Origin of the sequence: Collimonas sp. NPDC087041, assembly GCF_044745265.1 — a bacterium.
Classification (GTDB): domain Bacteria; phylum Pseudomonadota; class Gammaproteobacteria; order Burkholderiales; family Burkholderiaceae_D; genus Collimonas.
In genome coordinates this window covers 109266-166466 of the sequence record NZ_JBIUZX010000011.1, presented here as the reverse complement: position 1 = coordinate 166466, position 57201 = coordinate 109266, and the positions used below count along the sequence as shown (strand labels likewise).

The following is a 57201-nucleotide window of genomic DNA, read 5'->3' as shown; positions in this document are numbered from 1 at the left end:
TCGACGAAGGCGCGCAGCGATTTCAGCGCATGGTCGGTTTCTTCGAACGAGCCGCCGCCAAATTCCTCGTCGTCGATCGACAGGATAAAGGCTGATGCCCGCGATTGTTGCTGGGCGAACTGCGACAGGTCGCCGTAACTGGTGACGCCCAAGACTTCCATGCCCTCGGTTTCCATGGCATCGGCAAGCGCGCGGATACCAAGACCGGAAGTGTTTTCGGAGCGGAAGTCTTCGTCAATGATGACGATCGGGAAGCGGAATTTCATTGAGGTCTCCAAGAGACGGTTGTTGATAACAAGGCTGCCACGTAGGGTGGGCACATTGTGCCCACGCGGGATTGTGATAGCCGCAGTACAGGTTCAAGCAGCACCGAAGCCGGCATATGCGTGGTGTAGATTCACGCGTGGGCACGGGTGCCCACCCTACGCGGTTTACTGCGGTATTGATGGTGCTGAAAAAGAAAGTCGAATTTTCGCAGATATGCACGAAATTGGGGATAAAGATGAGGGAATTCCTGCAGAAAACAACAGATGTCATTCCGTCATCGGATCGGATCAGCTGTTGGCCTCGCCTGGAGCGGGCGCGCGGCGCTGGTAGACCACAAAAGCGTAGTCGAAACCGTTGGCGTCGGAATGGTGGGTTTCGCGCGAAATTTCCTGCCATTGCTGCGGATCGCGGGCCGGGAAGAAGGCGTCGCAATCAAAGCTTTGCTGGATTTCGGTGACGATCAGGCGCTGTGTCAGCGGCTGCGCCGCGGCGTAGATCTCGGCGCCGCCGATGATGAATGCTTCGGCATCGCCAACCAGGGCGGCCGCGGCGGCCAGCGAGGAAACGCTCTCGACGCCGTCATGGCGCCAGTCGGGATTGCGGGTGATGACGATATTGCGCCGCGCCGGCAATGGCCGGCCGATCGATTCGAATGTCTTGCGGCCCATGATGATGGGATGGCCGGAGGTGGTGCGCTTGAAATGCGCCAGGTCTTCCGGCAAATGCCAGGGCAGCGTGTTGTTGATGCCAATGCCGTTGCGGGCGTCGGTGGCGACGATAATGGTGAGGCGAGATGTCATGGGCGCTGGCGGATTGGCCTGAATTGTTCAGTTTAAATTCAGCTAGGTTGAAAAAGGCTGATCTTACTATAAAGTTCCAGATGGAACTTTGTCGGCTCGTCATGGCTCTTAACCGCCATGGCCTGTTATCTTGGTGAGGAATTTTTTTTCCGGGGCGTTCAATGGCGGATAGTGCTGCCAACTTGGCAAGTTTATGCCGATCCCATGCCCCAAGCCACGTGCAGCCTTGTTTTGCAGCCTAATTTGTTGATGGCGGTAAGCAAGCAAATTGCCGCCAAATCATTGCTTGATGGACATAAAAAATTATAGAACACTGATAAACTACCGCCTACTCTCGGCCCTGCCAAAGCGGCAGGGTTGAGCAGGTCAATCTCAGCAGTGTCAGATGGGAATCCAATGCATTTAAATTTGTCTCAGCGGAGGCCGGCTCGCATCCCCGCGCGGGTGCGCTTAGCAGCCTTGCCTATTACGCTTGCCTTGTTACTGCCGTGCATCGGCAACAGCGCGTTCGCGTTCGATTTCAACACCGTCGCCAGGCGTGCCAAGGAATTGGCCGATACGTCGTACAGCAAATCGGATACCAATTTGCCGAAGGAAATCGGCAATCTCAGTTACGAGCAGTATCGGGATATTCGCTTCAAGCCGGAAAAATATCTGTGGCGCAGCCAGAAATTACCGTTCGAGCTGGCCTTTTTCCATGAAGGATATGCGTTCGATCAACCGGTCAAGATCAATGAGATCAACGGTCAGAGCGTGCGTGAAATCCGCTTCGATCCGAACGATTTTGATTTCGGCGACAACAAGGTCGATCTGCGCAAGTTGCGCTCCCTTGGTTTTGCCGGTTTCCGTGTGCACTATCCAGTAAATACCGCCAAATACAAGGACGAGGTATTGTCGTTTCTTGGCGCCAGTTATTTCCGCGGGCTCGGCAAGGATCAGACCTACGGCCTGTCGGCGCGCGGCCTGGCGATCGATACCGGTTTGAGTTCGGGTGAGGAATTTCCGCGCTTTACAGAATTCTGGGTTGAGCGGCCGACTGCGGGCGCCAAGGAACTGACCATCTATGCGCTGCTGAATTCACGGCGCGTCACCGGCGCTTACCGCTTCGTGTTGAAGCCCGGCGTGGACACTGCAATCGATGTCAAGGCGCAGTTGTATTTGCGTGAAAATGTCAGCAAACTGGGATTGGCGCCGCTGACCAGCATGTACCTGCACGGCGACAACCAGCGTTCGGCGAACGAGGATTTCCGCCCCGAAGTACACGATTCCGATGGCTTGTCGGTGGCGTCCGGCACCGGCGAATGGATCTGGCGTCCGTTGGTCAACCCGAAGCGCTTGCTGGTCACTTCCTATGCGCTCAGCAATCCTGCCGGGTTCGGCTTGATGCAGCGTGATCGCAATTTTGCCAGTTATCAGGATCTCGATGCGAGGTTTGAAAAACACCCGAGCGCCTGGATCCAGCCGAAAGGCAACTGGGGCAACGGCAGGGTAGAGCTGGTGCAGATTCCGACGCCTGACGAGACCAACGACAATATCGTTGCGTTCTGGGTGCCGGAGACACCACCCAAAGTAGGTCAGCCGTTCAACCTGGAATACACCTTGCTTTGGCAGAAAGACGCCGACAAGCGGCCGCCGTTGTCATGGGTGACGCAGACCCGGCGCGGCCAGGGTTACCAGAAGAAGAGCGATGACAACAGCATCGGCCTGATCGTCGATTTCGAAGGTCCGGTATTCAAGAAGCTGTCGGATAAGGTCCAGCCGGAAGGCGTGGTCAGTGTCGACGACAACGGCAAGCTGCTGGACACCAAGGTGGTGCGCAACGATGCCACCGGAGGCTGGCGCATGATACTGCGCGTGCGTCGCAATGAAGACAATAAACCGGTTGAGCTGCGCGGCTTCCTGCGCGGCGGCAGCACCACTTTATCGGAAACCTGGAGTTACATATTACCGCCCAACTAGAACGCGAATTGCAATCGCCGCCGGCCGTGCCGGATGTATGCGAACGCTATCTTGATCGCTTGCCTTTGTCGGCAGAGCGGCGTGCCGCCTTGTCGGCGCGCCTTGGAGAAAATGGCCAGTCGCCGATGACCGTCTTGCACCAGGCGCTGGCCGGCAGCATCGGTGCCGGCGCCACGCTGCCCGCAACCGCCAATCCGGCCTATGCTTCCATCGCCGCCAGGCTGCAACTGGCGTTCGGCCAGGCGCCGGCGGACCAGCCTGGCGAGGCGACGGCGCAGCAGTCTACGCCGGCCATCTGCACCGATGCCGGCGGTCGCACCCGCATCGAGATCGCGCCACCGCTGAAACGCACGCCGATTGTGGCCCATCCGTGGGGCACCCTGAATCCGCTGGTGCGCTGGATCGAAACCGCCAACCGCAAATTCGACCTGCGCCCACGCGCCAAACAGCGGCGCCATAAAAAGGCGGCTCGCTCGACCGCATTGCCGCAGCCGGAGCCGCAAGTTGTTCCCGCCGTCGACAGCCAGGATCAGCACCACAGCACGTCGCGCGGCAATCTGCGCCGCATCGTGTTGTTGATGCTGATGCTGGCGCAGACCGCATTGGCAACCTATTTCATGAGCGCGGTGCTGCCGTATCACGGCGCCAAACCGCTCGAAATGGTGACACTGGGTTTGTTTGCCCTGTTGTTTTGCTGGGTCTCGGCTGGCTTCTGGACTGCGATGGCCGGTTTCCTGGTGCTGATGCGCGGCACCGACCGCTATGTGATTTCACGCGAAGATGCTGCGCCGGGACCGATTCCGGCTGAAGCCAGGACGGCGATCGTGATGCCGATCTGTAACGAGGATGTGACCAGGGTGTTTGCCGGGCTGCGTGCGACGTACGAGTCGGTCCAGGCCAGCGGCGAATTGGATCGCTTCGATTTCTTCGTACTGAGCGACAGTGGCGACAGCGATATCTGCACTGCTGAGCTGGATGCCTGGTCGACCTTGTGCCGCACGGTTGGCGGCTTCGGCCGGATTTTCTATCGGCATCGGCGGCGCCGGGTCAAACGCAAGAGCGGCAATATCGATGATTTCTGCCGTCGTTGGGGATCGCAGTACAGCTACATGATCGTGCTCGATGCCGACAGCGTCATGAGCGGCACTTGCCTGACTACGCTGGTGCGTTTGATGCAGGCCAATCCGACCGCCGGCATCATTCAGACCGCGCCGCGCGCTGCCGGCCGCGATACCTTGTATGCGCGTATCCAGCAGTTTTCGACGCGCGTGTACGGTCCGTTGTTTACTGCCGGATTGCACTATTGGCAGCTGGGCGAGTCGCATTACTGGGGACACAACGCGATCATCCGCTTGCAACCGTTCATGCAACATTGCGCGCTGGCGCCGTTGCCGGGAGAGGGCGCGTTGGCTGGCGAAATCCTGTCGCACGATTTTGTCGAAGCGGCGCTGATGCGGCGCGCCGGCTGGGGCGTCTGGATTGCCTATGATCTGGCAGGCAGCTACGAAGAAATGCCGCCCAACCTGCTGGATGAGTTAAAGCGCGACCGCCGCTGGTGCCAGGGCAACCTGATGAATTTCCGCCTGTTCCTGGCGCGCGGCATGCATGCGGTGCATCGCGCCGTGTTCGTCACCGGCGTGATGGCTTATTTGTCGGCACCGCTGTGGTTCTTGTCGCTGCTGTTGTCGACGGTGCTGCTGGCGGTGCATACGCTGGTGGCGCCGGAATACTTCTCGGCGCCGGGGCAACTGTTTCCGCTCTGGCCGGAATGGCATCCGGAACGCGCGCTCGCACTCTTCACCGCGACCGCCACTTTGCTATTCCTGCCAAAGGTGTTGAGCGTGGTGCTGATCTGGGTCAAGGGCGCACGCGAATTTGGCGGTGCGCTGCGACTCGCTGCCAGCATGGTCATGGAGTTGCTGTTCTCGGTGATGCTGGCGCCGGTGCGCATGCTGTTTCACACCCGCTTCGTGATCGGCGCGTTTCTCGGCTGGACCATCAGCTGGAAGTCGCCGCCGCGTGAGGACACCGAGACCAGTTGGGGCGAAGCCTGCCGGCGTCATGGCGGCCATACCTTGTTGGGATTGGTCTGGGGCTGCGCCGTGTATTGGCTGGAGCCGGGCTTCCTCTGGTGGCTGTTGCCGATCGTTGGATCGCTGGTGCTGTCGATTCCGTTGTCGGTGTTTTCCAGCCGCGTCACGCTCGGCCGCAGCTTCCGTCACGCGCGTTTGTTCGTGATTCCCGAAGAGGTTGATTTGCCGCCTGAACTGGCGGCGACTACTGCTTATAACGACAACGGCAAGGCGCTGGCGAATTTTAATGACGCGGTGATCGATCCGGTATTCAATGCATTGCTGTGCGCCGCCGTGACTGCGCGCCCGGGTGTGCCTGCGGCGACTGTGGCAGCGCGGAATGCATTGGTTCAGAGTGCATTGAAGGGCGGTCCCGACAGCCTGACGCCGCGGCAAAAAAATGCACTGCTGGACGATCCGCTGATGCTGTCGCAACTGCATTTCGATATCTGGAATTCGGGACAATCCAATCGCCGCTGGCAAGCGTTGCTGGAAACACCCGGCATGAACCATTGAAACAATAAAGCAAGGAGTAGCATGTTACGACGTGATTTTCTGAAAGCGTCGGCGGCGCTTGCCGCCGCCGGATTTCCTGCAAGTTCGCTGTTGGCGGCAGCGGCTGCGCCGGAGCATTTGAAATTCCTCGGACAGCCGCAGGCTTTCGATTACGCCTGGCTCAAGGGACACGCCAGGCAACTGGCCGGCCAGCCATATAAGCTGCCGGAAAATCACATCCCGCCCGAGGTCAATGCACTCGACTGGGATCAGTATCAAGCCATTGGTTATCGTGGCGACCATGCGTTGTGGGCCAAGGATCAGTTGCGTTTCCAGGTCAAGTTCTTCCATCTTGGCCTATTTTTCAAGAGCCCGGTGCAGATCTATGAATTGAAGGATGGTCAGGCACAGGAACTGGCCTACGATCCGGCCATGTTCAATTACGGCAAGAGCGGCTTGAAGGCCGACCATATGCCGAAGGATCTTGGCTTTGCCGGATTCCGGGTGAATTTCCATACCGACCTGGAGCGCGACATTACCGCTTTCCTTGGCGCCAGTTATTTCCGCGCTGTCGGCGCGGAGTGGCAGTACGGTTTGTCGGCGCGTGGCCTGGCAATCGATTGCGGCATGGATCGGCCGGAAGAATTCCCGTTGTTCACCAGCTTCTGGCTGGAACGTCCAGCCAAGGATTCGGGCAAGCTGGTGGTGTATGCGCTGCTCGATTCGCCGAGCGTGTCCGGCGCTTACCGCTTCGAGATCCAGCCGTCGGCGACGATGGTGATGGATGTCGATGTCGCCCTGTATCCGCGCAAGACGATCGAACGATTGGGCATTGCGCCGTTGACCAGCATGTTCCAGTACGGCGAGAACGATCGCCGCATCGGCGCCAGCGATGACTGGCGTCCGGAAATCCACGATTCGGATGGCTTGTCCCTGCAGCGCGGCAACGGCGAGTGGGTTTGGCGGCCATTGGTCAATCCCGAGCATCTGCGTTTCAACGCCTATCAGGATGAAAATCCGCGCGGCTTCGGCCTGCTGCAGCGTGATCGTAATTTCGACCACTACCAGGATGACGGCGTGTTCTACGATCGTCGTCCTAGCCTGTGGGTTGAACCGAAAGCGGGGTGGGGCAAAGGTGCGGTGCAACTGGTGGAAATCCCGACGCTCGATGAAACCTTCGACAACATCGTGGCATTCTGGAATCCGGCCGAGAAGCCGCAGCCAGGGCAGGAGCGCTTGTTTGCCTATCGCCTGCATTGGGGCAGCAAGATGCCGTTCTCGTCGCCGCTGGCGCAGGTGGTTGCCACCCGCACCGGCATGGGCGGCGTGATCGGTCAGAAGCGCGCTTATTATTCGCGCCGCTTTGCCATCGACTTTGCCGGTGGCGACCTGGCCTTGTTGGGCAAGGATGCCAAGGTGCAGGCCATGATCAGCGCCTCGCGCGGCAAGGTCGAGATTACGTCGGCCCGTCCGCTCGATGCAATTCACGGTTATCGCGCCATGTTTGACCTGAAGCCTGTCGACGATAGCGTTGAACCGATTGACATCCGGGTGTACCTGGTGGCGGACGGCCAGCCGCTGAGCGAAACCTGGCTGTATCAATGGACGCCGCCAGCGCCGGCGCAGCGTACTTTCTAGCCGGCTGCGGCAGCGATGTGCCGGCCGCAATCGGCCCGGCATCGCTGACTGACAAACCGCCGCTACAACTAGTTGTTGGGCCGGGTAATCCTGGTCTCGGCTACTCCGGTTGTAGGCGTCGTCCAAAAAGCCGGCCGGGCCTCAGGTTTTTTACACATTTGCAATATACTGTGTAGCTTGGTTGCGCCTTGCGCACTGCTTATTTTTGGAGTATTCCCATGTTTGGTTGGTTTGAAAGGCTGGTGCATCCGTATCCGGACACCGCCGTGACGCCGCCGCCGCGCGGCTTTTTTGCCTTTGTCTGGAGTTGCACCAAGGGCTTGCGTCCTTACATTGTTGCGATGACCTTGCTGACCGCCGTTACCGGCGCGTTCGAGGCCTTGCTGTTTGCAATGATGGGACGGATTGTCGATTGGCTGGGACACGTCGAGCCATCGACCTTGTGGACCCATGAAAGCAGCAATTTGCTATTGTTGGTCGGCATATTGCTGGCCAGCCCGATCGTCGTGGCCCTGCAAAGCATGTTCAAGCAACAGGCGCTGGCGGGCAACTTCCCGATGATGCTGCGCTGGAAATTCCATCGCCTGATGCTGAACCAGAGCATGCATTTTTATCAGGACGAATTCGCCGGCCGCGTCGCCACCAAAGTCATGCAGACTTCTTTGGCGGTGCGCGATGTCTGCATGATCTTGTGCGACATCCTGGTGTTCGTGGTGATCTACTTCGTCACCATGGTCGCGGTGGTCGGCAGTTTCAGCGGCTGGATGCTGGTGCCGTTCCTCGGTTGGCTGCTGCTGTATTGCCTGGCGCTGTGGTTTTTCGTGCCGCGCCTGAGCCGGGTCGCCAAGACCCAGGCCGATGCGCGCTCGCTGATGACTGGCCGCATCACTGACGCCTATACCAATATCGCGACCGTCAAATTGTTCTCACACGCCGGCCGTGAAGCCGGTTATGCGCGTTCGGCGATGCAGGAATTCTTGCAGACCGTGCACGGCCAGATGCGTCTGGTGACAGGTTTCGAAATCGTTAATCACACGCTGAGCATGCTGCTGATCCTGAGCACCGCTGGCGCCGCGCTCTGGTTGTGGACCCAGGGCCAGGTCGGCATCGGCGCAGTGGCGGCGGCGACGGCAATGGCTTTGCGCCTGAACGGTATTTCGCATTGGGTAATGTGGGAAATGGCTTCGCTGTTCGAGCAGGTCGGTACGGTGCAGGACGGCATCAACACCTTGGCGCGTCCGCACGCCGTGTTGGATCAACCCGATGCCAAGCCATTGCAGGTGACGCGCGGTGAGCTGGTCTTTGACCGCGTCAGTTTCGCTTATGGCGGCGTGCGCCCGGTGATCGAGCAGTTGTCGCTGGATATCCGTCCCGGTGAAAAGATCGGCCTGGTCGGTCGTTCCGGCGCGGGCAAGTCGACCATCGTCAATTTGCTGCTACGCTTCTACGACGTGGAGCAGGGCCGCATCCTGATCGATGGTCAGGATATCTCGCAGGTTACGCAAAACAGCTTGCGGGCTCAGGTCGGCATGGTGACCCAGGATACCTCGCTGCTGCATCGTTCAGTGCGCGACAACCTGCTGTACGGCCGCCCGGACGCAACCGATGCCGACATGCTGGCCGCCGCCAAGCGTGCCGAAGCGCATGATTTCATCCTGACCCTGACTGATCCCAAGGGACGCACCGGCTACGACGCCCATGTCGGCGAACGCGGCGTCAAACTTTCGGGTGGCCAGCGTCAGCGGATTGCGATCGCGCGCGTTATGTTGAAAGACGCGCCGATTTTGTTGCTGGACGAGGCCACCAGCGCGCTTGATTCGGAAGTCGAAGCAGCGATCCAGGCCAGCTTGTATCGGCTGATGGAAGGCAAGACCGTGGTGGCGATCGCTCATCGCTTGTCGACCATCGCCGCCATGGATAGGCTGGTGGTGCTCGACAAGGGCCGCATCGTCGAAGAAGGTGATCACCACAGCCTGCTGCAGCGCGGCGGCCTGTATGCGCGCTTGTGGGCGCATCAGAGCGGTGGCTTCCTTGGCGAAGAAATTGACGATGACGACGTGCAAGAAGGGGATACGCAAGCCGTGCTGGCATAATGGACCTTATGGCGACTTGATTTATTTGCAACGACTGGTTCATACGTTGCGCTGCCGTTGCCATACTGCAGCGCACCTGTCTTCTCCTATGGGCAATTGAATTGCCTATAACGACTGATATTTGACTATTCCTGATTTCGTACCAATGACTGTTGAATCGACCGACACTTCCGCTTCCCCGACATCCTTTGGCCACACTGGCCGACGCTGGTTGATTGCTATCCTGGCGCTATTGATAGCGCTGGGGGGCGGGTTCCTGCTATGGAAAACTTTTTGGCAGCGGCCGGCGCCGGCGCCGGTCGTCGTGCCGGTGCGCCCGCAGACTGTTGCCGTCGGGCGCGGCGATATCGAACAGGCAGTATTTGCCAACGGTAAATTGCAATTGCATAAATACAGCGATGTCGTGGCGCAGGTGTCCGGACAGATCAAGGATGTGCTGGTGATGGTTGGCGATGAAGTCAAGTCAGGCAAGATGGTGGTTGAAATTACACCAACCCTGCCGGTGGCGCGGGTGGAAAGCAATCGAGCCCAGTTGGCAAGACTGCAGGCGGAATTGGCAGACCAGCGCGCACAACTGGATTTTGCGGAACTGCAGTTCAAGCGCCAGACGCAGTTGAAAGCAGAGAATGCCACACGCGAAGAATCGTTTGAATCAAGCCGGATGGGCATGTATTCTGCCGCCGCCCGGGTCGAGGCGATCAATGCCCAGATTCGCCAAACTGAATCGACCCTGAAAGACGACGAAGAAACCCGCAACCATACCCAAGTGGTGGCGCCGATCAGCGGCACCGTGGTGTCGGTGGCGGCACGCACAGGCCAGACGGTGGCCGCCGGCCAACCGACCGCGCCACTGATGCGCATCGCCGACCTGAGCCGCCTGACGGTGCAGGCGCGGGTTGCTGAAATCGACGTGCCGTTGCTGCACAAGGGCATGACAGCGTATTTCACCACGCCGGGTTATCCCGGCAAGCGCTGGTCGGGCAAGTTGCGGCAAGTCATTCCGGTTCCCGCCGACGGCTCGGGCGAGCAGGGCAAGCAAACCTTCTATAACGTCTTGTTTGAAGTCGACAATCCGCAACAGGAACTGATGAGCGGCATGAGTACCCAGGTCAGTTTTGTCCTGGCGCAGGCGCATGATGCAATCGTCTTGCCGGCTGTCGCGCTGGGCAAGCCGGAGCCTGACGGCAGCTACAAGGTGAAGGTGCTTGGCGCAAATCAACAGCCTGTGGCACGCAATATAAAGATTGGTATTCGCAACCAGAAAATGGTGCAGGTCCTGGCCGGGTTGGCGCCGGGCGATCAAGTGGTGGTGTCGGGGGCGGCAGCGGCAACGTTGAGTAATGCCGCGACTCCGGTTGCCAGCGCGCCAATCGCAGCGGCCCCGGCAGCAGCGTCGGCATCGACTGCGGCATCGGCATCGACTGCAGCAGCGCCGACAGCGGTCAAGGTGCACTGATGAAGACGCGCATGAGCCGCAGCACCATTCGTTTTTTTTCGCCGCTGGCACTGTGCTCCAGCGCATTGCTGTTGTTGCTGTTGTCAGGTTGCGCCAGCCAGCAGATCGAGACCAAGGAAGCAACGCCCAGCGTGGAGATTCCGCCCGGTTGGGATTTGTCTGCCAATAACGGCGAGCAGGATTGGCCGGACAGCAGCTGGTGGAAACGATTCGGTAGTGATGAACTGAGCCAGCTGGTGGCCCAGGGACAAGCCAGCAACCTGGAAATCGCCGCCGCCATTTCGCGTGTGCATCAGGCTGAAGCGCAGGCACGTATCGCCGGCGCACCGTTGTTGCCGAACGCGGATTTTTCCACCAGCGTCAATCGCGCGCTGCCATTGGCCTCCAACGGCAGCGCCGTGACATCGACCAGCGGTTTGGTCGAGATCGGTTACGAGGTCGATTTCTGGGGCAAGAACAAGGCTGGCCTGGTGGCGGCGGAAGCATCGCTGCAGGCCAATCGTTATGACCGCGAAACGGTCGCGCTGACTGTCACCAGCGGCATTGTCTCGACCTATTTGCAGGTGCTGTCATTACGCGACCGCCTCGAAATCGCCCAACAGAACGTCGCCAATGCGGAGCGCGTGCTCAACCTGGTGGCGGCGCAAAGCCGTGCCGGTGCGGCATCCCCGCTCGATCTGGCACGCCAGCGTTCCGCTGTCGCCGGCCAGAAAGCGGTGATTCCTGACCTGATGCAGCAAGAACGCGAGGCGCAGACAGCGCTGGCGATTCTACTCGGCCGTCCGCCGCAGACCTTTACCGTCAACGAGCCAGGCTTGGGCAAGATTCTGTTACCGCAGGTGACGCCGGGCTTGCCGTCCGAACTGCTGTCGCGGCGGCCGGATATCCGTCACGCCGAGGCGCAATTGGCTGCGGCTAATGCCAATGTTGCCGTGGCGCGCGCCGCGCTGTTCCCGAGCATTCGCCTGACCGGTTCCGCCGGTGGCCAGAGCAATGCGCTGTTGTCCCTGTTTAACGGCCCCAATATGCTGGCGAACCTGGGAGCCGGGTTGGTAGCGCCGATTTTCGACGCCGGCCGACTCAATAGCGAACGCGACCTGGCAATCGCCCAGAAGCAGGAGCTGGTGCAGGTCTATCGTTCCACTGTGATCAATGCCTTGTCCGAGGTCGATACGGCGCTGGGACAAATTCGCAGCCTGGATGAGCAGAGCAAATTGAAGAACACCGAAATGGAGCAGGCTCGCTTTGCCTTCGAATTATCGGAAATCCGGTATCGCGTTGGCGCCGAGGATTTGATGACGGTGCTCGATACCCAGCGCACCTTGTCGGAAGTCCAGAACGAATTGGGTCAGCTCAAGCTGAAGCGCCTGAAGGCGACAGTCTCGCTGTACAAAGCCTTGGGCGGTGGCTGGCAGGATGTACCGGTTGGCACCCCCGCCACGGAGAAATCGTAGGGGGCACGGAGGTGCCCACCCCACGCTGTTACACCGCTACAGGCGCCTTGATATGGGCTTGCGGGTGATAGTCGTTGATCTCAAAATCCTCGAAACGATAATCGAAGATCGAATCCGGCCGGCGCGTGATATTCAGCTTCGGCAACGGACCTGGAGTGCGTGACAGTTGCAGTTCAACCTGTTCCGCATGGTTGGAATAAAGATGGCAATCGCCGCCGGTCCAGATGAAGTCACCGACATCCAGGTTGCATTGCTGCGCCATCATGTGCGTTAGCAGAGCATACGATGCGATGTTGAACGGCACGCCGAGGAAGATATCCGCGCTGCGCTGATACAACTGGCAGGACAGCTTGCCGTCGGCCACATAGAACTGGAAGAAGGCGTGGCAGGGCGGCAGTTTCATCTGCGGAATATCGGCCACATTCCAGGCGGAGACGATCAGGCGGCGTGAATCCGGATTGTTCTTGATCTGCTCGACGACTTGCTTGATCTGGTCGATATGCTCACCGTTCGGCGCCGGCCAGGAGCGCCACTGATAACCGTAGATCGGCCCCAGGTTGCCCTCGCTATCGGCCCATTCATCCCAGATCTTGACATCGTTGTCTTTTAGATACTTGATGTTGGTCGAGCCGTTGAGGAACCAGATCAATTCGTGGATGATCGAGCGCAGGTGCAGTTTCTTCGTGGTCAACAGCGGGAAGCCATCTTGCAGGTTGAAACGCATCTGATAGCCGAACACCGAGCGGGTGCCGGTGCCGGTGCGGTCGGTTTTGACGCTGCCATGTTGCTGCACATGGCGCATGAGATCGAGGTATTGTTGCATTTTTGTCGTAATTGCTAGGCGGATGGCAAGATTGTAACGCATCTGCCCGCCACTCTTATTCCGCCTGCGCCTTCAATATGCGATCAATGCGTTCCTTGCTGGGCGGATGGGTCGACAGGTAAGGCGAGAAGCCGGCCGGCTCGCTATCGAGTTTTTCGAAGGTATAAGCCAGTTTTTTCAAGCTGATGCCATTTGCCTTGAACATGGCGATGGCATAGTCGTCTGCTTCCAGTTCGATATCGCGCGAGTATTTCAGATCCAGCACCAGCGGCGGAATAGTGGCGATCAATGTCGAGGCATCGCCGAACAGCACGGCAGCAGCAGTACCAACCGCCGATGCCTGGATCAGGCGTCGCATCAAGTGACGTCGATGCAAATGTCCCAGCTCATGCGCCAGCACACCCATCAAGGCATCATCGTCATCCAGCAGTCGCACCAGTTCGTCGGTCACGACAATCTCGCCGGAGGGCAGGGCAAACGCGTTGGGGCCGATTTTGCTTTTGCGGAAAATGATCTGGTAGTCAGGAGCATCTTGTGCCGGCGGCTGCAGAGCGCGGAAGCGGCTGATGATTGCATCTTGCTCTGACTTGGGCAGCGTGGAGGGGCTTAAAATGCGCTGGTCGAGAAATTCCAGTGTGCCGGCGCCAATCCGTCTTTCCACCGACTCCGGCAACGCGTTGGCAATCAGGCCCGAGGCGGCCGGCAGCAGATACAAATAGCCCAGCACCAGGATCACGATCAACGCTGCGGTTGCTTGCAGGGTAGTGCGCCAGCTTTGCTGCATGCGTACTACCAGCGAATCCTGGTATCCGGTACTGGCCAGTAACTCGGCAAATGCACCGGCGTCGGCAATTTCAAGATAGGCGCCGTCGGCAAACGTTACCTTGCGCGCGGCCCTCTCTGCGCGTTCGGAAACGCGCAGTTCGCTAAGCGGCGCCTGCCTTTGCGCTTCTCCAGAGATATAGGCGATGCCCGCATCGACTGTCAGTTCTACTGCGTGCCTGCGTGAAGTCTTGCCGTCGAAATAAAAGGCGGACACCGTCCTTGATTGCATAGTATGTACTTTTGCCAGATGCGTTGTTACAGCGATAGATCGAAATCCAGCAGATCCGACATCCCTTCGCTGGTTGCCGAGCCATGGGCCTCTTCATCGGCGACAAAGTTGTCGAGCGAATCCGCAGCGTGCAGGGTCACCGATTCGACCCGATACTTGAGCGCGCGAATCTGGGCGAACGGTGTGAACAGCCCCAGCGTGAACACAATGCCGAGCAGGTTGGTGATCATGATGAACGCCATTTTCGACCACTTGAGATTGCTGTGGAACTGATGCGGTCCCAGCTTGGTATGGCTCCAGATCAGGTTCTGGATCATGGTCAGGAACAGCGGCACGATCAGGAATGTCCACGCATACATGCAGAAGAACATCAGGCTGAGGTTGATCAAGGTAGCGGCTCCCGCATGCTTCAGGCCAGCCAACATCGCCATCAGTGTGCCGCCGAACATCACCAGGATGGCAGCGTAGCCAAGCCAGGCGACAGCGGCGGCGATCAGGTAGGCTTTGTAAAAGGAACCGGCGCCGGCATCGAACGAGAAATGCGTCGTGCCGAATTTGCTTTCCTCATGCAGGTACTTCTTGCTGCGTTGATGTGCGAACGGCAAGAGCAGGCCGAAGGTGATGCCGGCCAGGATCGGCAGCAGCAGGTATTTGACGTAGGACTGTCCTGCACTACCGCGAAAACCAAAGCGGATGCCGCGGTAGCTGGAGTTGTATAACTTGAATTGATAACTTTTCCAGATCAGCCATGGCATGCCCCCCATCATCAGGAGCAGCGCCAGCAGGCCAATTACCGGCGAAAGTTTGAATGCGATATTGTAGGCGCCGATCAGCACCACCGCGATGATGCGTCCTTTCAGGATCGCAATCGGATTGCCGTGATATTCGAAGCTGCTACCGTGAATATTCGTGTTGTCGTAGAAGTACTTGGTGCGACGGACCTTGGCCCAGGCCGAGTAGATGCCGAGCGTAACGATGGAAAGCAAGAGATTGACTATCCATATGCGGAAATATTCTCCGCCCCGTCCCGTAAAAGAAAATGGCGCGATTGTCGGTTGCGATGGCGCTGGGCTTGGCGCAAAGTCTAACGACTGCGCGTCTGCAGGTGGTATGCTCATTCCAGTTTTCTCCCTGTGTGTTATTTGACATTGTTGTTGGATCACAAGATGAATCATTGACAATCGAAAGTCAATAGCACGTCCTGCTAGTCAGCCGCTGTTTTGAGCGCGGTTACAAATTAATGATTTTTGCCCTGAACTTTTCCGGAGGGGAATCCTCGAAAGCTGGAGACCTTCATCTCTCAGGTGCACTTGTTATTCATATCGTTGTCGTTGCGAACACTACTTGAGTTCTGGTGTGTAAAGCGTGGCGCCGACGGTGTTTTCATTACTGAATCAACCCACAGGGTTGTCATTGGCTAGACAGCATTTTCCAGGAGATCACATGCTTAAATCAGATACATTTTTTGGCGGCAAGCGCGAAACACCAACCCCTAATTCTCCTTTCAGCACCGGTAGCAACCTGACTTCCGGCAGCACTTCCTCCATTCCAAAGGCGAGCAATCCTGTGAGCACTCCTGTCAGTCACGTTTCCTCCTCCAGCACCAATGAAGTCGGCAGCAAACTGATCGTTGGCCCAAACATCAAGCTCAAAGGCGTTGAGATTACCGATTGCGACACGCTGGTGGTTGAAGGACGTGTTGAAGCGACAATGAATTCGCGCGTGATCCACATCGCAGAAAAGGGCGCCTTCAAGGGTTCGGCAGAAATCGACCTGGCGGAAATCTATGGTGAGTTCGACGGCGACCTGACCGTCCGCGAAAAACTGGTGATTTACTCGACCGGCAAGGTTTCCGGCAAGATTCGCTACGGTAAAGTGGTCATCGAAGAAGGCGGCCAACTGACAGGTGAAGTGCAAGTTGGCACGGCTTCCAGCGCCAAGCCGGCTGCGACCAGCGCGGCCGCTGCTGTTACCGCCTCTGTCTAATCAATCAGTAACTAATAAATAACTAAGAAATAACTAAAAAATAACTAAAAAATAACAAGCCGCTACGAGGCGGTATCACGGCCTATCCGTCAGCGGATCGCGGCCGTGCTACCACTTGTTGCGGTGAACCGGGGTGGGAGCTATTTCCATCCCGGTTTTTTGTCTATCTTGTATGTTGTGCATGCAAGCATGCGACAATAGCGCCTTTAGCCTGCGGCTGCAGCGCCAGATTATCGCTTACACAACATATCACATGAGCTATCCAGAATACATCCTCACCTTGTCTTGTCTCGACCAGCGTGGCATCGTTCACCGCGTTTCGGGCTTTCTGGCCGATCACGGTTGCAACATCATCGATTCCGCGCAGTTTGGCGATGCCCAGTCGCAGTTGTTCTTCATGCGCGTGCATTTTTCGTCCGACGATGCGTCGATCAGCGACCAGGACTTACGCGAGCAGTTTTCAGCGCTGGCCGATACGATGCAAATGCATTGGCAATTGCATGACGCTGGCAAGAAGCCGCGCATGATGCTGATGGTGTCGAAGATCGGCCACTGCCTCAACGACTTGCTGTTCCGCTACAAGAGCGGCCTGCTGCCGGTAGAGATTCCGGCGATTGTCTCTAACCATACCGATTTCTACCAGCTGGCGGCGAGCTACAACATTCCATTTCATCACCTGCCATTGGCGGCTGGCGCGTCGGCGCAGGCCAAGCAGGCGCAGGAAGCGCGGGTCATGGAAATCGTCGAAGCCAACAACATCGATCTGGTGGTGCTGGCGCGCTACATGCAAATTTTGTCGCCCTCGATGTGCACCGCGCTGACCGGTCGCGCCATCAATATCCATCACTCATTCCTGCCAAGCTTCAAGGGCGCCAAGCCTTACTATCAGGCCCATGACCGCGGCGTCAAACTGATCGGCGCCACCGCGCACTTCGTCACCGGCGACCTGGATGAAGGTCCGATCATTGAACAGGATGTGGCGCGGGTTGATCATGCGATGGATCCTGAAACCTTGACGGCGATAGGGCGCGATGTCGAATGCGTGGTGCTGGCGCGGGCGGTGAAGTGTTTCATCGAACATCGGATTCTGCTCAATGGCCACAAGACCGTGGTGTTCAAGTAAGGCGATCTGAAGCGTTCAAATGCTTCATTCGGAAATAAAAAATGGCCCCATTTCGTTGGGGTCATTTTTTTAACTTGCGTCCAGCACCGTTGTGGCGCGTCAGGTTCTAGCGCAGGGCGTCGACCATCTTCTCCAGCTTGACCGCATCGGCACTGAACTGGCGTATTCCTTCGGCCAATTTTTCGGTAGCCATCGCGTCGTCGTTGAGCATGGTGCGGAATGTGGTTTCATCGAGATTGATCTTTTTGATGTCGCTCTGTTGCGCATCTTCCAGACTCAGTTTGCGGGTGACGGGCGCGTCGCTTTCAGCCAGTTTCTGCAGCAAATCAGGACTGATGGTGAGCAGGTCGCAGCCAGCCAGTTCGATGATTTGCGAGGTGTTGCGGAAGCTGGCTCCCATCACTTCGGTGGCGTAGCCGAATTTGCGGAAGTAGCTGTAGATCTGCTTGACCGATTGCACGCCCGGATCGTCGGCGCCAGTGTAGTCCTGGCCGGTGGATTTCTTGTACCAGTCGTAGATACGGCCGACGAACGGCGAAATCAGTTGCACCTTGGCTTCGGCGCAGGCAATTGCCTGCGGCAGCGAAAACAGCAAGGTCAGGTTGCAATGCACGCCGGCCTTTTGCAACACTTCCGCGGCGCGGATACCTTCCCAGGTCGAGGCAATCTTGATCAGCACGCGCTCGCGGTCGATGCCGGCAGCTTCATACAGTTTGATCAGTGCATGCCCCTTGTCGATAGTGCCTTGGGTGTCGAACGACAGGCGGGCATCGGTTTCGGTCGAGACGCGGCCCGGAATGATCTTCAGGATTTCCTGGCCGAAGGTGATCAGCAGACGATCGATGATGTCGCCGGTGGCGAGGTTGGCGTGTTCCTTGACTGTCTGGCTCAGCAACGGCGCGTACTCGGGCTTTTGCACCGCCTTCAGGATCAGCGACGGGTTGGTGGTGGCGTCGCGTGGCGCGAACGCCTTGATGGATTGGAAGTCGCCGGTGTCGGCAACGATGGTGGTGAATTGCTTGAGTTGTTCGAGTTGGTTCATGGCAGCGTAGAAAAGCAGGAACTGTTAATCGGAAATGCCTTCCTGCCATTCTACGCAATTTATCGATGCGTGCCATGGTTGGCACGCATCGACCCGGCAATGTTGTCAGCTGCCCAGTTGCTGTTTAGCCAATCCGTTCTTCGGTCTCAGCATCGAACAATACCGCCTTCGACAGATCAAACGCCAGTTGCAAGCGATCCTTCGGCTTGGCCGCTGCGCGCGGGTGGGTACGGCAGGTTACGCGTGCATTGTTGAAGGTAGTGAACACCAAGGTGTCGGGGCCGGTCGGCTCGGTCAGTTCGACGGTACAGCCGACTTCGGTCGGATGATAGTCGCCCTGCGCATCATTGGCGTCCGAGATACGCGCACTCTGGGCATCAGTGACGTGTTCCGGCCGGATGCCGAGGATCACTTCCTTGCCTAGCCAGCTGCCGATCGATGGGTTTTGCGCTTGCGTCGGCGCCAGAGGCAACAGCGTTTTCTCGCCGGCATGCTCCAGTTCGAAGGCCGGGCCATGACCATTGGCTACCAGCTTGCCGCGCATGAAATTCATCGACGGCGAGCCGATGAAGCCGGCCACGAACAGGTTGCTTGGATTGTCGTAGATTTCCTGCGGGCTGCCGAACTGCTGCACGACGCCATCCTTCATCACGGCAATGCGGTCGCCCAGCGTCATCGCTTCGATCTGGTCATGTGTCACATAGACGATGGTGCTGCCGAGACGCTGGTGCATCAGCTTGATTTCCGCGCGCATTTCGACGCGCAGCTTGGCATCCAGGTTGGACAGCGGTTCATCGAACAGGAACAGCGCAGGATCACGTGCGATAGCGCGACCCATGGCGACACGCTGACGTTGGCCGCCCGACAGCAGGGCCGGCTTGCGGTCCAGCAGGTGGGTGATCTGCAGCGTGGTGGCGACGCGGTCGACGATCTTTTGCTGCTCGGCTTTCGGGACCTTGCGGATGCCGAGGCCGAATGAAATGTTTTCACGGACTGTCATGGTCGGGTACAGCGCGTAGGACTGGAACACCATGGCGATGTCGCGCTCTTTCGGCGCGACGTCGTTGACGCAACGGTCGCCAATCATGATCTGACCCTCGGAAACTGTTTCCAGCCCTGCGATCATGTTCAGCAGGGTCGATTTGCCGCAACCCGAACCGCCCACCAGGATCAGGAACTGGCCGTCTTCGATTTCGAGATCGATACCCTTCAAGACTTCGTTGCCGTTCGGGTAGACCTTGCGCACACTGCGAATTGATAAGCTTGCCATCTTTAACTGATTCCTTAAATTTTATTCATCACGTGGCCGCGCCCAAGGCAGCGGCCAGTCGCTTCAATTTAGCCTTTGACCGCACCAGCAGTCAGCCCGCGCACAAAATATTTCCCGGCCAGCAGATACACCACCAAGGTCGGCAGGGCAGCGATAATCGCAGCCGCCATGTTGACGTTGTATTCGGTGACGCCAGTCGAAGTATTCACCAGGTTGTTCAGTGCCACCGTCACCGGCTTGGCATCGGAGCCGCCAAACACCACGCCGAACAGGAAGTCGTTCCAGATCTGCGTGAACTGCCAGATGAAGCAGACCATGAAAATCGGCAGCGACAGCGGGAAGATGATCTTGCGATAGGTCATGAAGAAACCGGCGCCGTCGATGCGGGCTGCCTTGACCAGTTCTTCCGGCACCGTCACATAGTAGTTACGGAAGAACAATGTGGTGAAGGCGATACCGTAGACCACGTGCACAAACACCAGGCCGGGCGTGGTATTGGCCATGCCGACCAAGCCCAGCAAACGGGCCATCGGCAGGATCACTACCTGGAACGGAATGAAGCAACCGACCATCAGCGCGGTGAACAGGATTTCGGAACCACGGAAACGCCAGTGTGCGAGCACATAGCCGTTGAGCGAACCGATCAGGGTCGAAATCAGCACTGCCGGTACCGCCATCTTGATCGAGTTCCAGAAGAACGGCTGCAGGCCGTTGCAATCGACGCCGGTACAGGCATTGCTCCAGGCCTTGCTCCAGGCGGCGCCGGTGGGCGACATCGGCAGCGACAGCAGGTTGCCGGTGCGGATTTCATCCAGTGTTTTCACCGAGGTGCTGAGCATCACGTACAGCGGCGCCAGGTAGTACAGCGCACACAGGACCAGTAGTGCGTAGATCACCACGCGGCCGGCGGTCAGTTTGCTGCCTTCGTGATAAATGGTGTTGCTAGTGCTGTCAGCGGCCATTGCGTGCTCCTTTGGTTTCCAGGTACATCATGGGCACCAGCACTGCCAGTACGGTTGCCAGCATCATCATTGCCGACGCCGCACCCAATCCAAGCTGACCACGTGAGAAAGAAAATTGATACATGAAAATTGCCGGCAAGTCCGAAGAGGTGCCCGGGCCGCCTGCAGTCAAGGCCATCACCAAGTCGAAGCTCTTGATGGCGATGTGCGCCAGGACCAGCAATACGCTGAAGAATACCGGGCGCAGCGCCGGAATGACGATGCGGCGATAGATGGTCGGCAAGCTGGCGCCGTCGACCATGGCCGCCTTGATGATGCTGTCGTCGATGCCGCGCAGACCGGCCAGGAACAAGGCCATCACGAAGCCCGATGATTGCCAGACACCGGCGATCACTACGGTATAGATAGAGAAATCGGAGTTGACCAGCCAATCGAAATGGAAATTGGCGAAGCCCCAGTCGTGCATCATCTTTTCCAGGCCAAGACCAGGATTCAAGATCCATTTCCAGGCGGCGCCGGTAACGATGAACGACAAGGCCATTGGATAGAGATAGATCGCGCGCAACGCGCCTTCCGCCCGGATTTTCTGATCCAGCAGAATTGCCATGACGAGGCCGATGGCCAGGCAGAACAGGATGAACAAGCCGCCGAAGATGCCCAGGTTGGCGGCAGCAACCCACCAGCGATCCAGGCCGAACAGCTCGACATATTGATTGAAGCCGGAAATTTCATAATTCGGCAGCATCCGCGAATTGGTCAGCGACAGCCAGGCGGTGACGCCAATAAAGCCGTATACGAAGACCAGTGACAGGATGATAGTAGGTGACAATACCAGGCGTGGCAGCCACGCATCGGCGATTGCCGCAATCCGCCCTTGCTGCTTGGGCGTGTGGCTTGGACTCCCGACAGCGGCTGCTGTATAGGGGAGGGTGTGATCGGACATGCAAGTCTCCTGAAGCAGGATCAATGCCGTGCCTGGCAATGCAGTGTTAGCCATTGCCGAACACAGCGGGGGCCGGAATCGATCTTACTCGCTCCGGCCCCAGTTCTCATTTTCTCTGATTAATCAACAAAGTAAGCAATAAAATACGCAATGAAATACTTGATTATTGTGTCTTTGCTGCTTTTGCCAGTGCCTGTACTGCAGCTTGCGAAGTCATGTTGGAGTTCATGAATTTCGAGACTACGTCAAGAATTGCGCCTTGCACTGCCGAATTGACAGCCATGCCGTGCGCCATGCTTGGTTCCAGCGTGCCGGCCTTGCTCGAGGCTGCCATGTCATCCATCGACTTGATCGCGCAGCTGTCGAATTTTGTGCGCGGGATATCAGGACGGACCGGGATCGAACCCTTGTTCAGGTTGAAGATTTCCTGGAATTCCGGGCTCATGATGGCGGTTGCCAAGGTCAGCTGCGCTTTTTGGGTTTCAGGATTCTTGACCTTGAACATGGCGATCGAGTCGATGTTATAGGTATACGACTTGTCGGTGCCAGGCGCCGCTACGCACAGGAAATCCTTGCCTGGCACTTTGCCGGCAGCAGTGAACTCGCCCTTGGCCCAGTCGCCCATGAACTGCATGCCGGCCTTGCCGTTGATGACCATGGCGGTCGCCAGGTTCCAGTCGCGGCCTGCGGCGTTCTTGTCGATGTAGCCCTTGATCTTGCCCAGTGTATCGAAGGTCTTGATCATGGTTGGGCCGGTCAGCGTAGCTGGATCGAGCTTGACCAAGGCCTTATTGTAGAAGTCGGCGCCGCCGACGCCCAGCGCCACGGTTTCAAATACGGTCGCATCTTGCCAAGGTTGGCCGCCGTGAGCGATAGCAACGAAGCCGGCTTTCTGGATCTTGTCCGCTGCGTCGAAGAATTCAGGCCAGTTGGTCGGCACTTTTGCGCCGGCTTTTTTCAGGACTTCCGGGTTGATCCAGAGCCAGTTGACGCGGTGCACGTTGACCGGTGCAGCGACGTAGTGACCTTGGTACTTCATGGTGTTGGAAACGACTTTAGGCAGCAACGAATCCCACTTGCCCGGAATGGCTGCGGCATCGATATTCGCCAGCACGCCTTCTTGGCCCCATTCCTGAATCGATGGACCCTTGATCTGTGCCGCTGTCGGAGGGCTACCGGCGATGACGCGGGCTTTCAATGCGGTCGTAGCGTTTTCACCGGCACCGCCGGCGACGGCGAAGTCTTTCCAGGTAACGCCCTTGGCTTCCATGATCTTCTTCAGTTCGGCGACCGATTTTGCTTCGCCGCCGGAAGTCCAGTAGTGAAGCACTTCAACTTCAGCGGCGTGGACGGCCGCGGCGCTGGACAGCAATGCAGTGGTTGCGAATACCGATTTTATTATTTGACTCAGTTTCATTCTTGTCTCCTGTGTTGAGAAATTGCTTGTGATGAAAACGCTTCTTGATGGTGGCCGGCAACATGATGCATTTGCCGACCTGCCGGACTTCTACCTTCCTACTTCAGCTTTCAAACCCGCTGCGATGCCGTTGCAACTGTTATTGCATCGCAGCCGAGGGAAATTGCGAAGCGACGCACGTCCTGCATCGCTCCTGTGTATCATGTGAAAACTAGTAAAACTACATGTTATCTTGGATTTCAATGTAAATATGAAGGTTTTGTTCCCTTCGCCGCTTGTAATTGTAGTAATGCTACATTAATATTGCAATATAAGTTTTTTATTTATTACAAAAATTTTGATGCCTCCACATATTCCTTTCACCTTTACGTTGTTCGGCGCTACCGGCGACTTGTCGATGCGGAAGATTCTTCCTGCGTTGTTTGTTGCGCATCGTGAAGGGAAGTTGCATCAGGACGGCCGCATTATTTGCGTCGCCAAACAGGATTTCAGTCGCGACGACTACCTGGCCTGGGTCAGCAAAAGCGCCATTCCTTATGTCAAGGGCGGGATTGCAGGGCAGGCAGACGAAGCGCTCTGGCAAAGTTTCCTCGCGCGCATCAGTTATTTGTCGATCGATTTGCTAGATGTGGCCGGTTACCAGGCCTTGGCCGCTACGCTGGCGACCAGCAAGGCGGTCTCGGTGTTCTATCTGGCGACTTCGCCGTCGTTGTTTGAGCCGATTTGCGCCAACCTGGCCGCCAGCAACATCGATTTGTCGCAAGCGCGCGTGGTGCTGGAGAAACCACTCGGCCATGATTTACTGTCGTCGCATGCAATCAACGATGCGGTGGCGCGGGTATTTGCCGAAGACCAGATTTACCGCATCGACCATTACCTCGGCAAGGAAGCGGTACAGAACCTGCTGGCCCTGCGCTTTGCCAATTCCTTGTTCGAACCGCTCTGGCGGCGCGAGTCGGTGGCGCATGTGCAACTCACGATTGCCGAGCAGATCGGCGTCGAGGGGCGCGGCGAATTCTACGATGGCACCGGCGCCATGCGCGATATGGTGCAGAACCATCTGCTGCAATTGCTATGCATGGTGGCCATGGAGCCGCCGACTTCGCTGGATGCGAATGCCGTGCGCGACGAGAAATTGCGCGTGCTGCGCGCGCTGAAGCCGTTTTCGGCCGAAGACATGGAACTCAGGGCGGTGCGCGGCCAGTATGTGTCGGGCGCCGTCGACGGCAAGTCGGTTGTCGCTTACCGGCAAGAAGCCGGCGTTTCCGAGCAGTCGCAGACCGAGACCTTTGTCGCGCTGCATGCCGAGATCAACAACTGGCGCTGGGCCGGCGTGCCATTTTTCCTACGCACCGGCAAGCGCCTGGCGCAGCGCACTGCGGAAATCGTGATCACTTTTCGGCCGATTCCTCACGCCATCCTGCCGATGCCGTTCGGCCAGTCGGGAAGCAGCAGTAATCGCCTGGTAATTCGCCTGCAGCCGGATGAGTCGATTCAATTACACTGCCTGGCCAAGCAGCCTGGCGACGGCATGGTAGTGCAACCGGTAGCGCTTGACCTGGCGTTCGACCAAGCCTTCAAGCAGCGTCGGGCGGAAGCCTATGAGCGCCTGCTGCTGGATGCGATACGCGGCAATTTATCGTTATTTGTGCGGCGTGACGAACAAGAGGCTGCCTGGCGCTGGGTCGAGCCGCTGTTGCTCCACTGGCAGGCAACGTCGACGCCGCCGAAACCCTATATGGCAGGAAGCTGGGGACCGACCGCATCGTTTGCGATGATGGAGCGGGCCGGAGCGCAATGGCCGGAAGATCGTTGAGCAAGTTCAGAAATTTTAAGAAGCAAGGCAAGGCCAGGTCAGTCGCTGGAGCCTATCCTACTAACAGTATTCAAGTGAAAGTTTTACACCATGTCTTCATCCACGATCATGAACGCTAGTGAGAGTTCAGCAACTAGCTATCTGGATGGTCCGCGCCTGCTGGCAGACGTAGGCGGCACCAATGCCCGTTTCGCGCTGGAGCGCGCACCGGGTCAGATCGATACGATCCAGACTTTGCGCTGCGCTGATTATGCCGAATTTGCGCTGGCAGTTGAAGCCTACCTGACCGCCAGCGGCCGTCCGCCAGTGCGCCACGCCGCGATTGCGATCGCCAATCCGGTACAGGGCGACGATATCAAGATGACCAATCACGATTGGGAATTTTCGATTGAGACAACCCGGCGCCGGCTGAATCTCGATACCTTATTAGTGGTCAACGACTTTACCGCTCTCTCAATGTCATTGCCGCATCTGGAGCAATCGCATTGCGTCCAGATCGGTGGCGGCAGGGCGCTCAGCGGCAGCGTGGTCGGCCTGGTCGGTGCCGGCACGGGCCTCGGCGTCGGCGGTTTGATTCCTACCGAAGGGCGCTGGATTGCGCTGGGTAGCGAAGGCGGCCACGTCACCTTTGCTCCGGGCGATGCGCGCGAAGCGGCAGTGCTGGCGTTTTGCTGGCGCACCTATTCGCACGTATCGGCGGAACGCCTGGTGTCCGGTCCCGGCATCGAAATGATTTACCAGGCATTGGCTGATCTCAAGGGAATCGCCAAGCCGGAGCCGTTGCACACCGCGCAAATCGTCGAGCGCGCCATGCAAGGCGACGATCCTTTGTGCATGGAAGTAGTCGAATGTTTTTGCGCGATGCTGGGCACGGTTGCTGCCGACGTCGCGGTTACGCTGGGAACGCTGGGCGGCTTGTACATCGGCGGCGGCGTAGTGCCGCGCCTGGGCGAGTATTTCGCCCGTTCGCCGTTCCGTGCCCGCTTTGAGAGCAAGGGTCGTTTCGGCAGCTACATGGCGAAAATCCCGACCTTTGTGATTACTGCGCCGTATCCGGCGTTTGTCGGCGTCGCGGCGATTCTCGCCGAGCATCTGGGCGGCGGCAACGCGGTGCCTATCCTGGAAAGAATTCGCAAGGCGCGCGATCAGTTTTCGCCGGCCGAGCAGAAGGTTGCCGGCCTGATCCTCGCGCACCCACGTGCCGTGATGAGCGAGCCGATTTCGGAAATTGCGCGGCGTGCCGACGTCAGCCAGCCGACCGTGATTCGTTTCTGCCGCACCATGGGATGCCAGGGCTTGGCCGATTTCAAATTGAAGCTGGCTTCCGGCGTCACCGGCACTGTGCCGGTGACCCACAGCCAGGTGCATGTCGGCGATTCGTCGCTGGATGTTGGCGTCAAGGTAGTCGACAACACCATATCGGCGATGATGGAAGTGCGCGATAACCTCAATGCCGATACTTTATCGCGCGTGATCGAGGTATTGAGCCAGGCCAGCCGCATCGAGTTCTACGGTTTCGGCAGTTGTGGCCTGGTGGCGGAAGATGCGCAGCAAAAATTCTTCCGGCTCGGGATTCCTTCGTCGGCCTATACCGACCCGCAGCTGCAGGAAGTATCAGCTGCCATGCTGAAGAGCAGTGATGTCGTGGTGGTCATCTCGAACTCCGGTCGTTTGCGCCATCTGGCGCCTGCGGTCGAGGTGGCGGTGCATTCCGGCGCCACCATCATTGCACTGGCGCCGAGTAATTCACAACTGGCCAAGCGCGCCCACTACACACTGGCGGTCGAGCACGACGAAAGCAGCATGATGCATATCCCGATGGTGTCGCGGATTTTGCTGCTGTTGTTGATTGATGTATTGGCGGTAGGGGTTTCACTCAACCGCTCCAGCCCGTTCGCGGAATTGCAGCGCCAGGCCAAACGCGGCATCCTGACCCACATCGCTTCGTTGCACGCTGAGTCGGCCAGCGACAAGATGACGGCTGAAGACGGCAGCAAGGCGGAGCGCTCGGCGCATGGTGATCAGGAGGTCACTTTGTCGCCGAATGTGATTTCGCATATCAAGTAGGCGGGAATGTTGTTCGCAAGAGCTTGCAGGGTGGGCACTGATGCCCACGCGGAAGGCTGGTCAATCGTTGAGTGAATTCAGGGTGGGCAGAAGATCTGCCCACCCTACGGCCATAATCAGTCGGCCGTTAAAATGGAAAGGGCGCCTCGGCGCCCTTTTTCATTTCAATCCCTGCCAGTTTTGGCGATGCGTTCAGAGCATCCGGCGCAAGGTGTTGTCGCGTTTGATGAAGTGGTGCCAGAGCGCCGCCAGCGCATGCAGGCCGATTACCCAGTAGAAGACGTTACCCAGCGTTTCGTGGACTTCCTTGACGATCTTCCTCAGGTCATGATCGGGGCCTACCACAGTGAACGAACCTAGTCCGGCCAAGGTGACCGGGTGTCCGCCGAGGTTGATTGTCAGGATGCCGAGTATCGGTTGCACGATGATGAAGATGTAGAGCAGCAGATGCGCGGCCTTGGAGAGAAACTGCAAGAAGGGCAGGTCAGGTTCCGGCGGTGGCGGGGTTTGATAGCTGCGCCACGCGACGCGCACGATGGACAGCATCAGTACGCCAAAGCCGGCCCAGAAGTGGGTGGCAGACCAGAACGCGCGCGAATCGCTGCCCTTGGGGCCGCGTATCTCGATCGCCAGATAGGCCAGGGCAACCAGCAGGAAAATGGTCCAGTGAAGCCAGACTGCTGGCCGGGAAAAGCGTTCTTGGGAAGAAGGTCGGACCATTTTTTCAGCCGGTATGGGTTTGAATCCTGCGATTCTGTCACAGGGGTAGGGCAAAGACAACGTTGTTCGCCAGCGTTCGCCTGGGGTTCGTCTGGGATATGCCTGGTTGTAGGAGGTGATTGCAAACGGTGCGCCCATAAAAAATGCCCACTCGCACGCGAATGGGCAAAATCTGGGAGTTACCCAGGGACGTCTTTCACTAATGCCACTCACGCAGCAAGCACAACATAGTACTTAACAAGACCGACCGACGCGCCGAGCTCAAGCGGCGCGCCCGTCAATGCTTGCTATCTTAGAACGAGTGGCTGATACCAGTGTAGAACGCAGTTTGGTTCTGTCCAGTCAGACCGTTGCCGTTAGGGCCACCGGTTTCAACTTGGAAGTCGGTTTGCGAACCGTTACGCAGCGTACCGACGCTGACATACAGCAGAGTGCGCTTCGACAGGCTGTAGTTGGAGCCAACCATGAACAGATTGGCACTGCCGCTGTCTTGATTCAGCTTGACGTGATATGCCGCGCCAATCAGTGTCAGGGCTGGAGTGATCTGATAGTTGGCGCCGATCCAGAAGTGATTAGCTTTGGTTGGGCCAGTCAGGACAGCTGGTGCCGACAGGTTTTGGTAAGCAGCGAACAGTTTCAGCTTGTCGATGGTCACTGTGCCGCCAACTGTCAACTCTTTCGAATATTGCCACAGCGAGTCGTATTGGCCGTTCAGTGGATCGTTGGCAACGTCGTACATTGCGCGCAATTCATAGGTTGGCTGGATGAAAGCCAATGCCAGACCGCCGCTGTTGCCTTTCTTGGCCGAACCGGCTTGTTCGCCGGCGCCGTATGCGCCTTGGGCAACGAAGCCGCCCATGTCAGGTGTGATGTATTGGACTTGGTTGCTGGTTTGTGGCCAGTTGCGACCGTTAACCAATGTCGCCGAACCCAGTGCCTGTTGGCCGGTTGGATCCAGGCTCCAGACGATGTCGCTTGGCAGAGTCAGGTCACGACCAGCTTTGATGGTACCGAAACCACCGGTCAGGCCAACCCACGAACGACGAGTCCACAAGCCCGAACCGCCGTTAACGCGGCCATTGCTGGCGTCAAAACCGTTTTCCAATGTGAAAATCGCTTTCAAGCCGCCACCCAGATCTTCGGTGCCCTTGAGGCCGAACATGCTGGTACCCCATTCATTGCCGCCGACGCCCCATTGGCCGCCGCGAATGGTATTGCCATTTGCGTCTTTGCCGCCGTTTTGATTGCTTTGGTAGTTGATGCCAGCGTCGACGCGACCGTAGATGGTCACATTGGTTTGCGCTTGGGCTTGGCTAGCGAAGGCGCAAGCCAGAACAGCTGCAACCGCGAGTGGTTTTGCCAACGGCAGGGCTTTCAAAACTGTTTTTCTCATTTCATCTCCTAAGTAAAAATGTGGCGTTGACCACTGCTTTCCGAGTCTTTGGTAGCTCGAAATTCTTGAACCGGGCTTTCGTAATTGCTTGTTTTATTGCCGATTGCTTTGTTGTTGATGATGGTAAACCTGTTTATGACTTTTTTGTTTTATTTGTGTAGTTTTACTATATTTCTGTTGCTAATTTACAGCACTGGCAGATTTTCTACACGCGTTTGTAGTAGTTATGGCAGGCGGTTTGCTAGTAGAAATAGGGCTGCAGGATAGTTTTTGTATTTATTTTAGTTCGACGATCTTTTTATCTGTATTTTTACTACAAGTAATTTAGATACATTTTTGGATATCACATTACACACTATTTGATATCGCATGGCGCACTGCGGCAATCTGACCTTAAATTCCGGTTTTTTCCAGCAGTGTTTTTACTTGCTGCAATTGCGGCGGTTTGGCTCCGGCATTCAGGCAGGCCGCCGAGCCGCAGGCAACCGAGAAGCGTAAATGTTGCTCCCAGTTAATCGATTGCGGTGCAGCAGCCGCTTCCTGGATCAGCGAGTAAATCAGTCCGGCAATGCCGGCATCGCCGGCGCCGACCGTATCGACAATCTCGATCGGCGGCGGAGTTACCTGCCACTGACGCTGGCCGGCGTGAATTGCGGCGCCCTGCGAACCGAGGGTCAGCAGAATAGTCGCGTCCGGGTTGAAGTTGCGCAGCGTCGCCAGTGCAGCAGCGGTGTCTTCGGTGCGAAACAGGCCGACCAGATCCTCGTCCGATACCTTGATCACATCCGCCAGTTGCGCCATCTTTTTCAGCACCTGGTCGTAGCGCTGGTCCATCACGTTGCGGAAATTGGGGTCGTAGCTGATCTTGACGCCGCGCCGGTGCAGATCCTGCGCCAGTTCGATCAGACGCTCCGCCAGCGGCGCCCTGGTCAGGCTGATGCCGCCGAAGTGCACCCATTGCGCGGCCTGCTGCCAGTCGCCGGGCAGGGCGGTTGGGTCGAAGGCGAGGTCAGCGCTGTTGTCGCCGATGAAGTTGTATTGCGGCGGCGAGGTCTCGTAGACGATCGCCAGCAGCGGTGAGCGCGCAGCGCGCTGCAGGAAACGCAGGTCAAGCCCGGCATCGCGGCTGGCGTTGTACAGTTCGTCGCCAAACCAGTCCTGGCTGATGGCGCCGGCGAAGGCCGACGGTACGCCAAGGCTGGCGGCGGCGCGGGCGACGTTCCAGGTCGAGCCGCCGGTCTTGCTTAGCCATTGGTCGGCGCCGACCCGTATCATGTCGGTCAGCGCCTCGCCGGCGCTGACGAATTGAGGAAGTGAAATGGCTTGATCGATTGCTGTGCTTGCTGACATGACTGCGTCCTTGCGAAATGTTTTTCTTGCTTCAAACTCGTTGTTGCTTCGATTGCGGCTTCGATTGCGGAGTGATCGATCGGTTACGGCAGCGGGCTGCCGACTGCGGCCAGGCATTCCAGGTAGGCGCCCATCGGATGGTAAAAATCGGTTTTGCCGTGCGGCGGTTTTTCGGGACCATAGCGGCGGTTGTCCTGATGCAGGATGCGATACCAGCCGCCGCGCTCCTGGTCGATCAGATGCGCATCGCTGTATTCCCATAATCCCTGGTAGCTGTCCCAAAAGCGCTGGTCGCCGGTGCGTTGCGCCAGCAGCGCCGAGGTCGCCAGCGATTCCGCCTGGACCCAGAAGTACTTGTCGCCGTCGCAGACGCTGCCGTCCGGCGCAAGACCGTAGACCAGGCCGCCGTGTTCGCGGTCCCAGGCGGCCGGGATGGTGACTTCGAACAGTGCGCAAGCGCGTGGAAGCAGCCAGTCGGCATCGCCCTGCAGATGTTCGGCATGACGCTCCAGCAGCAGTAGCAGTTTGGCCCACTCTGTCATGTGGCCAGGCTGGAATCCCCATGGACGGAACATGTTGCTGCTGTCGTGGCGGTTATAGTCCCAGTCGACGCTCCAGTCGGCGTGGTAGTGTTCCCAGATCCAGCCGGTTGCCAGCGCCGCCTGGCGCACGGTGATGTTGCGTGCAAGACGTTCGGCGCGGTGCAGGTAACGCGTCTCGCCGGTGGCTTCAAACGCGGCGATCAATGCTTCGCAGCTGTGCATGTTGGCGTTCTGTCCGCGATAGGACGAGACGACGCCTTCCGGCGTGGCTTCATCGGCGTACAGGCCGTCCTGTTCCGACCAGAACAGTTTTTCCATCAAATCGAAGGTGCTGGCGATGCCGTCAGCGGCTTCGCTGATGCCGATGCGCAGTGCATGGGCATGCGCCAGCAGTACGAACGCCAGGCCGTAGCAATGCTGGGTGCGGTCGACCGCTACGCCGTTTTCCAGCACCCAGGCGTAACCGCCGTAAGATGGTTGCCAGTGCTTTTGCTGCAGGAAGCGCAAGCCGTGCCGCGCCGCTTCGCGATATTCTTCCTTGCCGTCGAGGCGCCAGGCCAGGGCGTAACAGAACACCATGCGGGTGCTGTTGACTAGATGCCGGCTGGCGGCGTCATAGACGCTGCCGTCGTCGTTCAGATAATGGAAAAATCCGCCGTCCGGATCGAATGCACGGGGGTGGAAGAAGGCAATGTCGCGGCGCATCCGGTCGCGCAGGAATTCGGGGTCTCGGGAATCGGTAGGGGAGTTATCTGGTCTCATGTTTGTCTTTTTTATCAAGGCATCGCTGCCGGCGCGGGCGCCGTCAGCGAAAGAATGAATCGAACTGCATGTCGAACTGTTGCAGGGCTTTTTGGGCGTTCTGCATTTTCTTGCGGAATTCCGGGCCGCGCTTGAGCGCCAGCCCAACCGCCAGGATGTCGATCACTACCAGGTGCGCCAGGCGCGCCGAGATCGGCGTGTAAGGATCGATGTTGAAACTCAAATCGATAGGCACCAATACCGTCGCCAGTTCCGCCAGCGGTGTGCCGCTCGGACCGAGCACGATAATGTCGGCGCCGCCTTTCCTGGCCAGTTGGACGCTGCGCAGCAACGCAGCGTTGCCACCGCGCTGTGAAATCGCAACCACGCAATCGCCCGGCTGCAGTAGAGAGGCGGCGATGCTGTGGATGTGCGGATCGGAATAGGCCACGGTCGGCACGCCGGAGCGGAAGAATTTATGTTGTGCGTCGGCTGCCACGATACCGGAGGTGCCTTGGCCGTAGAACTCGATCTTGTTGGCTTTGAGCAGGACGTCCAACGCCTGCTGGATAGCGTCCGCGCTCAGGTGATTGCGCAAATCGAGCAGGGTGTTGATCGAACGGCTGCAGATCTTGTTGACCAGGTCTGCGGCAATGTCGTCCTGCGCCAGCATTTCGTTGGCGCCCGGCAGCGCCACCGCCAGGCTTTGCGCCAATTTCAGTTTGAAGTCGTGCCAACCTTCGTAGCCGATGGCGCGGCAGAAGCGCACCACCGTCGGTTCCGACACTTGCGCATTCTTGGCCAGCGCCGTGATGTTTTCGGCCAGCGCCAGTTGCGGATTGTCGAGAATCGTCAGCGCGACCTTTTTCTCCGACTTTGACAGCAAGTCGATCTGGGTCTTGATCGAATCCAGCAGCATGGTCATTCAGTATCCTGCCACGGTGAAGTTGAAAGGTCCGTTCACAGTTCAGGCAACGCTTCTTCGCGCCATTGCAAACCGTCGCGCGCGATTAGTGCGCTGGCTGCTGCCGGGCCCCAGGTGCCTGCGGTGTATGGAATCGGATCGTCTTCTTCCCGGTCCCAGTATTCGAGGATAGGTTCGACCCATTCCCAGGCGGCTTCCAGTTCGTCGCTGCGCATGAACAATGTCAGCTGGCCGCGCAAGACATCCAGCAGCAGCCGTTCGTAGGCTTCCATGCGTGGCGATTTGAAGCTTTCGCGGAAATCCAGTTCCAGTTCGACCGGTTTCAGACGCATGCCGTCGCCAGGCGTTTTTGCCATCAGGTTCAGGTGCAGGCCTTCGTCAGGTTGCAGGCGAATTACCAGGCAGTTCGGCTCGAAGCTGCTGTTTGGCTGGGCAAAGATTGAATGCGGAATCGGTTTGAAGCGCACCACGATTTCGGCCAACTGGTCGGCCATGCGTTTGCCGGTACGCAGGTAGAACGGCACGCCGGCCCAGCGCCAGGTATCGACTTCGGCTTTCACGGCGACAAAGGTTTCGGTGCGCGAATTCGGGTTGGCGCCGGCTTCCTTGCGGTAGCCCGGCACGGCGACGCCTTCGACGTGACCGGAACGGTACTGGCCGCGCACCACGTCCTGCGCCAGCGATACCGGCGTGAATCGTTTCAGCGAGCGCAATACCTTGAGTTTTTCATCGCGCACGGCATCCGGCGTGATCGATGCCGGCGGCTCCATCGCCACGATGCACAGCAGTTGCAGCAAGTGGTTCTGCAGCATGTCGCGCAGGGCGCCAGAGTTTTCGTAGTAACCCATGCGGTTGCCGACGCCGAGTTCTTCGGCGATCGTGATCTGCACGTCGGAAATCCACTCGCGGCGCCACAGCGGTTCGAACAGCACATTGCCAAAGCGCAGCGCCAACAGGTTCTGTACGGTTTCCTTGCCGAGGTAATGGTCGATGCGGAAAATCTGCGATTCGGAGAATACTTGCGCTACTTCGGCATTGATCTGCTTGGCGCTGGCCAGGTCGCGGCCCAACGGTTTTTCCAGCACGACGCGCGAGTTCGGGGTTGCCAGGCCGCTGGCGGACAGGTTGTTGCAAATCTGCGAGAACAGGCTGGGTGGCGTCGCCAGGTAAAACACATTGGTGATTGCCGGGTCCGGCCGCATGGCGGCGACCAGCGCCTTGTAGGTGGCGCCATCGGTGGCGTCCATGGCGACATACTTGATACGCTTGCAGAAGCGCTTCCAGATGGTGGCGTCCATGGATTCCTTGCCAATATGTGGCTTGGAATCCTTTTCGACGATCTTGATGAAATCTTCATCGCTGCTGTCGTGCCGGCCGATGCACAGGATGCGTGCATCCGGCGGCAGGTCGTTGGCGCGGTCGCGCGCATACATTGCCGGCAGCAGCTTACGCATTGCCAGATCGCCGGTGCCGCCAAAAATTGCCAAATCAAATTCTGCAAGAGCCATGAGTTTCCTTTGCGAGGCAGGGGAGTGATGCCCTGTCTCCAACTAATTGAATAAGATGTTTAAACCGCCATGAAAAACTGCGGGGCAAAATCCGTCGCCACCGCAATCGACCAATTTCCTGATTTTTGTTCGTGTGAGTCGAGACTATAAAGCTGCGCGGGCCATTTCAATCAAGCCGTTGGTCGAGCTATCGTGACCCTGTGGCGCGGGTGTGCCGGTCAGTTCGCCCAGGATGTTGCTCGCCAATACCTTGCCCAGCTCCACGCCCCATTGGTCAAAACTGTTGACGTCCCAGATCACGCCTTGTACGAACACCTTGTGTTCATACAACGCAATCAGCGCACCCAGGTTGGCCGGCGTCAATGCCGTCATCAGGATGGTGTTGCTGGGGCGGTTGCCCGGGAAGGTACGGTGCGGCAGCAGGGCTTCGATTTCGTCGGCCGGCACGCCTTTGGCCTGCATTTCAGCCTTGACTTCATCGGCGCTCTTGCCGCGCATGAATGCTTCCGATTGCGCGAAGCAATTGGCCAGCAACGCGGCTTGATGGCCTGGCAACTGATTGCTGGCGGTCAGCGTCGCGATGAAGTCGACCGGGGTGATGTCGCTGCCCTGGTGCAGCAATTGGAAATATGCATGCTGGCCGTTGGTGCCGACATTGCCCCAGATGATCGGGCAGGAAGCCACGCTCAGCGTGCTGCCGTCGAGGCTGACGCGCTTGCCGTTGCTTTCCATTTCCAGCTGTTGCAGGTAAGACGGGAAATTGCCCAGGTCCTGGTGATAAGGCGCAATCGACAGCGAGCGATAGTCGAAGAAATTGCGGTACCAGACGCCCAGCAAGGCCAGGATCACCGGCATGTTCTGTTCCAGCGGCGCGCTGCGGAAATGCGTATCCATCGCATGGGCGCCGGCCAGGAATTCCGTGAACTGGTCGAAGCCGATTGCCAGCGCCACCGACAAGCCGATCGACGACCACACTGAATAGCGGCCGCCAACCCAATCCCAGAAGGGGAACATATTGGCCGGATCGATGCCGAACGCAGTGACGCCTTCGACATTGGTCGATACCGCCACGAAATGCTTGCGCAGGTCACTTTCCTGGACGTCGTTGCCGGTACGCAGGAACCAGCTGCGCGCCGAATGGGCGTTCATCATGGTTTCGGCGGTAGTGAAGGTTTTCGAGGCGATCACGAACAGCGTGCTTTGCGGGTCAACCTGCGCCAGTACCGCGTCGAGGTCGTCGCCGTCGACGTTGGAGACAAAATGCATGTTCAGGTGGGCATGCTGATAAGGGCGTAGCGCCTGGCATACCATCTTGGGGCCAAGGTCGGAGCCGCCGATGCCGATGTTGACGATATCGGTGATCGGTTTGCCGCTGTGTCCCAGCCATTCTCCAGAGCGGATGGCCGTGGTGAAGACCTGCATTCGCTGCAGTACCGCATGGACGTCGACGCTGACCTGCTGGCCGTCGACTTCCAGCGCCGGCAGGCGCGGCGCGCGCAGGGCGGTGTGCAGCACGGCGCGATGTTCGGTGGTGTTGATCTTTTCGCCGCAAAACATCGCTTCGCGCCGTGCCTCCACCTGGCGCGCGCGTGCCAGGGCGAATAGCTGCGCCATGGTGTCGGCAGTGATATTGTTTTTTGCGTAATCAAGGAACAGGCCTGCGGCCTTGACCGAGAATTGTGCGAAGCGGGAAGGATCGTCGGCAAACAAGCCGCGCAACGATTTATCCTTGATTGCTGCGTGATGGGCATGCAAAGCCTGAAAGGCGGCGGTAGTATTGAGCGGTGGTTGCGACATATCCTGGTCTTTATTGGCGGTCGGGAATTTATACGACTATACAACACTTGAAGGTAATTTCACTACAAATTATTTTGCGATCTTGTTGTGCCGAATCGGCTGGCATCGGACTCGGGCATCGCGCCTGTGAAATATGTCTTTTCCCTCACATATGTTGCTGTCGTGGCTTGTTGTATGCGTAATGTTGTTATTTGGTGACGACGCTGCGCTGTTTCGAAAATTGTCACGGTGATGCCGGGGGAAGTACATAAATTCGCATTAGTGCTTTATTTTTGTAGTAAAATTTCATTTCGTCTACTGTTTCAAGGAAAGCCAATCATGTCAGCACCTGTCTCCATACATGCCAGCGTTGCCAAGGTCACCGAGAGAATCGTTGCCCGCAGCCAGCCATATCGTAGCGCCTACCTGGCGCGCCTGGAGCATGCCCGCCGCCAGGATGTGCAGCGCGGTGCGTTGTCATGTACCAATCTTGCACACGGTTTCGCGGCATTTCCGGTGAATGATAAGTTGAGGCTGAAGCAGGATAAAAGTTCATCGGTAGCCATTGTTTCTTCCTACAACGACATGCTGTCGGCGCACCAGCCGTTCGAACGTTACCCGCAGATCATCAAGGATGCAGTCCACGCCGCCGGCGGCGTCGCCCAGTTTGCTGGCGGTACGCCGGCCATGTGCGACGGTGTGACGCAAGGGCAGCCGGGCATGGAGTTGTCGCTGTTTTCGCGCGATGCGATTGCCATGGCCACCGCGATTGCACTATCGCACAATATGTTCGATGCCGCCGTCTACCTCGGCATCTGCGACAAGATCGTTCCGGGGCTGTTGATCGGCGCCTTGCATTTCGGCCATCTGCCGGCCGTGTTCATCCCCGGCGGCCCGATGACCAGCGGCATGACCAACAAGGAAAAGGTCAAGATCCGCCAGTTGTACGCTGAGGGCAAGATCGGCCGCGCCGAATTGCTGGAAGCGGAAGCCAAGTCCTATCATAGTGCCGGCACTTGCACCTTCTACGGCACCGCCAACAGCAACCAGATGTTGATGGAAGCGATGGGCCTGCATCTGCCTGGCTCCGCGTTCATTACCCCGAACACGCCGCTGCGCGACGCGCTGACCGCCGAAGCGGCGCGCCAGGCCTTGAAAATCACCGACCGCGGCGACAAGTATCTGCCGGTCGGCCATGTGGTCAGCGAAAAGAGCATCGTCAACGCCATCGTCACCTTGCTGGCGACTGGCGGCTCAACCAACCACACGTTGCATCTAGTGGCAATCGCCAAGGCGGCCGGCATCGTCATCGACTGGAATGACTTCGATGCATTGTCGGCAGTGGTGCCGCTGGTCACCCGCATCTATCCGAACGGCGATGCCGACGTCAATCATTTCCACGCTGCCGGCGGCACCGGTTTCGTGATCCGTGAACTGCTGGATGCCGGCCTGATGCACGAAGATGTCAAAACCATCCTCGGCGACAGCCTGCGCGCCCATTGCGCCGAACCGTTCCTGGAAGGCGAGGCGGTGGTGTTCAAGCCGGCTCCAGCAAAAAGCGGCGACGACTCGGTGCTGCGCACTGCCACCGAACCGTTTTCTGCCGATGGCGGCCTGCGCCTGTTGAGCGGCAACCTGGGACGTTCGGTAATCAAGATTTCCGCTGTCAAGCAGCAGCACTGGGTGGTAGAAGCGCCTGCCGTGGTGTTCCATTCGCAGGACGAATTCATGAAGGCATTCCGTGCCGGCGAACTGGATCGCGATTTCATTGCAGTCCTGAGCCATCAAGGTCCGCGCGCCAACGGCATGCCGGAGTTGCATGCGTTGACGCCGGCGTTGGGCATCCTGCAGGATGCCGGCCGCCATGTTGCGCTGGTCACCGATGGCCGCATGTCGGGCGCCTCGGGCAAGGTGCCGGCGGCGATCCACGTCACGCCGGAAGTGCTGGCCGGCGGACCGCTGGGGCTGGTGCGCACTGGCGACATGATTCGCCTGGATGCCGAGAAAGGTATACTGGAAGCATTGGTGCCTGCCGCGGAATGGGCGCAGCGCCAGCCGCTGGCGATTGATCTGTCGGCCAACCAGGTCGGCATGGGCCGCGAACTGTTTGCGATGTTCCGCAATACGGTCAGCGCGGCGGAAGAGGGCGCCACCAGTTTCGCCTTGCCGCCGGCGTTGCCGACGCAGGAGCAAGCCCATCATTCTGAACAACCACAGAAAGCTACGATATGACCTCAACAAATCTTCTTTACGGTAACCAGCTGCTCGACATCATGCGCGCGTCGCCGGTGATTCCGGTGATCGCCATTGACGACATCGAACATGCGGTGCCACTGGCCAAAGCCCTGGTCGCCGGCGGGATTCGCGTTCTTGAGGTGACCTTGCGCACTGTGCATGGCTTGCCGGCGATCCGTGCCATTGCAGAGCAAGTGCCAGGCGCGATTGTCGGCGTCGGCACCTTGACCCAGGCAGATGAGTTCGTCGCCGCCCGTGATGCCGGCGCAGTGTTCGGCGTCTCGCCAGGTTTGACGCCAGCCTTGATCGCTGCTGCCAAGTCGAGCGGTTTGCCATTGTTGCCGGGCGTGATGACGCCTTCCGAAGTGATGGCGGCGCGTGAAGCCGGTTTCCGTCAATTGAAGCTGTTCCCGGCGGTGCCGGCGGGCGGCGTCGGCATGCTGAACGCGATTGCCGGTCCGCTGGGCGATGTCACTTTCTGCCCGACAGGCGGCATTTCGCTGGAAACGGCGCCGGATTTCCTGGCTTGCAAGAACGTCGCCTGTGTCGGCGGTTCCTGGCTGACGCCAAAAGACGTGCTGAAGTCCGGTGACTGGGCTCGCATCACGGCATTGGCTGCTGCCGCCAGCAAGTTGCGCAAGGCACTCTGATCTCTCTTCGCTTCAACATCCTTCTTTGCCAAGGCGCCGGAACGGTTTTTCAGCCATTCCGGCGCCTTTTTCATGTTGCTTCCTCGTCCTCGTTTTCTCCTTTTTTCTTCCGTTCATCCTATTTTCGCCTCGGAATATTCCTATATTCATTAGTAAAATCGCATGTTATTCTGATCTTAAGACATTGCGGTAATAGCTTTCGACAATCCCATTACTGGACGTCATCAAGGAAATTTGTTAGAATGGCCAGCTCTCAACAACTTAGTGCTGCCTCAACGGCACATTTTTGGGTTTCGTAACTCGCGTCAGCGGGTTGTCTCATGCTTCGGCTACGCCGGAGTTTCATCAAACGCCGAGGAATTCCTCGCATTCAGTTGCCGCCCCATGCGGTAGTCGGCTCGTTCAATGCCATCCCCGCGGGAAGGCCGGACGGGATCATAAAAAATTTGACAGTTTGTGTGTCGCGCTGACAGGTCCCGGCTGTGCTGGTTCGTGCTTGGCGGTCATTCAATTTGCATCGGCAAAGCAGTCGGTTGCGTCATCGCAGGCATTCGTGCGCCTGTGATTTGCTTCCTGTGTCTTGCCGCCGATGCTTATGGAACAAGAGGGAGTAAGCATGACGAATCGCTATCGCAACGCCATCGTCGGCGCAGCCATTACCATTCTGGTCGTTGTCGCAATTGGCTGGTCGATTGGCCCGGCGGTCATCCATCGCTATCAGGGCGACCTGATTTATTACACCGAACGCCATTTGTACCTGGTCGGCTGGTCGATGCTACTGGCGCTGCTGTGCGGCATTCCTGCCGGCATCCTGCTAAGCCGGCCGTATTTCACCCGGCATGCCGAAAAGTGGATGCAACTCTTCAACATCGGCAACACCATTCCCTCGATGGCAGTGCTGGCGCTGGCGCTGGCCTTGTTCGGCATCGGCGACAAGCCGGCCATCATCGCTTTGTGGCTGGCGTCGCTGCTGCCGATCGTGCGCAATACCTATGAAGGTTTGAAGCAGGTGTCGCCATCGATGAAAGAGGCGGCCAAAGGCATTGGCTTGAAGCCATTGCAGGTGCTGTTCCGGGTCGAGTTGCCGAACGCCTTGCCGATCATTGTCGGCGGCGTGCGCACTGCATTGGCGATCAATGTCGGCACGGCGCCGCTGGCCGTCCTGATCGGCGGCGAAAGCCTGGGCGGCCTGATCTTCCCCGGCATCTATCTGAACAACCAGGATCTGCTGCTGCTCGGTGCTACTGCCACCGCAGTGCTGGCATTGGCGTTGGACGCGATCGTCTCGTTGGGCAGCAATGCTTACCTGAGCAAACGTGGCCTGCTGCGCTGATATCCATCTTCCTCGAAGGAGAACATGCATGAAAAATTTACGTATCGCCGCGATATTGGCTTTTGCAGTCGGCTTGCTGGGCACGGCGCAGGCCGGAGCGACCAACCTGGTCGTCGGCGGCAAGAACTTCACTGAACAACTGATCCTGTCCTCGATGACCGCGCAATATTTGAGCGCCAAGGGTTACACCGTCGATCTCAAGAATGGACTTGGCACCACCATCATGCGCCAGGCGCAGGAAAGCGGTCAGCTCGATATCGTCTGGGATTACACCGGCACTGCACTGATCGTGTACAACAAGATCGATGAGAAGCTGGACATGGATGAGTCGTACCAACGAGTCAAGGAACTGGACGCTGCGCGCAATCTGATCTGGCTCAATCCGTCGGCGCTGAACAACACCTATGCACTGGCGGTGCCGCAAAAGCGCGCAGACGAAGATGGCTTGAACACGATCGAAGACCTGGCCAACAAGATCAACCAGGCGCACCAGCAGAATCCGCCGCAAAAATACCCGATGGGAGTCGATTTTGAGTTTGCGTCCCGTCCGGATGGCCTGGAGCCGCTGATGGCGTTGTACGGTTTTACGCTTGACCGCAGTGAAATCAAGCAAATGGATTCGGGGCTGGTTTACACCGCCTTGCACAACGATCAATTGAATGTCGGACTGACTTATTCCTCCGATGGCCGGATCCAGGGCTTCAATCTCAAGCTGCTCGAAGACAGCAAGCATTTCTTCCCGTTCTACAGTGCGACGCCGGTGGTGCGTAAAGAAGTCCTCGAAGCGAATCCACAACTTGCGGAGCAGTTGAATGCGCTGTCGGCCAAGATCGATACCGCCAAGATGGCTGAGATGAACAAGAAGGTCGACATCGATCAGCAGCCGATCGCGCAGGTTGCCGCCGATTTCCTGCGGGCCGAAGGCTTGCTGTGAGAGGGGGAGCGGAATGACACTTTATAACTATCTGTTGAGCGCGTGGCCTGAAATCCTGCATCTGACCGTGCAGCATCTGATGTTGGTCGGGATTGCGGTCGGCCTGGCCATTTTGATCGGCGTACCGCTGGGCATCGTCATGGTCCGGCATCGCTGGCTGGCCGGTCCGATGATGGGTTTGGCGACAGTGATCCTGACGCTGCCGTCAATCGCCTTGTTCGGCTTGATGATCCCGCTGTTCTCGCGCTTCGGCCAAGGGCTCGGGCCATTACCGGCGATTACCGCGGTATTCCTGTACTCACTGCTGCCGATCATGCGCAATACCTATCTTGCGCTGGATGGCATCGAGAGCGGGATCAAGGAAGCCGGCATCGGCATCGGCATGACCTTCTGGCAGCGACTGCGCCTGGTCGATCTGCCGCTATCGGTGCCGGTGATATTGGGCGGTGTCCGTACCGCCGTGGTAATGAACATTGGGGTGATGGCCGTAGCGGCAATTATCGGCGCTGGCGGTCTGGGCGTGTTGATCTTGCACGCGATCAGCCAAAGTAACCTGCAAAAACTAGTGGTTGGTGCGGTCTTGATCAGTGTGTTGGCGATTGCCGCCGACGTGCTGCTGCAATGGCTGCAACGACTGCTTACACCGAAAGGAATGCAAAAATCATGATTCAACTCGACCAACTCAGTAAAGTATTCACCCAAAAAGACGGCAGCAAAGTAAAGGCGGTGGATGGCGTCGACCTGACGGTTGCCGAAGGCGAAATCTGCGTGTTCCTCGGGCCTTCCGGTTGCGGCAAGACGACTACCCTGAAAATGATCAACCGCCTGATCGCCCCGACCTCCGGCCGCGTATTGCTCAACGGTGAAGACACCACCGGCATCGACGAAGTTACACTGCGCCGGAAAATCGGCTATGTGATTCAGCAAGTGGGCCTGTTTCCCAACATGACCATCGAAGAAAACATCACCGTGGTGCCGCGCTTGCTCGGTTGGGACAAGAAACGTTGCCATGAGCGCGCTACCGAATTGATGGCGATGGTGGCGCTCGATCCGAAGCGCTTCCTGAGCCGCTATCCGCGCGAGATGTCCGGCGGCCAGCAACAACGTATCGGCGTGATCCGCGCACTGGCGGCAGATCCGCCGGTACTGCTGATGGATGAACCGTTCGGCGCGGTCGATCCGATCAATCGTGAATCGATCCAGAATGAATTCTTCCAGATGCAACGGGCCCTCAACAAGACCGTCATCATGGTCAGCCACGACATCGACGAAGCGATCAAGCTGGGCGACAAGATCGCGATCTTCCGTGCCGGCAAGCTGGTGCAGGTGGATCATCCCGATACCTTGCTGGCGCGTCCAAAGGATGAGTTCGTCGGTTCATTCGTCGGCCAGGATGCGACCTTGAAGCGCTTGTTGCTGGTGCGTGCCGGCGATGCGGCGGCCAATTCGACAACCGTACAGGAAGACGTGAGCCTGGCGGCGGCGTATGGCGTGATGGATGAAAACGACTACCGCTACGTCACGGTCACCGATGCCGATAATCGCGCGTTGGGTTATGTAGCGCGACGCGATGCGCGTGGCGCGCAGGGCACGTGCGTCGAGAAGCTGCGGCCGTTCACTGTCAGCGCGGCGCCGGATGAAAACCTGCGCGTGGTGCTGTCGAAAATGTACAAGCACAGCACCAGCTGGATGCCGGTGATCGACCAGGATGAAAGTTATCTGGGCGAAGTCACGCAGGATTCGATTGCCGATTACCTGAGCTCCGGCCGCACGCGCAGTAGGGTGGGCGCGTAATACTTGCGTTTGACGGGTGATTTGCCGCTGGCGCAGGCTGCGGCAATACGTGAGTAATGCTTCCCGCCTACGAAGCTGCTTCTCTGCAGCCTCGCACCGGCATAAGCACATTGCTCTACAATATACGGTTTTCCAGAAGCAATATTGACCGTATATTTATGATTGAGCACCCAAGGCGGTACCAGAGAGCTGTCGCATGACGGCTGGCGTGATTGCTTTGGTGTTGTGCGCGGCATTGCTGCACGCGTCCTGGAACGCGATGCTGAAAAGCAGTGGCGATCGCTTATGGGCCATCACATTGATGACCATCGGCTCGGCTGTCGCCGCGATCCCGATCGTCATCTGGGCGCCGCTTCCGGCGGCCGCCAGTTGGCCCTATATCCTGATGTCGGTGGTGCTGCATGCCGGCTACAACCTGTTCCTGGTTCGCGCTTATCGCGTTGGCGATTTCGGTCAATCCTATCCGATTGCACGTGGCTCTTCGCCGTTGCTGGTCTCGATGGGAGCGGCCCTGTTCGCTGGCGAACAACTGGGCACATTGACGCTGGCCGGGGTTGCCCTGATTTCTGCCGGCATCATCAGCCTGGCGCAGATCAGTTTTGGCAAAAGCAAGGGTGTGGGCGGCGTGCGTAGCTGGGATGCGCCGCTGTCAGCCTTCACCACTGGCGTATTCATCGCCGGCTATACCATTGTCGACGGCCTCGGCTCGCGCTTGGCCGGTAGTGCGGGGGCGTATTCCGGCTGGATGTTTTTACTCGATGGCGTACCGTTGCTGGTGATTTACTCGTCGTTGCATGGACGCTTGCGGATTTCCTTGCGTGAACGAGCGACGTGGAATGCCTTGGGCGGCGGGGCGATGTCCCTGCTTGCCTATGGAATTGTGATCTGGGCGATTACTTTGGCGCCGATGGGACCGGTATCTGCGTTGCGCGAGACTTCAGTGTTATTTGCTGCATTGATTGCCCGCATGTTCCTGGGCGAGGCGCTGACTGTACGCAGGTTGCTGTCATGTTCGGTGATCGCTGCTGGTGCGGTGATGCTGGGATGGGCTGCGTAGCCGGCTTTATTAAACTAAGCCTGTCGATGAGGGCCGCATGAGTGAAACCGTGTGCGCTGTTCAGAACGGGGCAGCCCAATGAAAAAGGCCGCTGGAAATTTCCAGCGGCCTTTTTGTTTATTGCGTGGCGCTCATGCAGAGCGCCCGGTTTGCTTAGCGGTCGCCAAACGAGCGACGTGCGCCGCTGTCGTTGGAACGGTTGCCCTTGTAGCCACCGCCGCCGCCTTCTTTGCGTGGTGCTGCACCTGGCTTGCTGAAAGTACGGCCGGCCGGCTTTGCGCCGCCGCGGTTGTCGCCTGGTTTCCAGCCACCTGGTTTGTGGTTCGAACGTGGCGCCGAAGCTGTACGCTTTGGTTCGAAGCCTTCAACCACATCGACCGGGATCAATTGCTTGGTGAAGCGTTCGATACGCTTGACGTTGACGCCTTCAGCGTGGTTTACCAGCGAGACAGCAACGCCGTTACGGCCGGCACGACCGGTACGACCGATACGGTGGACGTAGTCTTCCGGGAATTTCGGCAGATCGTAGTTGAATACGTGGGTGATCGCAGGAACGTCGATACCGCGAGCGGCAACGTCGGTAGCAACCAGAACACGGACTTGACCGCGACGCAGGCTGTCCAGGGTACGGTTACGCGCGCCTTGATGCATGTCGCCATGCAAAGCAGCAGCAGCGAAACCGGCGATGTTCAGACGGTCAGCGATGGTGTCGGCGTCACGCTTGGTGGCGGTAAATACAACCGCTTGGTCCATGGTGACGTCGCGCAGCAGGTGATCCAGCAGGCGATTCTTGTGCGACAGGTCGTCGACGAAGTGAACCTTCTGTTGAATGTTTTCGTGCTTGGTGGCCGAACCGGCGATCTGAATGATCATCGGGTTCTTGGTGATGCGCTTTGCCATGTTGCCGACAACGCCATCCAGCGTCGCCGAGAACAGCATGGTTTGACGTGTTTCAGGTGTCGCGTCAACGATCTTTTCGATGTCGTCGATGAAACCCATGTCGAGCATGCGGTCAGCTTCGTCGAGCACCAGGATTTGCAGTTGCGAGAAATCGATCTTGCCCGATTCCATGTGGTCGATCAAACGGCCAGGAGTAGCAACCAGGATTTCAGGATTCTTCGACAGCAATTGCATTTGCTTAGGGTAAGGCATGCCGCCCAGGATCGAGATCGCCTTGATGCGCTTCATTTGCGAACCGTATTTGTCGGTAGCAGTAGTAACTTGCAGGGCCAGCTCGCGGGTAGGAGTCAATACCAGCATCTTCGGTTGTGCAGGCTTGAAGCGTGGACGCTCACCGCGTGCGCGGGAAGCCTGCATTTCTTGGTTAGGCGTCTTGCTGGCGGCAGCAACGGGCTGCTCGGAAGCGAATTTGTGCAGCGCCGGCAGCATGAATGCTGCGGTCTTGCCGGAACCGGTTTGCGAGGAAACCAGCAGGTCGCGGCCTTCGATGGCTGCAGGGATAGCTTGTTCTTGTACGCCTGTCGGTTTTGTGTAGCCTGCGTCAGTCAGTGCTTTGATGATGGACGCGTGGAGGCCTAGTGATTCAAAAGTCATTATTTTCTTTCGTAAAGTGCAGCGTCATATACTGCAAATAGTCGTCATGCGACAAATGCAGTGAACGCAAAAAAGCAACGCCAACCAACGAAATGACTAAGAAACAAATACAAAGAAATTTCGGCACAAAAGCTTTGCGCCGGGACGGTGTCAGGATCGACACACAAGGCGGGAGGGCTTTTACAATGCAATGTCCCAATTTGAGGCCAGGACATGCTTAGGCTTGCGCAGCTACTTATTGTTTTTTACAGCAACCATGGAAATCGATATGATCGGTATCCGCTAATTCGCTGTCTGCGTTCGTTATTGCAACGCAGCACAGAATAATACATCAGTTTTGCATTTGATGCACCAGCTTCATGCAAATAGCTTTGCAGATTGCCGTGTGGGCGTTGTTTGTTGGTGCAGCATTCGAGACTGCCAAGGATTCGGATACAATTAATATTTGCTATTCAACAACAGGAGGGGTGTATGGATAATAACGACGGCGAACAAAAGGCAGCTCTAGGCATCGTTTGGGCCATTGTCGGCGTGGTGGTGATCGCCGTGCTGTTCTTGGCGGGTTATTTCGGCATTACGGCAGGCAAGGGCGCCAAGCAGCCTGCGGCGGCGACGCCAGCGGTGCAGGAAGCGGTTGTTTCCCAGGCTGTCGTGGTGCAATCAATTGCGCCGCCTGCAGTCAAGATTTTCTTTGAAGTTGGCAAATCCGACGTGCCGGCCAGCGCTGCTGCCGATGTGGCGACAGTGGTGGTTTTCCTGAAAGCGCATCCGGCCGCCACAGTCGCAGTTTCCGGTTACCACGATGCCAGCGGCAATGCCGATGTGAACGACGAGGTATCGAAGGAGCGCGCCAAGTCGGTGCGTGCCTTGCTGATTGTTGCCGGCGTAGCGGAAACGCAAGTGACGCTCGACAAGCCGCAGGTTTCGCTAGGTGGTACTGACGCTGACGCGCGCCGGGTCGAGGTAACGGTTCACCAGTAACTGGCAAATACGGCTGGCGACAGCAATAAAAAAGCCCGGACGCAGTGCCGGGCTTTTTTTCGGCCAGAATTTCTGGCCGTATGTGGGTACATGAAAGCCGATTTACTCGGCGATGCCGCCGACAACGTGCGAGAAACCGCCATCGACATAGGTGATTTCACCGGTAATGCCACTCGACAGGTCCGACAGCAGGAAAGCCGCGGCATTGCCGACATCTTCCACTGTCACGTTACGGCGCAGCGGCGCATGTTCGGCGACGAAGCCGAGGATCTTGCCAAAACCCTTGATTCCGCTGGCGGCCAGGGTCTTGATCGGACCGGCCGAAATGCCGTTGACGCGCACGCCCTTGGGGCCGAGCGAGCCAGCCAGGTAGCGCACGCTGGCTTCCAGCGATGCCTTGGCCAAGCCCATTGTGTTGTAGTTCGGCACCACGCGTTCCGAGCCGAGGTAAGTCAGGGTCAGTAACGCCGAATTTTGGCGCAGCAGCGGCAACGCAGCCTTGGCCATTGCCGGGAAGCTGTAGGCGGAGATGTCATGGGCGATCTTGAAACCTTCGCGCGACAAGCCATCCAGGAAATCGCCGGCAATCGCTTCGCTCGGTGCGAAGCCGATCGCGTGCACCAGGCCGTCCAGGTGATCCCAGGACTTGCCGAGGTCGGCGAAAAGCGCATTGATTTGTTCGTCGCTGCCGACGTCGCAATCGAAAATCAGTTCGCTATCGAACTCTTTTGCAAAATTGGTAATGCGTTCCTTGAAGCGCTCACCGACATACGTAAAGGCCAGCTCCGCGCCTTCGCGCTTGCAAGCCTGGGCGATGCCGTAGGCGATCGAGCGGTTGGACAGCAAGCCGGTGATCAGAATTTTTTTGCCTTGCAGGAATGCCATATTGACTCCAGATGTGCGCGCCGTATGTGTTGCAGGCGGCGAGGGTTGCTGGTGCGATGTTTTTGCACCGGATGTTCTGCTTGAAGTTCTTATTGAACAGGGCAAGATTGTAGGGGTTCGCCGCGGCGAGGGCAACTAGGCTGATTTTATGCCAACCATGTCTTTTTGATATTGCGGTGATTTTGCTGCTGTTTGATGGCGCCGGCAGAGCGGCGCCATCAAACTATATATTCATCACGCCAGATTTTTGCAGCAAGGCCCCAAAGACCTTAGTTGTGCGAGCCTCTGGATGAGGCCAGGACCACTGGGCGGCTACTTTTCTTGGCTGCCACCTTGGTTTTGTTGCCAGTGTTGCGGCTGGCCGTTGCGGTGGCTTTGTGGTAACGGACGTTATGGCCGGATTTGGCGCCGGAGCTGGATGCCACCATGCGATTAGGTACCTGCAGTTGCAGGCTCTGGCCGTGGCTGATGCCGTCGTGGCGCAAGCCGTTCCATGCCTTGACCTGCGACACGCTGACCCGGTAGCGCGCAGCAATCGACGCCAGCGTGTCGCGCTTGCCGACCTTGACGTAGATGCGGCGGGTTTCAGGTGCGTCCGGGGTGACCGCCATGGTTGCGTTGTCGGCCACTTCTGCAGTGATATCGCTATTGGCTTCTTCGGTTTTCGGCACCAGGATGGTGGAGCCGGCCTTGAGCAGCATTTTTGGCGGGATGTGGTTGACTTCACGGATGACAGCCGGTGTTGTGCCGAACCTGGCGGCAATCGTTTCGATCCGTTCACGCGCGCCGCTGACGGTGTGCGAGGTCCAGGACGACAGCGTCTGCGTCCATTTGGTCAGGTTGTTCTTGAATTTTTCCGCGTTGCTTTCCGGCAGCAGGATCTTGGTGTCGGCGCTGCCGATGATGACCGGACGGTTGAATTGCGGGTTCAGGGCCTTGAATTCGTCGAGCGACAATTCGGCCAGTTGGGCGGCAACCTTGACGTCGATATCGCGGGTCTTGCCGATCGTGACGAAGTACGGCTGGTTGTCCACTTTCGGCAACGCAATGTTGTACATGTCCGGCGCGGCGATGATGTTTTTGACCGCCTGCAACTTCGGCACGTAATTACGGGTTTCTGCCGGCATCAGCGGCGCCAGGCTGTTGAAGTCGATCGGCAGGCCGGCGGCCTGGTTCTTGTTGATGGCGCGCTGTACCGAACCTTCGCCCCAGTTGTAGGCTGCCAGCGCCAGCTGCCAGTCGCCAAACATGCCATACAGTTTTTGCAAGTAAGTCAACGCAGCATCGGTTGAGGCCAGGACATCGCGGCGCTCATCCTTGAACATGTTTTGCTTGAGGTTGAAGTCGCGCCCGGTCGATGGTACGAACTGCCACATGCCGGCGGCCTTGGCGCTGGACAGGGCTTGCGGATTGAACGCAGATTCGATGAATGGCAGCAACGCCAGTTCGGTCGGCATGCCGCGTTTTTCCAACTCTTGCACTACGTGAAACAAATAGCGCGAAGCACGCACCGTGGTGCGTTCGAAATACTCCGGGCGGGCGCTATAAAATTCGGTCTGGCTGACCACCTGCGCGTTGTCCAGGTCCGGGATGCCGAAGCCCTTGCGGATGCGCGCCCAGATATCGACCTGCTCCATGCCGATCATGCCGGCACTGGGGTCGTTCGGGTCAATCAAGCTGAAAGTGGGGGTGTACATCGTAATGTCGTTGGCCTGGGCCAAGAGCGGGGTGCCGAAAAAAGCGAGCGCGGCAATGGCTAATGTCTTGAGTTTTAGCTGATACATGGGTTCGATTTGCGTGACCGGATTGTCATAAACCGGTAATAAAGGAATAGACGCAGTGTACGTAACGCAGTTTTCCCGCGTCAAGCGGAAATTGCACTATTACAAGGGGTAAGTGTTTGATTTATTGGATATTACTTTCAATAAATCGATATGCGCAGGCTATCTGACGACCATTTACAATCAGCCGTCATTGCCAGTTGTTGACCCTCGGCATCACTTGAAGTTGTTTTTCCATTCCCGCAGCGCAGCGAATGCGGCGACCGGATCGGCTTGTTGCAGGCGGCCAGCTGCATGCAGGGAGGCAACAATAGCCGGTTCACGGTAACGCAGGAACGGATTGGTGGCATTTTCCAGGCCGATGGTGGAAGGCACCGTCGGTTGCTGGCGATCACGCTTGGCCTGTTCGGTGGCGATGCGCTCGACCAGGGCCGGATTGCCGGGTTCAACCGCCAGTGCAAAGCGCAGGTTCGACATGGTGTATTCGTGGGCGCAGTAGACCAGGGTGTCATCCGGCAACTGGCTCAGTTTCGCCAGCGAATTGACCATCTGTTGCGGCGTTCCTTCGAACAGGCGGCCGCAACCGCCGGCAAACAGCGTATCGCCGCAAAACAGCCAGTGCTGCTCCGGCGCGACATACGCGATATGGCCGCTGGTGTGCCCGGGGACTTCGAGTACGGAGAGTGTCAGCCCAAGTTGCGGAATGCTGGCGCGGTCGCCTTCGCGCAGAGGCCTGTCGACGCCGGCGATGGCTTCGCCGGCAGGGCCGAATACCGGCACCTTGAAGTGCTGCAGTAAAGTTTGTACGCCGCCTGCATGGTCAGCATGGTGATGTGTCAGTAAAATAGCGACAAGTATCAGGCCATGGGCATCGAGCGCAGCCAGGATCGGCTGGGCATCGCCGGGATCGACTACCGCTGCGTGGACGCCGTCATGGATCAGCCAGAGATAGTTGTCGTTAAATGCCGGCACCGCCAATACGTTCAGCGATGTATTGAATGATTGACCCAGTGATTTATCTATTAAGGCAGGCATGGAATATCCGTCATCGCAAAAGTCCATTATAGCGCTCGGCCCTTGGCTGCAGACGCCCACCGGCAGTTATATGCTGGAGTGGGAGCAGGCGCGCCTGGACGCGATGACCGCCGATATATTCGGCTTTCATGCAATGCAGATCGGCGTGCCGCAGATAAAGGCGCTGCAGGCAAATCGCATGCGCCACAAATGGCTGACCGACAGCCGCGTGCCGGACGCCGGCGACGCGCAAACCAGCGTGGTGGTAACTCATGATTTTGCAGAACTGCCGTTTGCCTCGCAGAGCCTGGATCTGGTGGTATTGCCGCACGTGCTTGAATTCGCGGCGGAGCCTCACCAGATATTGCGCGAAGTCGAACGCGTGCTGATTCCGGAAGGCCAGGTCATCATTTGCGGCTTCAACCCGGCCAGCCTGTGGGGTATCCGGCAAACGGCGGGGCGCATGTCCGGTGTGCATTTCCTGCCGCAGAATGCCGAGTTCATCAGTTTGCTGCGTTTGAAGGATTGGTTGAAGTTGCTCAACATGGAAGTCAATCGCGGCCACTTCGGCTGTTATGCTCCGCCTTTTACCAGCAGCAAATGGTTGCACCGCTTTGCCTTCATGGAAAAAGCCGGCAACCGCTGGTGGCCGTATTTCGGTGCCGTGTATATGGTGCAGGCAATCAAGCGCGTCAAAGGCATGCATCTGGTCGGCCCGGCATTCAGCAAGCAGGTCATCAAGGCCGGGCGCGGTGTGCCAGCCACCAACAAGATTCACAAGGCGGACCATAAGGAAGTGGAGCCGTAATCGGCAACGTAGCCGGGAACAGCGCGGCTTTCCTGGGACTTATAATTTAGCCTGCCGGCCGGCAAATCGTGCCAGGTCGGTCATATCAATTCAGTAGCGAAAGCGAGTCTTACAAGCATGAGTAAAGTGGAAATATTTGCCGATGGCGCATGCAAGGGCAATCCCGGCACTGGCGGCTGGGGTGCGTTATTGGTCGCCGATGGTAAGGAAAAAGAAATGTTCGGCGGCGAACGCAATACGACCAACAACCGGATGGAGTTGAAAGCGGTGATCGAGGCGCTGACCGCGTTGACCCGGCCATGTGAAGTCACTGTGTTCACCGACAGCCAGTACGTGCAAAAGGGTATCAGCGAATGGATACACGGCTGGAAGGCGCGCGGCTGGAAAACCGCAGCGCGTGAACCGGTAAAGAATGTCGACCTGTGGCAAGCGCTCGATGCCGCCCAGGCGCAGCACAAGATTGAATGGCGTTGGGTCAAGGGTCACGCCGGCCACGTCGGCAACGAACGCGCCGACCAGCTCGCCAACCGGGGTGTGACAACCGTTTTGTAAAGCTGCTTGCCGCTTGATTGCGGCCACTTCGATTTGCTGTAGTTCGATTTTTCAATTCGCATGAAAACCGATCCGCGGAGTGAATCTTTCGGCCTTGGCCAAGGTTGATAGGGACTCGCGCCGCAATCCTACCGGGGAAAGTATTTCACTATCCCCTCAAGAAGCAGCCGAACGTCGTAGAACAACGTACCTATTTCAACAGTGATGATGAACAGTGCTGCCTGAAAGGCAGCCGGGTGTCGAGCCAACAGCATGTCGAAGCGATTTCCATATAGCTTGATCACGCCCGCCCGGGTGCTGAGAACGGCGCATGCGATCCCCAATATGCAGCCGCTCATGGGATTTTTGGATTGGGTGGCAGCCTTATTTGCTACAATTTGGAGTGAAAATACATAGGGGGTAAGACGAATGAGGTTGCAAAATACAGTGGATCGGATGGTGGTTCTGGATACCGAAACCACAGGTCTTAACCCGCGCACCGGCGACCGCATCATCGAAATAGGTTGTGTCGAGCTGATAAATCGACGCTTGACCGGCAATAATTTTCATCGCTACATCAATCCTGAGCGCGATTCAGAAGAGGGCGCGCTGGCAGTCCACGGCTTGACCACAGCATTCCTCAGCGACAAGCCGAAGTTCGCCGAAATATTCGAAGAGCTACGCGAATACATCCGTGGCGCCCAAGTCATCATCCACAACGCGCCATTCGATTTGGGCTTCCTCGACGCCGAATACAAGCTGTTGGGACACGGACCGTTCAGCGGCGACATCACCGGCGTCATCGACACCCTGGTCCAGGCTAAGGAAATGTACCCCGGCAAGCGCAACTCCCTTGATGCACTATGCGACCGCTACGGCATCTCCAACGCCCACCGTACCCTGCACGGCGCGCTGCTTGACTCGGAATTGCTGGCCGAAGTGTATCTCGCCATGACCCGCGGCCAGAACAGCTTCAGCATTGATCATGGCAGTAGTCATAACGATGCCGACAGCGAAGGCGTCACTCTGGAGTTGCCGCCGCTGGCCGAGATCACGGTTCGCGTAGCCAGCGCCGAAGAACTTGCCGAACATGAGCTCGTATTGAACGGCCTGGACAAGGACGCAAAGGGCAGCTGCATATGGCGCCAGGTCCCGGTCGAGGCGACCGAAAATCCTGCGTAAAACTGATCTTGTAAAAAATTTCGACAAGATACTAGCCATAATTAGAAAATGCCCTTATAATTTCGCTTCTTTAGGCGCGTAGCTCAGCTGGTTAGAGCACTACCTTGACATGGTAGGGGTCGTTGGTTCGAGTCCAATCGTGCCTACCAATTTTCTGGTTTGTTTTCAAAGACTTATCAAGAGAGTTGGTTTTCTGGGGAAGTTCGGGGGAAGAAATTGTACTTCCACCCATGGCCGCCGCTAACAAGCGGCGCTCATTTCCACCATCTGCACCCGGTATCCATCGGGCGTATTTTTCCAAAAGCATCTTAACACTGTGTCCAGCTTGGTTTGCAATATAAGCTGGGTTCACGCCGTGCATCAAGGCCACCGTGCAGTACGTGTGTCGCGTCGCGTATGAGCGGCGTGTGCGTATCCCCAATCGCTTCAACGCGGGCTTCCAGTAGTGGTCGCGCTGGCTGCGTTCGTCATGCCACGCCCGCCTGGTGACCGGATTCTCGAACACATCCATTTCTTCGCCCGTCGGCGATTTTTTCATGAATGTATATGGCTTCATCGCCGTCAATGCGTCCAACGCTCTTGGCATCAAATCGACATCGCGCTCGGCGTGCGTTTTCGATCCATCACGCTCGCTTCCCTTGAAAGTACGAACGCGCTGAATTCGAACAACCGCTGTAGTGAAGTCAATATCGGACCAGCGGAGCGCGATAATTTCCTCCGGTCGCATGCCGGTGAAGAAAGCAAAGCAGTAGTAGGCCCAGATGCGGACATCGTACCGTTCGTGCAGCTCTGTCAAAATCCGGTCTCTTTCGGCAGCCGTAAGAGGGTCGGGCAGCTTCTTCACCACTTTCAGGTTCTTGATTCCAGCCATCGGATTGTCAGCCGCACGCCGGCCGCTGTATTCGAAATCGAATATCCCCCGGAGCGGAATCAAATAATTGTTGTGCGCTTTAGCTGATGGCCATGGGTGCCGGCCGATCGTTGATGACAGCACCTGGTAGGTGAGGGCCGACATCAGCGTATTTTCACCGAGCAATGACTTCCATAGGCGTAGCGCCGTTTTGTACTGATCGAGTGTAGCCCCTTCTAATTGTCCCTTTGAATCGAGCCACAATTGGGCAAGCGCGCCGAACGAATTCGGCGCGTCCCCCTTGGCACGCTCCGAGTCTGGGAAAAACTCTGAGTAATTGAAGGTGCCGAGGTCGAGTCGGCGCCGGATCTCCGCAGAGACTTGATTCGCGTACTTCAGATTTGCGGGAGTCGGCGGAAGCGGCTCACCGCCGGTCCGTAATGTCTCCCTGCACGGTTCACCGTTGAACACAAAGTTCAAACGGATACTGTTCGTGCGTTTCTCGACCCCACTGCCTTTCCTACCCATCTGTCATACCCTTCCATGTCGATATAAATGTGTCCGTCAATGCCGCGTGTCCATTCACGCCCCTCAAGCCATACGCCGCTTTCTACTTTGCGACGAATGGCCTTTTCCGACAGTCCAGTTTTCGCAGATGCCAACGCGATTGTAACGTAGCGGGCTGTTGTGACTGCCGGCGGAGCCGCGTCGCCTGGTGGTCTGACCAATTCGGCGAGAGCCTGGGCAAGTTTGATAATTGCTGGTTCGGTCATCATGTTCATTGGCAGGTTCTCCGAAAATCCACCACCCACACCCAAGGGTTTGCATCCCAGCTGCCGGCGCCGTTGATTGATTCCCAAAGAGAACGATAGCTTTCTAACGCGGAATAAGCCGGATCGCCTTCGACGCTATGCCCGTAATGTCGCCATTCATCGCCGAGCCATCCCTCTGTGCCGGTTCCATTCGGGCCTTTGTCTAATGGCCCAATCCAGTTAGGCTCAATGCCTTCAGCGATGCAGTCTGCCTCACTGATTTCCTGCAGCCGCTCGACGCGCACGTCGATGATTTCCAGTTGTATGCGGCTGGCATCGCGTGGCATATGTATCGATGGAGTCCATTTTCCGGCCATGCCAACCACGTCGCCGAGGCGGTCACCGTGCTGATAGGTTGCGCGATAGTCCGTTGCAATCCATCCGGCAGTTTGTCCCATTACCTTACGAAACGTTTCACGTACCCAAAGCCGGTCACCGGGTTGGCCATATGGACATGAACGATGGATGACATGCTGCGCTTCGCGGACTAATTCGCTAGCCGCCATGTCGCAGCCGGCGTCCGGATGCTTGCGATTTTTGTAGATTCTGCGCGTTTGCGTCTTGCTTCCATCCAGCAGGGCGAGCACCATGGCGCCGGTAAATAGGATTGGGCGTTCTTTCATGGACGCACCTCGGCAATCTGAGCCGGCGTAGTGATACCTCTGGCGTTATCTATGGCTTCCGGGAAGGTTTCATGTTTGCCGGCGTGCCAGGACTCTGTGAAATTGAAGCACCAACATCCTTCGCCATCACGATAAAACCAATTCTTCTCGATAAAGTTGAGCCGATCAGAATTTCGCTTCAATACTTCGACTTCGTCAGCAGCTGGAGCAGGTGCTGCTGACGTTTCCGGTTCCTCCCACGGCACAAGCGATACCGGAATTCCGGCATCGGCTCTTTGTACTGAAGCGAGTAGGGCGCGGCCGGCATCCGGATTCATAAACGATGCACGAATGGCCGTAACGCAGTCACGCTGGATAACGTTGAACAGGCTCCCGCCGTTCAACTCCGTGACCACGCCAGCAATGTGCCACAGGTCATCATCACTCAGTTCAGGACCTCTGGCGAACGCGAAACGACGCAGTGCGATCAGGAACGCCACTCGCATTTCAATTTCCGGATTTGCTGGCGATGGTGCCAGCGCACGATCACGATAGATTCGTAGCTCCTTCGCTGCTTCTTTTGGGTCGCAGCCGTTCTCCAGCCACGAAATGACTGGCATCAGGTCGGGCTGCGTTGCTTTCGTGGCGCGCAATCTGAGTACCTCATCGCGCAGAGCGTCATAGTCGGTTGCGCCAGCTAGATGCAAAGCTTCTGCCCTTGGATATGGCAAGCGCAGAAGAGTGGCGTGCAGTTTTGCTTTGTCAGACAGGAGTGCTGTGATAATTTCGTCGTCGGATTTATACGGTGCGGCCATCGCGGCGTCCTTGGCGGCCTTGAGCAACGCCGTCCGATACTGACCCATGCTCTGAAACGAGGCAGCATAAGCGTCATTTGCAATCAGTTGCAAAATTCCGTGAAAATTGGTGTCACTCATAAAAATGGTTCCAGTGATTCGTTGAAGAGAAGGGCGGCCAACGCCGCCAGGGCTAATAACACAATAAGCGCGTCCGCGGCGCTGCGTGCTGTCTTGCGGATCGATTCAGCACTTTTGGTGGCGATGGGCATTGTTAAGAAGCTGCCTTTCTCGTGCTCAGCCATTCGGCGAATGATCCTGAGAACCAGTCGGCGTCCAGGAACGCTCGGTAGTTTTTCTGAGCCCTAGTCATTCTTGGTAGTGCGCGCATGGCGCCGTATTCGACACCGTCAGTCGGATGGCAATTGCTGATCTGATGAGGTCTGTCGCCATCGAAAACCACGCCGATATAGTGACCGGCATCAGCGGCTATGACACCAGGTTTGCCATGAACGACGACAGCACGGCCTAACTCCGCTGGCACGCCGTAGTGGTCGCGCACATACTCGCAAGCCATTACGCACCACCTTTCTCAGATTCGAACTCAGGTGCCGGAGCAGCGTGATCTTCTTGCAATGCCAGGGCATACTGGCCTGGCGACCAAGAGAGCGGCTTTTTGCAGTTTCGGATGACTTCGTTCAGCATGTCGAAGGCGTCCGAAATCTCCGCCGGAAGTTCGCCATCTTCCGGGAGGTCGTCGCAGAAGTGATCGTTGCCATCGATTTCCCTGGCAAAGGTTGGTTCGCATATGATCAGGCGCAGTTCGGCCAACGTCATTCCATTGTCAATGGCGTGATCGTTCGCCTCCGACAAATCACAGAAGTATTCGTCGGCAGCATCCGAATACAGCATCGCTTCGCCATCCCATGGGCGCCGTTCCATCGCGGCATATTTCGCGGTCGATCGCATATCCGCGCACTTCCTGCAGAAGCTGTTCTGGTTGACGATGTCACCGCAAGCGCAGACTTTGTGAGTGCTGCCACAGTAGCGAGCCATATGCTCGTCGTTACCCCAGAATTGTCCCGTGCGGGAGACCCAGCCAGTAACCGTTTGAATGCTGGCCGCTTCAGGGGAGGAGTAAAGAACCATCAGTTCGGGTTTGCTCATATCGATACCTCAGAAGTAGTTTGCTCATCGCCGAGTTGCGCCTCGGCTTTTAGAATGTCGATGATTCGTTTGTTACGGTCGCCAACAGTGGACAGCAGCGCCAACAGCAGCAGGTCGTGCGGCCCCCGCGTCTTGCGGTTGAATCCTAGAACCGCTCCGGTTTTCCAAGCGCGGGTCGGGCTGTCCATGCGCGACAAGCGGACTTTGTAGTTGCCGGTAAGCTGGTCGCCTGTGCCGTCGTTTGCAATCTCGACTGTTCCCATGTGTCGGGCGCGCGATTCGTCGCCGCGCGGGATCATCTGAATGGTTACGCGGATCATGATGCGTTCGCGTCGAAGTAAGCCTGTGCATTTGTTGCGTGCGGCTCGTCATCCTCTGGAATTAGACCTGGGCCGATAAGCCCGTTTTCAATCCACTCCATCGCACTGTCAGCACCGTCACCGTGCTTCCACTCGATCCAGGCCGCCTGGTTAGCGACTGTCAGGTTGTTGATAACTTTGCCTGCGGTTTCTAGCGCACTGATTTGCCCTTCTCGCAAGGATTTG

50 protein-coding genes, 1 tRNA gene and 1 pseudogene (2 of these 52 running past the window's edge) are annotated in these 57201 nt (G+C 57.6%); 23 read left to right on the top strand and 29 right to left on the bottom strand.

Annotation, left to right across the window (positions count from 1 at the left end):
* Both ACIPF8_RS19435 and ACIPF8_RS19430 read right to left on the bottom strand, forming a co-directional pair.
* Nucleotides 1-266 carry the beginning of an Orn/Lys/Arg decarboxylase N-terminal domain-containing protein gene (locus ACIPF8_RS19435; protein ID WP_400424107.1) on the bottom strand. It extends 1999 nt beyond the left edge of the window, so 266 of the gene's 2265 nt are visible here — the first part of the coding sequence; its start codon is at nt 264-266; its stop codon lies off the left edge, out of view.
* 288 nt (nt 267-554) lie between these two features.
* Nucleotides 555-1067 (bottom strand): dihydrofolate reductase, encoded by a 513-nt coding sequence (locus tag ACIPF8_RS19430; protein WP_400424105.1) that lies wholly within the window; start codon nt 1065-1067, stop codon nt 555-557.
* Between the two features lie 396 nt (nt 1068-1463).
* On the opposite strand from ACIPF8_RS19430, the gene ACIPF8_RS19425 reads away from it, so the two are divergent.
* From ACIPF8_RS19425 to ACIPF8_RS19400, 6 genes are all read left to right on the top strand, one after another.
* Entirely contained in the window at nt 1464-3026 is a 1563-nt protein-coding gene (locus tag ACIPF8_RS19425) for a glucan biosynthesis protein G (RefSeq protein ID WP_400424103.1), read from the top strand.
* 8 nt (nt 3027-3034) lie between these two features.
* The gene (gene mdoH / locus ACIPF8_RS19420) at nt 3035-5614 is read left to right on the top strand and encodes a glucans biosynthesis glucosyltransferase MdoH (protein WP_400424101.1); all 2580 of its coding nucleotides are present in this window, start codon (nt 3035-3037) and stop codon (nt 5612-5614) included.
* A gap of 21 nt (nt 5615-5635) precedes the next feature.
* Nucleotides 5636-7231: a glucan biosynthesis protein gene (locus ACIPF8_RS19415; protein ID WP_400424099.1), complete on the top strand. Its 1596-nt coding sequence runs from the start codon at nt 5636-5638 to the stop codon at nt 7229-7231.
* A 218-nt stretch (nt 7232-7449) separates the two neighbouring features.
* Nucleotides 7450-9324: an ABC transporter ATP-binding protein gene (locus ACIPF8_RS19410; RefSeq protein WP_400424097.1), complete on the top strand. Its 1875-nt coding sequence runs from the start codon at nt 7450-7452 to the stop codon at nt 9322-9324.
* Nucleotides 9325-9445: 121 nt separating this feature from the next.
* Nucleotides 9446-10780 (top strand): efflux RND transporter periplasmic adaptor subunit, encoded by a 1335-nt coding sequence (locus ACIPF8_RS19405; protein WP_400424095.1) that lies wholly within the window; start codon nt 9446-9448, stop codon nt 10778-10780.
* An 11-nt stretch (nt 10781-10791) separates the two neighbouring features.
* On the top strand, nt 10792-12234 hold the full coding sequence (locus ACIPF8_RS19400) for an efflux transporter outer membrane subunit (RefSeq protein ID WP_400424093.1): 1443 nt from the start codon (nt 10792-10794) through the stop codon (nt 12232-12234).
* A 28-nt stretch (nt 12235-12262) separates the two neighbouring features.
* Here ACIPF8_RS19400 and ACIPF8_RS19395 read toward each other — a convergent pair whose 3' ends face one another.
* From ACIPF8_RS19395 to ACIPF8_RS19385, 3 genes are read right to left on the bottom strand one after another with little or no spacing between them, the layout of a single operon-like run.
* Complete coding sequence (locus ACIPF8_RS19395; RefSeq protein ID WP_400424091.1) at nt 12263-13057, bottom strand: thymidylate synthase; 795 nt, start codon at nt 13055-13057, stop codon at nt 12263-12265.
* 55 nt (nt 13058-13112) lie between these two features.
* Nucleotides 13113-14111, bottom strand: a complete 999-nt coding sequence (locus ACIPF8_RS19390) for a M48 family metallopeptidase (protein ID WP_400424089.1) — start codon at nt 14109-14111, stop codon at nt 13113-13115.
* A 26-nt stretch (nt 14112-14137) separates the two neighbouring features.
* The gene (locus ACIPF8_RS19385) at nt 14138-15229 is read right to left on the bottom strand and encodes a YjgN family protein (RefSeq protein WP_400424087.1); all 1092 of its coding nucleotides are present in this window, start codon (nt 15227-15229) and stop codon (nt 14138-14140) included.
* A 325-nt stretch (nt 15230-15554) separates the two neighbouring features.
* Here ACIPF8_RS19385 and ACIPF8_RS19380 point away from each other — a divergent pair, with 325 nt between their 5' ends.
* Both ACIPF8_RS19380 and purU read left to right on the top strand, forming a co-directional pair.
* Nucleotides 15555-16097 (top strand): polymer-forming cytoskeletal protein, encoded by a 543-nt coding sequence (locus ACIPF8_RS19380; RefSeq protein WP_400424086.1) that lies wholly within the window; start codon nt 15555-15557, stop codon nt 16095-16097.
* 253 nt (nt 16098-16350) lie between these two features.
* The gene (gene purU / locus ACIPF8_RS19375; protein WP_400424084.1) at nt 16351-17220 is read left to right on the top strand and encodes a formyltetrahydrofolate deformylase; all 870 of its coding nucleotides are present in this window, start codon (nt 16351-16353) and stop codon (nt 17218-17220) included.
* 106 nt (nt 17221-17326) lie between these two features.
* On the opposite strand, the gene tal is transcribed toward purU, so the two are convergent.
* The 5 genes from tal to ACIPF8_RS19350 form a co-directional block, all read right to left on the bottom strand.
* Entirely contained in the window at nt 17327-18262 is a 936-nt protein-coding gene (gene tal, locus ACIPF8_RS19370) for a transaldolase (RefSeq protein WP_400424082.1), read from the bottom strand.
* A gap of 124 nt (nt 18263-18386) precedes the next feature.
* Nucleotides 18387-19532, bottom strand: a complete 1146-nt coding sequence (locus tag ACIPF8_RS19365) for an ABC transporter ATP-binding protein (protein ID WP_400424080.1) — start codon at nt 19530-19532, stop codon at nt 18387-18389.
* 68 nt (nt 19533-19600) lie between these two features.
* Nucleotides 19601-20494 (bottom strand): carbohydrate ABC transporter permease, encoded by an 894-nt coding sequence (locus tag ACIPF8_RS19360; protein ID WP_400424078.1) that lies wholly within the window; start codon nt 20492-20494, stop codon nt 19601-19603.
* Entirely contained in the window at nt 20484-21437 is a 954-nt protein-coding gene (locus tag ACIPF8_RS19355; RefSeq protein ID WP_400424076.1) for a carbohydrate ABC transporter permease, read from the bottom strand. The genes ACIPF8_RS19360 and ACIPF8_RS19355 overlap by 11 nt, the downstream gene beginning before the upstream one ends.
* Before the next feature lie 163 nt (nt 21438-21600).
* Nucleotides 21601-22854: an ABC transporter substrate-binding protein gene (locus tag ACIPF8_RS19350; RefSeq protein ID WP_400424075.1), complete on the bottom strand. Its 1254-nt coding sequence runs from the start codon at nt 22852-22854 to the stop codon at nt 21601-21603.
* Nucleotides 22855-22885: 31 nt separating this feature from the next.
* Here ACIPF8_RS19350 and ACIPF8_RS19345 point away from each other — a divergent pair, with 31 nt between their 5' ends.
* From ACIPF8_RS19345 to ACIPF8_RS19335, 3 genes are all read left to right on the top strand, one after another.
* On the top strand, nt 22886-23062 hold the full coding sequence (locus ACIPF8_RS19345; RefSeq protein ID WP_400424073.1) for a hypothetical protein: 177 nt from the start codon (nt 22886-22888) through the stop codon (nt 23060-23062).
* Between the two features lie 132 nt (nt 23063-23194).
* Entirely contained in the window at nt 23195-24670 is a 1476-nt protein-coding gene (gene zwf, locus ACIPF8_RS19340) for a glucose-6-phosphate dehydrogenase (RefSeq protein ID WP_400424071.1), read from the top strand.
* Nucleotides 24671-24760: 90 nt separating this feature from the next.
* Entirely contained in the window at nt 24761-26737 is a 1977-nt protein-coding gene (locus ACIPF8_RS19335; RefSeq protein ID WP_400424069.1) for a glucokinase, read from the top strand.
* Nucleotides 26738-26929: 192 nt separating this feature from the next.
* Here the strand turns inward: ACIPF8_RS19335 and ACIPF8_RS19330 are convergent, their stop codons facing one another.
* The 7 genes from ACIPF8_RS19330 to pgi all read right to left on the bottom strand — a co-directional run bounded on the left by ACIPF8_RS19330 (nt 26930) and on the right by pgi (nt 35713).
* Nucleotides 26930-27457, bottom strand: coding sequence for a cytochrome b (locus tag ACIPF8_RS19330; RefSeq protein WP_400424067.1), 528 nt, complete (start codon nt 27455-27457; stop codon nt 26930-26932).
* A gap of 292 nt (nt 27458-27749) precedes the next feature.
* Nucleotides 27750-28850, bottom strand: a complete 1101-nt coding sequence (locus ACIPF8_RS19325) for a porin (protein ID WP_400424065.1) — start codon at nt 28848-28850, stop codon at nt 27750-27752.
* A 393-nt stretch (nt 28851-29243) separates the two neighbouring features.
* Nucleotides 29244-30200, bottom strand: coding sequence for a carbohydrate kinase (locus ACIPF8_RS19320; RefSeq protein WP_400424063.1), 957 nt, complete (start codon nt 30198-30200; stop codon nt 29244-29246).
* 83 nt (nt 30201-30283) lie between these two features.
* The gene (locus ACIPF8_RS19315) at nt 30284-31504 is read right to left on the bottom strand and encodes an AGE family epimerase/isomerase (RefSeq protein ID WP_400424061.1); all 1221 of its coding nucleotides are present in this window, start codon (nt 31502-31504) and stop codon (nt 30284-30286) included.
* 43 nt (nt 31505-31547) lie between these two features.
* Nucleotides 31548-32402, bottom strand: coding sequence for an SIS domain-containing protein (locus ACIPF8_RS19310; RefSeq protein ID WP_400424192.1), 855 nt, complete (start codon nt 32400-32402; stop codon nt 31548-31550).
* 41 nt (nt 32403-32443) lie between these two features.
* A complete protein-coding gene (zwf, locus tag ACIPF8_RS19305; protein WP_400424060.1) occupies nt 32444-33916 on the bottom strand; it encodes a glucose-6-phosphate dehydrogenase in 1473 nt (490 codons plus the stop codon).
* Between the two features lie 144 nt (nt 33917-34060).
* Nucleotides 34061-35713 (bottom strand): glucose-6-phosphate isomerase, encoded by a 1653-nt coding sequence (pgi, locus tag ACIPF8_RS19300; protein ID WP_400424058.1) that lies wholly within the window; start codon nt 35711-35713, stop codon nt 34061-34063.
* Between the two features lie 318 nt (nt 35714-36031).
* Between pgi and edd the strand changes: the two genes are divergently transcribed.
* The 7 genes from edd to ACIPF8_RS19265 all read left to right on the top strand — a co-directional run bounded on the left by edd (nt 36032) and on the right by ACIPF8_RS19265 (nt 43695).
* The gene (edd, locus tag ACIPF8_RS19295) at nt 36032-37924 is read left to right on the top strand and encodes a phosphogluconate dehydratase (RefSeq protein ID WP_400424056.1); all 1893 of its coding nucleotides are present in this window, start codon (nt 36032-36034) and stop codon (nt 37922-37924) included.
* Nucleotides 37921-38577 (top strand): bifunctional 4-hydroxy-2-oxoglutarate aldolase/2-dehydro-3-deoxy-phosphogluconate aldolase, encoded by a 657-nt coding sequence (locus tag ACIPF8_RS19290; RefSeq protein WP_400424054.1) that lies wholly within the window; start codon nt 37921-37923, stop codon nt 38575-38577. The genes edd and ACIPF8_RS19290 overlap by 4 nt, the downstream gene beginning before the upstream one ends.
* A gap of 616 nt (nt 38578-39193) precedes the next feature.
* Nucleotides 39194-39910 (top strand): ABC transporter permease, encoded by a 717-nt coding sequence (locus ACIPF8_RS19285; protein WP_400424053.1) that lies wholly within the window; start codon nt 39194-39196, stop codon nt 39908-39910.
* Nucleotides 39911-39938: 28 nt separating this feature from the next.
* Nucleotides 39939-40844: a glycine betaine ABC transporter substrate-binding protein gene (locus ACIPF8_RS19280; protein WP_400424051.1), complete on the top strand. Its 906-nt coding sequence runs from the start codon at nt 39939-39941 to the stop codon at nt 40842-40844.
* Between the two features lie 13 nt (nt 40845-40857).
* Nucleotides 40858-41511, top strand: coding sequence for an ABC transporter permease (locus ACIPF8_RS19275; RefSeq protein ID WP_400424049.1), 654 nt, complete (start codon nt 40858-40860; stop codon nt 41509-41511).
* Complete coding sequence (locus ACIPF8_RS19270; protein WP_400424047.1) at nt 41508-42638, top strand: betaine/proline/choline family ABC transporter ATP-binding protein; 1131 nt, start codon at nt 41508-41510, stop codon at nt 42636-42638. The genes ACIPF8_RS19275 and ACIPF8_RS19270 overlap by 4 nt, the downstream gene beginning before the upstream one ends.
* A 196-nt stretch (nt 42639-42834) precedes the next feature.
* Nucleotides 42835-43695, top strand: a complete 861-nt coding sequence (locus ACIPF8_RS19265; protein ID WP_400424045.1) for an EamA family transporter — start codon at nt 42835-42837, stop codon at nt 43693-43695.
* A 153-nt stretch (nt 43696-43848) separates the two neighbouring features.
* Here the strand turns inward: ACIPF8_RS19265 and ACIPF8_RS19260 are convergent, their stop codons facing one another.
* Nucleotides 43849-45249 (bottom strand): DEAD/DEAH box helicase, encoded by a 1401-nt coding sequence (locus tag ACIPF8_RS19260; RefSeq protein WP_400424044.1) that lies wholly within the window; start codon nt 45247-45249, stop codon nt 43849-43851.
* 471 nt (nt 45250-45720) lie between these two features.
* On the opposite strand from ACIPF8_RS19260, the gene ACIPF8_RS19255 reads away from it, so the two are divergent.
* Nucleotides 45721-46230, top strand: a complete 510-nt coding sequence (locus ACIPF8_RS19255) for an OmpA family protein (protein WP_400424042.1) — start codon at nt 45721-45723, stop codon at nt 46228-46230.
* Nucleotides 46231-46332: 102 nt separating this feature from the next.
* On the opposite strand, the gene fabI is transcribed toward ACIPF8_RS19255, so the two are convergent.
* The 3 genes from fabI to gloB all read right to left on the bottom strand — a co-directional run bounded on the left by fabI (nt 46333) and on the right by gloB (nt 49931).
* Nucleotides 46333-47115, bottom strand: coding sequence for an enoyl-ACP reductase FabI (gene fabI / locus ACIPF8_RS19250; protein ID WP_400424040.1), 783 nt, complete (start codon nt 47113-47115; stop codon nt 46333-46335).
* Between the two features lie 269 nt (nt 47116-47384).
* Nucleotides 47385-48899 carry a transglycosylase SLT domain-containing protein gene (locus ACIPF8_RS19245; RefSeq protein ID WP_400424038.1) on the bottom strand — a complete coding sequence of 505 codons (1515 nt, stop codon included), beginning with the start codon at nt 48897-48899 and terminating at the stop codon, nt 47385-47387.
* A 213-nt stretch (nt 48900-49112) separates the two neighbouring features.
* A complete protein-coding gene (gene gloB / locus ACIPF8_RS19240) occupies nt 49113-49931 on the bottom strand; it encodes a hydroxyacylglutathione hydrolase (protein ID WP_400424036.1) in 819 nt (272 codons plus the stop codon).
* Here gloB and ACIPF8_RS19235 point away from each other — a divergent pair.
* The 4 genes from ACIPF8_RS19235 (at nt 49930) to ACIPF8_RS19220 (ending at nt 52580) form a co-directional block, all read left to right on the top strand.
* A complete protein-coding gene (locus ACIPF8_RS19235; protein ID WP_400424034.1) occupies nt 49930-50718 on the top strand; it encodes a class I SAM-dependent methyltransferase in 789 nt (262 codons plus the stop codon). The genes gloB and ACIPF8_RS19235 overlap by 2 nt on opposite strands.
* 117 nt (nt 50719-50835) lie before the next feature.
* The gene (gene rnhA / locus ACIPF8_RS19230; RefSeq protein ID WP_061533885.1) at nt 50836-51270 is read left to right on the top strand and encodes a ribonuclease HI; all 435 of its coding nucleotides are present in this window, start codon (nt 50836-50838) and stop codon (nt 51268-51270) included.
* 408 nt (nt 51271-51678) lie between these two features.
* Nucleotides 51679-52431 carry a DNA polymerase III subunit epsilon gene (dnaQ, locus tag ACIPF8_RS19225; protein WP_400424032.1) on the top strand — a complete coding sequence of 251 codons (753 nt, stop codon included), beginning with the start codon at nt 51679-51681 and terminating at the stop codon, nt 52429-52431.
* A 72-nt stretch (nt 52432-52503) separates the two neighbouring features.
* Nucleotides 52504-52580, top strand: a tRNA-Val gene (locus tag ACIPF8_RS19220).
* 197 nt (nt 52581-52777) lie between these two features.
* On the opposite strand, the pseudogene ACIPF8_RS19215 reads toward ACIPF8_RS19220, so the two are convergent.
* The 8 genes and pseudogenes from ACIPF8_RS19215 to ACIPF8_RS19180 all read right to left on the bottom strand — a co-directional run.
* Nucleotides 52778-53809, bottom strand: a pseudogene (locus ACIPF8_RS19215) (Arm DNA-binding domain-containing protein); the annotation flags it as partial.
* Nucleotides 53758-54063, bottom strand: coding sequence for a hypothetical protein (locus ACIPF8_RS19210; RefSeq protein WP_400424031.1), 306 nt, complete (start codon nt 54061-54063; stop codon nt 53758-53760). The pseudogene ACIPF8_RS19215 and the gene ACIPF8_RS19210, both read right to left, overlap by 52 nt.
* Nucleotides 54060-54716, bottom strand: coding sequence for a hypothetical protein (locus ACIPF8_RS19205; RefSeq protein ID WP_400424029.1), 657 nt, complete (start codon nt 54714-54716; stop codon nt 54060-54062). The genes ACIPF8_RS19210 and ACIPF8_RS19205 overlap by 4 nt, the downstream gene beginning before the upstream one ends.
* Nucleotides 54713-55630, bottom strand: a complete 918-nt coding sequence (locus tag ACIPF8_RS19200; RefSeq protein ID WP_400424027.1) for a hypothetical protein — start codon at nt 55628-55630, stop codon at nt 54713-54715. Before ACIPF8_RS19200 ends, ACIPF8_RS19205 begins: the two co-directional genes overlap by 4 nt.
* On the bottom strand, nt 55627-55794 hold the full coding sequence (locus ACIPF8_RS19195) for a hypothetical protein (protein ID WP_400424025.1): 168 nt from the start codon (nt 55792-55794) through the stop codon (nt 55627-55629). Before ACIPF8_RS19195 ends, ACIPF8_RS19200 begins: the two co-directional genes overlap by 4 nt.
* A gap of 271 nt (nt 55795-56065) precedes the next feature.
* Nucleotides 56066-56656 carry a hypothetical protein gene (locus tag ACIPF8_RS19190; protein WP_400424024.1) on the bottom strand — a complete coding sequence of 197 codons (591 nt, stop codon included), beginning with the start codon at nt 56654-56656 and terminating at the stop codon, nt 56066-56068.
* Nucleotides 56653-56976 (bottom strand): hypothetical protein, encoded by a 324-nt coding sequence (locus ACIPF8_RS19185; protein WP_400424022.1) that lies wholly within the window; start codon nt 56974-56976, stop codon nt 56653-56655. Before ACIPF8_RS19185 ends, ACIPF8_RS19190 begins: the two co-directional genes overlap by 4 nt.
* A protein-coding gene (locus tag ACIPF8_RS19180; RefSeq protein ID WP_400424021.1) for a hypothetical protein crosses the window boundary here: on the bottom strand, nt 56973-57201 show its 3' end. Its footprint extends 584 nt past the window's final position; only the last 229 of its 813 coding nucleotides appear in the window; the start codon falls outside the window, past its right edge; its stop codon occupies nt 56973-56975. The genes ACIPF8_RS19185 and ACIPF8_RS19180 overlap by 4 nt, the downstream gene beginning before the upstream one ends.

What these genes read in the sequence shown, in the direction of transcription:
- ACIPF8_RS19355 (WP_400424076.1), bottom strand. Translation starts at nt 21,437, where the DNA reads ATGTCCGATCACACCCTCCCCTATACAGCAGCCGCTGTCGGGAGTCCA.
- ACIPF8_RS19380 (WP_400424086.1), top strand. Translation starts at nt 15,555, where the DNA reads ATGCTTAAATCAGATACATTTTTTGGCGGCAAGCGCGAAACACCAACC.
- ACIPF8_RS19245 (WP_400424038.1), bottom strand. Translation starts at nt 48,899, where the DNA reads ATGTATCAGCTAAAACTCAAGACATTAGCCATTGCCGCGCTCGCTTTT.
- zwf (WP_400424071.1), top strand. Translation starts at nt 23,195, where the DNA reads ATGCCTCCACATATTCCTTTCACCTTTACGTTGTTCGGCGCTACCGGC.
- ACIPF8_RS19210 (WP_400424031.1), bottom strand. Translation starts at nt 54,063, where the DNA reads ATGAACATGATGACCGAACCAGCAATTATCAAACTTGCCCAGGCTCTC.
- ACIPF8_RS19275 (WP_400424049.1), top strand. Translation starts at nt 40,858, where the DNA reads ATGACACTTTATAACTATCTGTTGAGCGCGTGGCCTGAAATCCTGCAT.
- ACIPF8_RS19320 (WP_400424063.1), bottom strand. Translation starts at nt 30,200, where the DNA reads ATGTCAGCAAGCACAGCAATCGATCAAGCCATTTCACTTCCTCAATTC.
- dnaQ (WP_400424032.1), top strand. Translation starts at nt 51,679, where the DNA reads ATGAGGTTGCAAAATACAGTGGATCGGATGGTGGTTCTGGATACCGAA.
- ACIPF8_RS19325 (WP_400424065.1), bottom strand. Translation starts at nt 28,850, where the DNA reads ATGAGAAAAACAGTTTTGAAAGCCCTGCCGTTGGCAAAACCACTCGCG.
- edd (WP_400424056.1), top strand. Translation starts at nt 36,032, where the DNA reads ATGTCAGCACCTGTCTCCATACATGCCAGCGTTGCCAAGGTCACCGAG.
- ACIPF8_RS19360 (WP_400424078.1), bottom strand. Translation starts at nt 20,494, where the DNA reads ATGGCCGCTGACAGCACTAGCAACACCATTTATCACGAAGGCAGCAAA.
- ACIPF8_RS19390 (WP_400424089.1), bottom strand. Translation starts at nt 14,111, where the DNA reads ATGCAATCAAGGACGGTGTCCGCCTTTTATTTCGACGGCAAGACTTCA.
- ACIPF8_RS19200 (WP_400424027.1), bottom strand. Translation starts at nt 55,630, where the DNA reads ATGAGTGACACCAATTTTCACGGAATTTTGCAACTGATTGCAAATGAC.
- ACIPF8_RS19270 (WP_400424047.1), top strand. Translation starts at nt 41,508, where the DNA reads ATGATTCAACTCGACCAACTCAGTAAAGTATTCACCCAAAAAGACGGC.
- ACIPF8_RS19235 (WP_400424034.1), top strand. Translation starts at nt 49,930, where the DNA reads ATGGAATATCCGTCATCGCAAAAGTCCATTATAGCGCTCGGCCCTTGG.
- ACIPF8_RS19285 (WP_400424053.1), top strand. Translation starts at nt 39,194, where the DNA reads ATGACGAATCGCTATCGCAACGCCATCGTCGGCGCAGCCATTACCATT.
- ACIPF8_RS19330 (WP_400424067.1), bottom strand. Translation starts at nt 27,457, where the DNA reads ATGGTCCGACCTTCTTCCCAAGAACGCTTTTCCCGGCCAGCAGTCTGG.
- ACIPF8_RS19345 (WP_400424073.1), top strand. Translation starts at nt 22,886, where the DNA reads ATGAAAACGCTTCTTGATGGTGGCCGGCAACATGATGCATTTGCCGAC.
- ACIPF8_RS19415 (WP_400424099.1), top strand. Translation starts at nt 5,636, where the DNA reads ATGTTACGACGTGATTTTCTGAAAGCGTCGGCGGCGCTTGCCGCCGCC.
- ACIPF8_RS19205 (WP_400424029.1), bottom strand. Translation starts at nt 54,716, where the DNA reads ATGAAAGAACGCCCAATCCTATTTACCGGCGCCATGGTGCTCGCCCTG.
- ACIPF8_RS19425 (WP_400424103.1), top strand. Translation starts at nt 1,464, where the DNA reads ATGCATTTAAATTTGTCTCAGCGGAGGCCGGCTCGCATCCCCGCGCGG.
- ACIPF8_RS19195 (WP_400424025.1), bottom strand. Translation starts at nt 55,794, where the DNA reads ATGGCTGAGCACGAGAAAGGCAGCTTCTTAACAATGCCCATCGCCACC.
- ACIPF8_RS19260 (WP_400424044.1), bottom strand. Translation starts at nt 45,249, where the DNA reads ATGACTTTTGAATCACTAGGCCTCCACGCGTCCATCATCAAAGCACTG.
- ACIPF8_RS19385 (WP_400424087.1), bottom strand. Translation starts at nt 15,229, where the DNA reads ATGAGCATACCACCTGCAGACGCGCAGTCGTTAGACTTTGCGCCAAGC.
- gloB (WP_400424036.1), bottom strand. Translation starts at nt 49,931, where the DNA reads ATGCCTGCCTTAATAGATAAATCACTGGGTCAATCATTCAATACATCG.
- ACIPF8_RS19400 (WP_400424093.1), top strand. Translation starts at nt 10,792, where the DNA reads ATGAGCCGCAGCACCATTCGTTTTTTTTCGCCGCTGGCACTGTGCTCC.
- ACIPF8_RS19315 (WP_400424061.1), bottom strand. Translation starts at nt 31,504, where the DNA reads ATGAGACCAGATAACTCCCCTACCGATTCCCGAGACCCCGAATTCCTG.
- zwf (WP_400424060.1), bottom strand. Translation starts at nt 33,916, where the DNA reads ATGGCTCTTGCAGAATTTGATTTGGCAATTTTTGGCGGCACCGGCGAT.
- rnhA (WP_061533885.1), top strand. Translation starts at nt 50,836, where the DNA reads ATGAGTAAAGTGGAAATATTTGCCGATGGCGCATGCAAGGGCAATCCC.
- purU (WP_400424084.1), top strand. Translation starts at nt 16,351, where the DNA reads ATGAGCTATCCAGAATACATCCTCACCTTGTCTTGTCTCGACCAGCGT.
- pgi (WP_400424058.1), bottom strand. Translation starts at nt 35,713, where the DNA reads ATGTCGCAACCACCGCTCAATACTACCGCCGCCTTTCAGGCTTTGCAT.
- ACIPF8_RS19255 (WP_400424042.1), top strand. Translation starts at nt 45,721, where the DNA reads ATGGATAATAACGACGGCGAACAAAAGGCAGCTCTAGGCATCGTTTGG.
- ACIPF8_RS19280 (WP_400424051.1), top strand. Translation starts at nt 39,939, where the DNA reads ATGAAAAATTTACGTATCGCCGCGATATTGGCTTTTGCAGTCGGCTTG.
- ACIPF8_RS19290 (WP_400424054.1), top strand. Translation starts at nt 37,921, where the DNA reads ATGACCTCAACAAATCTTCTTTACGGTAACCAGCTGCTCGACATCATG.
- ACIPF8_RS19350 (WP_400424075.1), bottom strand. Translation starts at nt 22,854, where the DNA reads ATGAAACTGAGTCAAATAATAAAATCGGTATTCGCAACCACTGCATTG.
- ACIPF8_RS19265 (WP_400424045.1), top strand. Translation starts at nt 42,835, where the DNA reads ATGACGGCTGGCGTGATTGCTTTGGTGTTGTGCGCGGCATTGCTGCAC.
- ACIPF8_RS19335 (WP_400424069.1), top strand. Translation starts at nt 24,761, where the DNA reads ATGTCTTCATCCACGATCATGAACGCTAGTGAGAGTTCAGCAACTAGC.
- fabI (WP_400424040.1), bottom strand. Translation starts at nt 47,115, where the DNA reads ATGGCATTCCTGCAAGGCAAAAAAATTCTGATCACCGGCTTGCTGTCC.
- ACIPF8_RS19190 (WP_400424024.1), bottom strand. Translation starts at nt 56,656, where the DNA reads ATGAGCAAACCCGAACTGATGGTTCTTTACTCCTCCCCTGAAGCGGCC.
- ACIPF8_RS19395 (WP_400424091.1), bottom strand. Translation starts at nt 13,057, where the DNA reads ATGCAACAATACCTCGATCTCATGCGCCATGTGCAGCAACATGGCAGC.
- ACIPF8_RS19185 (WP_400424022.1), bottom strand. Translation starts at nt 56,976, where the DNA reads ATGATCCGCGTAACCATTCAGATGATCCCGCGCGGCGACGAATCGCGC.
- tal (WP_400424082.1), bottom strand. Translation starts at nt 18,262, where the DNA reads ATGAACCAACTCGAACAACTCAAGCAATTCACCACCATCGTTGCCGAC.
- ACIPF8_RS19365 (WP_400424080.1), bottom strand. Translation starts at nt 19,532, where the DNA reads ATGGCAAGCTTATCAATTCGCAGTGTGCGCAAGGTCTACCCGAACGGC.
- ACIPF8_RS19410 (WP_400424097.1), top strand. Translation starts at nt 7,450, where the DNA reads ATGTTTGGTTGGTTTGAAAGGCTGGTGCATCCGTATCCGGACACCGCC.
- ACIPF8_RS19430 (WP_400424105.1), bottom strand. Translation starts at nt 1,067, where the DNA reads ATGACATCTCGCCTCACCATTATCGTCGCCACCGACGCCCGCAACGGC.
- ACIPF8_RS19310 (WP_400424192.1), bottom strand. Translation starts at nt 32,402, where the DNA reads ATGCTGCTGGATTCGATCAAGACCCAGATCGACTTGCTGTCAAAGTCG.